Origin of the sequence: Qipengyuania algicida, from assembly GCF_009828025.1 — a bacterium.
Classification (GTDB): domain Bacteria; phylum Pseudomonadota; class Alphaproteobacteria; order Sphingomonadales; family Sphingomonadaceae; genus Qipengyuania; species Qipengyuania algicida.
On record NZ_WTYA01000004.1, the window covers coordinates 226,717 to 281,559 of the forward strand.

The 54,843-nt window shown below is 60.1% G+C and carries 49 protein-coding genes and 3 tRNA genes (1 of these 52 only partly in view); 23 read left to right on the forward strand and 29 right to left on the reverse strand.

Annotated elements, in window-relative coordinates; all coding sequences use genetic code 11:
* Positions 1 to 585, reverse strand: the beginning of a protein-coding gene (locus GRI58_RS07055) for a penicillin-binding protein 1A (protein WP_160752872.1). Its footprint begins 1,929 nt before the window's first position; the window shows 585 of its 2,514 coding nt (coding positions 1-585); its start codon is at positions 583 to 585; the stop codon falls past the left edge of the window.
* Between the two features lie 92 nt (positions 586 to 677).
* Positions 678 to 1,598: an N-acetylmuramoyl-L-alanine amidase family protein gene (locus GRI58_RS07060; protein WP_237452158.1), complete on the reverse strand. Its 921-nt coding sequence runs from the start codon at positions 1,596 to 1,598 to the stop codon at positions 678 to 680.
* Positions 1,599 to 2,002: 404 nt separating this feature from the next.
* Between GRI58_RS07060 and GRI58_RS07065 the strand changes: the two genes are divergently transcribed.
* A complete protein-coding gene (locus GRI58_RS07065) occupies positions 2,003 to 4,738 on the forward strand; it encodes an Rne/Rng family ribonuclease (RefSeq protein WP_160752873.1) in 2,736 nt (911 codons plus the stop codon).
* A 15-nt stretch (positions 4,739 to 4,753) separates the two neighbouring features.
* Here GRI58_RS07065 and GRI58_RS07070 read toward each other — a convergent pair whose 3' ends face one another.
* Entirely contained in the window at positions 4,754 to 5,389 is a 636-nt protein-coding gene (locus tag GRI58_RS07070; protein WP_160752874.1) for a class I SAM-dependent methyltransferase, read from the reverse strand.
* 83 nt (positions 5,390 to 5,472) lie between these two features.
* Positions 5,473 to 6,207, reverse strand: a complete 735-nt coding sequence (locus GRI58_RS07075; RefSeq protein ID WP_160752875.1) for an SDR family NAD(P)-dependent oxidoreductase — start codon at positions 6,205 to 6,207, stop codon at positions 5,473 to 5,475.
* A 113-nt stretch (positions 6,208 to 6,320) separates the two neighbouring features.
* Here GRI58_RS07075 and GRI58_RS07080 point away from each other — a divergent pair, with 113 nt between their 5' ends.
* The 6 genes from GRI58_RS07080 to GRI58_RS07105 all read left to right on the forward strand — a co-directional run bounded on the left by GRI58_RS07080 (position 6,321) and on the right by GRI58_RS07105 (position 11,645).
* Entirely contained in the window at positions 6,321 to 7,103 is a 783-nt protein-coding gene (locus GRI58_RS07080) for a succinate dehydrogenase iron-sulfur subunit (RefSeq protein ID WP_160752876.1), read from the forward strand.
* A gap of 7 nt (positions 7,104 to 7,110) precedes the next feature.
* Positions 7,111 to 7,569 (forward strand): PaaI family thioesterase, encoded by a 459-nt coding sequence (locus GRI58_RS07085; protein ID WP_160752877.1) that lies wholly within the window; start codon positions 7,111 to 7,113, stop codon positions 7,567 to 7,569.
* Complete coding sequence (zapE, locus tag GRI58_RS07090) at positions 7,566 to 8,675, forward strand: cell division protein ZapE (protein ID WP_160752878.1); 1,110 nt, start codon at positions 7,566 to 7,568, stop codon at positions 8,673 to 8,675. The genes GRI58_RS07085 and zapE overlap by 4 nt, the downstream gene beginning before the upstream one ends.
* 32 nt (positions 8,676 to 8,707) lie before the next feature.
* Positions 8,708 to 9,028, forward strand: a complete 321-nt coding sequence (locus GRI58_RS07095) for a heavy metal-binding domain-containing protein (protein ID WP_160752879.1) — start codon at positions 8,708 to 8,710, stop codon at positions 9,026 to 9,028.
* Complete coding sequence (locus GRI58_RS07100) at positions 9,025 to 9,342, forward strand: hypothetical protein (RefSeq protein WP_160752880.1); 318 nt, start codon at positions 9,025 to 9,027, stop codon at positions 9,340 to 9,342. The genes GRI58_RS07095 and GRI58_RS07100 overlap by 4 nt, the downstream gene beginning before the upstream one ends.
* Before the next feature lie 101 nt (positions 9,343 to 9,443).
* Positions 9,444 to 11,645 (forward strand): TonB-dependent receptor, encoded by a 2,202-nt coding sequence (locus tag GRI58_RS07105; protein WP_160752881.1) that lies wholly within the window; start codon positions 9,444 to 9,446, stop codon positions 11,643 to 11,645.
* A gap of 106 nt (positions 11,646 to 11,751) precedes the next feature.
* Here the strand turns inward: GRI58_RS07105 and GRI58_RS07110 are convergent, their stop codons facing one another.
* A complete protein-coding gene (locus tag GRI58_RS07110; protein WP_160752882.1) occupies positions 11,752 to 13,320 on the reverse strand; it encodes an amino acid permease in 1,569 nt (522 codons plus the stop codon).
* 147 nt (positions 13,321 to 13,467) lie between these two features.
* Here GRI58_RS07110 and panB point away from each other — a divergent pair, with 147 nt between their 5' ends.
* Both panB and GRI58_RS07120 read left to right on the forward strand, forming a co-directional pair.
* The gene (gene panB, locus GRI58_RS07115; protein WP_160752883.1) at positions 13,468 to 14,340 is read left to right on the forward strand and encodes a 3-methyl-2-oxobutanoate hydroxymethyltransferase; all 873 of its coding nucleotides are present in this window, start codon (positions 13,468 to 13,470) and stop codon (positions 14,338 to 14,340) included.
* Positions 14,341 to 14,348: 8 nt separating this feature from the next.
* The gene (locus GRI58_RS07120) at positions 14,349 to 15,401 is read left to right on the forward strand and encodes a DUF475 domain-containing protein (protein ID WP_160752884.1); all 1,053 of its coding nucleotides are present in this window, start codon (positions 14,349 to 14,351) and stop codon (positions 15,399 to 15,401) included.
* Here the strand turns inward: GRI58_RS07120 and prsR are convergent.
* The 3 genes from prsR to GRI58_RS07135 form a co-directional block, all read right to left on the reverse strand.
* On the reverse strand, positions 15,398 to 16,774 hold the full coding sequence (gene prsR / locus GRI58_RS07125; RefSeq protein WP_160752885.1) for a PEP-CTERM-box response regulator transcription factor: 1,377 nt from the start codon (positions 16,772 to 16,774) through the stop codon (positions 15,398 to 15,400). The genes GRI58_RS07120 and prsR overlap by 4 nt on opposite strands.
* The gene (gene prsK / locus GRI58_RS07130) at positions 16,774 to 18,873 is read right to left on the reverse strand and encodes an XrtA/PEP-CTERM system histidine kinase PrsK (protein ID WP_160752886.1); all 2,100 of its coding nucleotides are present in this window, start codon (positions 18,871 to 18,873) and stop codon (positions 16,774 to 16,776) included. The genes prsR and prsK overlap by 1 nt, the downstream gene beginning before the upstream one ends.
* 170 nt (positions 18,874 to 19,043) lie before the next feature.
* A complete protein-coding gene (locus GRI58_RS07135) occupies positions 19,044 to 20,432 on the reverse strand; it encodes a helix-turn-helix domain-containing protein (RefSeq protein ID WP_160752887.1) in 1,389 nt (462 codons plus the stop codon).
* 160 nt (positions 20,433 to 20,592) lie between these two features.
* Between GRI58_RS07135 and GRI58_RS07140 the strand changes: the two genes are divergently transcribed.
* Complete coding sequence (locus tag GRI58_RS07140) at positions 20,593 to 22,191, forward strand: isocitrate lyase (protein ID WP_160752888.1); 1,599 nt, start codon at positions 20,593 to 20,595, stop codon at positions 22,189 to 22,191.
* 44 nt (positions 22,192 to 22,235) lie between these two features.
* Complete coding sequence (locus GRI58_RS15420; RefSeq protein ID WP_202386853.1) at positions 22,236 to 22,418, forward strand: hypothetical protein; 183 nt, start codon at positions 22,236 to 22,238, stop codon at positions 22,416 to 22,418.
* A gap of 71 nt (positions 22,419 to 22,489) precedes the next feature.
* Here GRI58_RS15420 and GRI58_RS07145 read toward each other — a convergent pair whose 3' ends face one another.
* Complete coding sequence (locus GRI58_RS07145) at positions 22,490 to 24,253, reverse strand: SLC13 family permease (protein ID WP_337190909.1); 1,764 nt, start codon at positions 24,251 to 24,253, stop codon at positions 22,490 to 22,492.
* A 209-nt stretch (positions 24,254 to 24,462) separates the two neighbouring features.
* Here GRI58_RS07145 and GRI58_RS07150 point away from each other — a divergent pair, with 209 nt between their 5' ends.
* Entirely contained in the window at positions 24,463 to 25,692 is a 1,230-nt protein-coding gene (locus GRI58_RS07150) for a glycosyltransferase family 4 protein (protein WP_160752890.1), read from the forward strand.
* On the opposite strand, the gene GRI58_RS07155 is transcribed toward GRI58_RS07150, so the two are convergent.
* Positions 25,689 to 26,726 (reverse strand): glycosyltransferase family 4 protein, encoded by a 1,038-nt coding sequence (locus GRI58_RS07155; protein ID WP_202386854.1) that lies wholly within the window; start codon positions 26,724 to 26,726, stop codon positions 25,689 to 25,691. The genes GRI58_RS07150 and GRI58_RS07155 overlap by 4 nt on opposite strands.
* 271 nt (positions 26,727 to 26,997) lie before the next feature.
* Here GRI58_RS07155 and GRI58_RS07160 point away from each other — a divergent pair, with 271 nt between their 5' ends.
* Positions 26,998 to 28,035: a glycosyltransferase family 2 protein gene (locus tag GRI58_RS07160; protein WP_160752892.1), complete on the forward strand. Its 1,038-nt coding sequence runs from the start codon at positions 26,998 to 27,000 to the stop codon at positions 28,033 to 28,035.
* Between the two features lie 12 nt (positions 28,036 to 28,047).
* Here the strand turns inward: GRI58_RS07160 and GRI58_RS07165 are convergent.
* The 4 genes from GRI58_RS07165 to efp form a co-directional block, all read right to left on the reverse strand.
* Positions 28,048 to 28,132, reverse strand: a tRNA-Leu gene (locus GRI58_RS07165).
* A gap of 63 nt (positions 28,133 to 28,195) precedes the next feature.
* Positions 28,196 to 28,369, reverse strand: coding sequence for a hypothetical protein (locus tag GRI58_RS15640; protein ID WP_237452159.1), 174 nt, complete (start codon positions 28,367 to 28,369; stop codon positions 28,196 to 28,198).
* Positions 28,370 to 28,648: 279 nt separating this feature from the next.
* The gene (locus tag GRI58_RS07175; protein ID WP_160752894.1) at positions 28,649 to 29,470 is read right to left on the reverse strand and encodes an inositol monophosphatase family protein; all 822 of its coding nucleotides are present in this window, start codon (positions 29,468 to 29,470) and stop codon (positions 28,649 to 28,651) included.
* A 25-nt stretch (positions 29,471 to 29,495) separates the two neighbouring features.
* On the reverse strand, positions 29,496 to 30,059 hold the full coding sequence (gene efp / locus GRI58_RS07180) for an elongation factor P (protein WP_160752895.1): 564 nt from the start codon (positions 30,057 to 30,059) through the stop codon (positions 29,496 to 29,498).
* 132 nt (positions 30,060 to 30,191) lie between these two features.
* On the opposite strand from efp, the gene GRI58_RS07185 reads away from it, so the two are divergent.
* Positions 30,192 to 30,551, forward strand: coding sequence for an elongation factor P (locus tag GRI58_RS07185; RefSeq protein ID WP_160752896.1), 360 nt, complete (start codon positions 30,192 to 30,194; stop codon positions 30,549 to 30,551).
* On the opposite strand, the gene GRI58_RS07190 is transcribed toward GRI58_RS07185, so the two are convergent.
* The 4 genes from GRI58_RS07190 to thiE form a co-directional block, all read right to left on the reverse strand.
* The gene (locus GRI58_RS07190) at positions 30,548 to 31,231 is read right to left on the reverse strand and encodes a M23 family metallopeptidase (protein ID WP_202386855.1); all 684 of its coding nucleotides are present in this window, start codon (positions 31,229 to 31,231) and stop codon (positions 30,548 to 30,550) included. The genes GRI58_RS07185 and GRI58_RS07190 overlap by 4 nt on opposite strands.
* Positions 31,228 to 32,457: a L,D-transpeptidase family protein gene (locus GRI58_RS07195; RefSeq protein WP_237452160.1), complete on the reverse strand. Its 1,230-nt coding sequence runs from the start codon at positions 32,455 to 32,457 to the stop codon at positions 31,228 to 31,230. Before GRI58_RS07195 ends, GRI58_RS07190 begins: the two co-directional genes overlap by 4 nt.
* A gap of 114 nt (positions 32,458 to 32,571) precedes the next feature.
* A complete protein-coding gene (locus GRI58_RS07200) occupies positions 32,572 to 34,551 on the reverse strand; it encodes an OPT family oligopeptide transporter (protein ID WP_160752898.1) in 1,980 nt (659 codons plus the stop codon).
* A gap of 33 nt (positions 34,552 to 34,584) precedes the next feature.
* Complete coding sequence (gene thiE / locus GRI58_RS07205) at positions 34,585 to 35,226, reverse strand: thiamine phosphate synthase (RefSeq protein WP_237452161.1); 642 nt, start codon at positions 35,224 to 35,226, stop codon at positions 34,585 to 34,587.
* A 78-nt stretch (positions 35,227 to 35,304) separates the two neighbouring features.
* Here thiE and GRI58_RS07210 point away from each other — a divergent pair, with 78 nt between their 5' ends.
* Entirely contained in the window at positions 35,305 to 35,706 is a 402-nt protein-coding gene (locus tag GRI58_RS07210; RefSeq protein WP_160752900.1) for a hypothetical protein, read from the forward strand.
* A gap of 4 nt (positions 35,707 to 35,710) precedes the next feature.
* Here GRI58_RS07210 and GRI58_RS07215 read toward each other — a convergent pair whose 3' ends face one another.
* The 5 genes from GRI58_RS07215 to tkt all read right to left on the reverse strand — a co-directional run bounded on the left by GRI58_RS07215 (position 35,711) and on the right by tkt (position 41,398).
* Positions 35,711 to 36,598 carry a fructose bisphosphate aldolase gene (locus tag GRI58_RS07215; protein ID WP_160752901.1) on the reverse strand — a complete coding sequence of 296 codons (888 nt, stop codon included), beginning with the start codon at positions 36,596 to 36,598 and terminating at the stop codon, positions 35,711 to 35,713.
* A gap of 117 nt (positions 36,599 to 36,715) precedes the next feature.
* Positions 36,716 to 37,174, reverse strand: a complete 459-nt coding sequence (locus GRI58_RS07220) for a PaaI family thioesterase (RefSeq protein WP_160752902.1) — start codon at positions 37,172 to 37,174, stop codon at positions 36,716 to 36,718.
* 13 nt (positions 37,175 to 37,187) lie between these two features.
* Complete coding sequence (locus GRI58_RS07225) at positions 37,188 to 38,390, reverse strand: phosphoglycerate kinase (protein WP_160752903.1); 1,203 nt, start codon at positions 38,388 to 38,390, stop codon at positions 37,188 to 37,190.
* Between the two features lie 11 nt (positions 38,391 to 38,401).
* Complete coding sequence (gap, locus tag GRI58_RS07230) at positions 38,402 to 39,409, reverse strand: type I glyceraldehyde-3-phosphate dehydrogenase (protein ID WP_160752904.1); 1,008 nt, start codon at positions 39,407 to 39,409, stop codon at positions 38,402 to 38,404.
* A 15-nt stretch (positions 39,410 to 39,424) separates the two neighbouring features.
* The gene (gene tkt / locus GRI58_RS07235; protein ID WP_160752905.1) at positions 39,425 to 41,398 is read right to left on the reverse strand and encodes a transketolase; all 1,974 of its coding nucleotides are present in this window, start codon (positions 41,396 to 41,398) and stop codon (positions 39,425 to 39,427) included.
* Positions 41,399 to 41,566: 168 nt separating this feature from the next.
* On the opposite strand from tkt, the gene GRI58_RS07240 reads away from it, so the two are divergent.
* The 4 genes from GRI58_RS07240 (at position 41,567) to GRI58_RS07260 (ending at position 43,091) form a co-directional block, all read left to right on the forward strand.
* Entirely contained in the window at positions 41,567 to 41,764 is a 198-nt protein-coding gene (locus GRI58_RS07240) for a hypothetical protein (RefSeq protein ID WP_160752906.1), read from the forward strand.
* Complete coding sequence (locus GRI58_RS07245; RefSeq protein ID WP_160752907.1) at positions 41,761 to 42,072, forward strand: cell division protein ZapA; 312 nt, start codon at positions 41,761 to 41,763, stop codon at positions 42,070 to 42,072. Before GRI58_RS07240 ends, GRI58_RS07245 begins: the two co-directional genes overlap by 4 nt.
* Positions 42,073 to 42,300: 228 nt before the next feature.
* The gene (locus GRI58_RS07255; protein WP_337190910.1) at positions 42,301 to 42,879 is read left to right on the forward strand and encodes a 5-formyltetrahydrofolate cyclo-ligase; all 579 of its coding nucleotides are present in this window, start codon (positions 42,301 to 42,303) and stop codon (positions 42,877 to 42,879) included.
* Positions 42,876 to 43,091: a DUF2842 domain-containing protein gene (locus GRI58_RS07260; RefSeq protein WP_160752908.1), complete on the forward strand. Its 216-nt coding sequence runs from the start codon at positions 42,876 to 42,878 to the stop codon at positions 43,089 to 43,091. The genes GRI58_RS07255 and GRI58_RS07260 overlap by 4 nt, the downstream gene beginning before the upstream one ends.
* A 58-nt stretch (positions 43,092 to 43,149) precedes the next feature.
* Here the strand turns inward: GRI58_RS07260 and GRI58_RS07265 are convergent.
* From GRI58_RS07265 to thyA, 5 genes are all read right to left on the reverse strand, one after another.
* Positions 43,150 to 43,226 (reverse strand) — tRNA-Asp (locus GRI58_RS07265).
* 473 nt (positions 43,227 to 43,699) lie between these two features.
* Positions 43,700 to 45,028, reverse strand: a complete 1,329-nt coding sequence (locus tag GRI58_RS07270) for a dihydrolipoamide acetyltransferase family protein (RefSeq protein ID WP_160752909.1) — start codon at positions 45,026 to 45,028, stop codon at positions 43,700 to 43,702.
* Between the two features lie 7 nt (positions 45,029 to 45,035).
* On the reverse strand, positions 45,036 to 46,082 hold the full coding sequence (locus GRI58_RS07275; RefSeq protein WP_160752910.1) for an alpha-ketoacid dehydrogenase subunit beta: 1,047 nt from the start codon (positions 46,080 to 46,082) through the stop codon (positions 45,036 to 45,038).
* A gap of 8 nt (positions 46,083 to 46,090) precedes the next feature.
* Positions 46,091 to 47,392, reverse strand: coding sequence for a 3-methyl-2-oxobutanoate dehydrogenase (2-methylpropanoyl-transferring) subunit alpha (locus GRI58_RS07280; protein ID WP_160752911.1), 1,302 nt, complete (start codon positions 47,390 to 47,392; stop codon positions 46,091 to 46,093).
* A gap of 98 nt (positions 47,393 to 47,490) precedes the next feature.
* Positions 47,491 to 48,447: a thymidylate synthase gene (gene thyA, locus GRI58_RS07285; RefSeq protein WP_160752912.1), complete on the reverse strand. Its 957-nt coding sequence runs from the start codon at positions 48,445 to 48,447 to the stop codon at positions 47,491 to 47,493.
* 113 nt (positions 48,448 to 48,560) lie between these two features.
* Here thyA and GRI58_RS07290 point away from each other — a divergent pair.
* From GRI58_RS07290 to GRI58_RS07305, 4 genes are all read left to right on the forward strand, one after another.
* Positions 48,561 to 48,637 (forward strand) — tRNA-Pro (locus tag GRI58_RS07290).
* Positions 48,638 to 48,803: 166 nt separating this feature from the next.
* The gene (locus GRI58_RS07295) at positions 48,804 to 50,399 is read left to right on the forward strand and encodes a tryptophan halogenase family protein (RefSeq protein ID WP_160752913.1); all 1,596 of its coding nucleotides are present in this window, start codon (positions 48,804 to 48,806) and stop codon (positions 50,397 to 50,399) included.
* A 196-nt stretch (positions 50,400 to 50,595) separates the two neighbouring features.
* Positions 50,596 to 53,562 (forward strand): TonB-dependent receptor, encoded by a 2,967-nt coding sequence (locus GRI58_RS07300; protein WP_160752914.1) that lies wholly within the window; start codon positions 50,596 to 50,598, stop codon positions 53,560 to 53,562.
* Positions 53,563 to 53,696: 134 nt separating this feature from the next.
* Positions 53,697 to 54,377, forward strand: a complete 681-nt coding sequence (locus tag GRI58_RS07305; protein WP_160752915.1) for a DUF6445 family protein — start codon at positions 53,697 to 53,699, stop codon at positions 54,375 to 54,377.
* Between the two features lie 283 nt (positions 54,378 to 54,660).
* Here GRI58_RS07305 and GRI58_RS15645 read toward each other — a convergent pair.
* Positions 54,661 to 54,843: hypothetical protein (locus GRI58_RS15645; RefSeq protein ID WP_237452162.1), on the reverse strand; the 183-nt coding region annotated here is incomplete at its 5' end.

Here is a 54,843-nt window from a genome sequence, read left to right on the forward strand (position 1 = left end):
GTTGAGATACAGGGTGATGATCTGCTCTTTGGTCAGCACACCTTCGATGCGATGTGCGAGTACCATTTCCTTGAGCTTGCGGGACACGGAATATTGATCGCCCAGCAGCAGGTTCTTGGCCACCTGCTGGGTAATCGTGGAACCACCCACCGCACGCTCATGCGAGCCGAATTTACGGACGTAGTCAAACACCGCACCCAGCGTCCCGAAGATGTCGACCCCTCCATGGGTGAAGAACGTCTTGTCTTCAGCGGAGATGAACGCTTCTATCAGCTTCGGCGGCAAGTCCTGGTACTGCAGCTGCACACGGCGCTCGCGAGCATAGGAGTAAACGATATTGCCATCGTCTCCGCGCACCATGGTCGGCAGCGGTGTTTCGTAATGCAGCAGCGAATCGGCATCGGGCAGATTGCGGGTCAAGGCGATCCATCCTGCTGTCAGTGCCAGGACGAATATGACGACAAGGATCGTCAATACGCGAAACCAGCGCTTGGCGCGCCACGAAGTGCCAAACCACGCTTTCAGTCCGGCAAAATCACTGCGCAGGCGTTCACGCACCAGTGTCAGTCGCGAAGTATCGGCCATGTCCGTTCCGAGTGCGTCCCTCTAGTCCTTCCCGAGCGCCCCTAGCACGCCGGTTTCGCAAAGCGCCAGCCGCAAGCTGGTTACACCAGGCACTATTGCGCGTTCGCCGGAGCTGCAGCGCTGTCACTGCCAGCGTCTTTCCGGTCCATGAAGTAGATGCGCACCGCGCGTGCCAACACCCGCGCAACCGCGTTACGACCGGCAGGCGAGTTCAGGCGTTCCGCATCTGCTTCGTTGGTGATGAAGCCACTTTCGAACAACACCGAGGGCACATCGGGGGCGCGGAGCACCTCCAGCGTAGCGGAGTGCAATGGCTGGGAGTGGAAATCGATGACGCCCTTGCCTTCCTGCAGGATCAGCTTTGCAAATTTGTTCGACTGGGCCTGTGCGCGGCGCTGCGACAGGGCGACCAGGATCGAACTCACTGCATTGCTCTTGCCGTCGAGATCGAGACCGTTAACGTGATCGGAAGCGTTCTCGCGCGCGGCAAATCGGCGTGCAGCTGCATCCGATGCGCGGTTCGACAGCGTGTAGATACTTGCCCCTTCCACGCTGCCCTCATCTCCTGCTGAATCGGCATGGATCGACAGGAACAGGGACGCGCCGAGTTTGCGCGCTATTTCATAGCGCTCATCAAGCGGGAGAAACCGGTCGTCGGACCGGGTCAGCGCGACACGGACCCCGCCGTCCGCCAACAGGCGATCGCGCAGCGCCAAGGCGAGTCCGAGAACGACATTCTTTTCCTGCAGACCCTGCCCTTTGGCACCCAGATCGAAGCCGCCATGTCCGGGATCGATCACCACCAACGGCAAACTTGAATCGCGCGTTCCTTCCACTGCCGGCAAATCATACGGCAAGGCCTTGGGCAGGACGATCCGTTCGAAACGATTGTCGCCCTTCGCCGATACCAGCGCGGCCATTGCCGCATCCGGGCGAAACCCGGACACTGCGAGCCCGGTTGCCACAGCCGACAACGCCACCACGAGGTAAAGAAGAAACGCCAGCCTCATCATTAACCAAAGCAGATAGGGCGCAGAGCCCGATTGGCGCAATATAGTTGCCGCGAGAAACCCACGATGCTAGCGCATGCAAACTTAACGGGCGGCGATTATATTGCCCGTTGGCAGAGGGCTTAGCCGCGAGGGCAAGGCCGTAAATGACAGGTTGATGCAGAATATGAGCTGTTCCTCCCCCTTCCCACAGCTACGGGCCGCGGCCTGTGGCGGACGGGTTGCGGGCCGGACGCCGTCAGGGCGCAAGCCATTTTCTGCAGACACGACATTCCGCCCGCGTGCGCAGTTGCGCACCGGACGGCACCCTTTGACCGCGAGTCCGCGTTGCGGCGGCGGTTTTTCTAACATGACGCGCGACGCATATCCGGGGATTCATCCGGCCCGTCGCGCCTGGAGATTTGATAATGACAACGCGCATGTTGATCGACGCGCGCCACCCGGAAGAAACGCGGGTGGCTGTGCTCAAAGGCAACAGGATTGAAGAATTCGATTTTGAATCCGCTGACAAGAAGCAGATCAAAGGCAATATCTACCTCGCCAAGGTAACCCGCGTAGAACCATCGCTGCAGGCAGCTTTCGTCGATTTCGGCGGCAACCGGCACGGGTTCCTCGCTTTCAGCGAAATCCACCCCGATTATTACCAGATCCCGCGCGAAGACCGCGAAGCTCTGCTGGCCGCAGAAGCCGAAGCGGCCGAAGAAGAAGCACGCCTGCGCGACGAAGAAGAAGAGCGCGGCGATATGCCGGGCGAAGAATACGACGCTGACGAAGACAGTGCCGAATCTCTGGCCGAGGAATTCGCCGAGGATGGTCTCGAGGAAATAGACACTTCGGACAAGGATCACGTCTCGACCATCGAGGAAGGCCAGCTCGAAGGTGGCGAGGAAGACGACGACGACGGGAACGGCGAAAACGGCGAAGAAGATGCCGACAATGCCCGCTCCGGCAAACGCCGCGGTCGTGGCCGCCGCCAGGGCCGTGGTGGCCGTGCGCGCACCAAGGAAGTCGACGAAGCACGCGCCAAGCGTATGGCGCTGCGCCGCCGCTACAAGATCCAGGACGTTATCCAGCGTCGCCAGGTGCTGCTGGTGCAGGTGGTGAAGGAAGAGCGCGGCAACAAGGGCGCCGCACTGACCACCTACCTCAGCCTCGCAGGGCGCTACACCGTGTTGATGCCCAATTCGAGCCATGGTGGCGGGATCAGCCGCAAGATCAGCTCGGCCAGCGACCGCAAGCGGTTGAAGACAATCGTCGCGGATCTGACCCTGCCCAAATCGATGGGATTAATCGTGCGCACCGCCGGGCTCCAGCGCACCAAGACCGAGATCAAGCGCGACTTCGACTACCTCGCGCGACTCTGGGACGAAATCCGCGAAAAGACGCTGTCCTCCAGCGCACCGGCGCTGATCCATTCGGACAGCGATCTCATTAAACGTGCGATCCGTGACATCTACAACCGCGATATCGATGAAGTCGTGGTCGAGGGTGAGGAAGGCTACAAGTCGGCCAAGTCCTTCATGAAGATGCTGATGCCCAGCCATGCGCGGCGGGTGAAACCTTATGCCGACCCGGTGCCGCTGTTCCAGCGGTATGGCGCCGAGGACCAGCTCAAGGCGATGTACGATCCGGTGGTCCAGCTCAAATCGGGTGGCTATCTGGTGATCAATCCCACCGAGGCGCTGGTGTCGATCGACATCAATTCTGGTCGCTCGACCAAGGAACACGGGATCGAGCAGACTGCACTGTCGACCAATCTCGAAGCCGCGCGCGAAATCGCCCGCCAGCTACGGCTGCGCGACATGGCCGGGCTCGTCGTCATCGACTTTATCGATATGGAGCACAACTCCAACACCCGCAAAGTCGAGAAGGCGATGAAGGAAGCGCTCAAGAACGACCGGGCGCGCATTCAGGTCGGACGCATCTCGGGCTTCGGCCTGATGGAAATGAGCCGCCAGCGCCTGCGCACCGGCGTGCTCGAAGCAACCACCCGTTCCTGCCCGCACTGCGACGGCAGCGGGCTCGTACGTACCGCGTCCTCAGCAGCGCTGTCCGCGCTGCGCCTGATCGAGGACGAGGCGGCCAAGGGCAAGGGAACGCGCATCACCCTGTCGGCCAGCACCGAGGCGACCGTCTACCTGCTCAACGCAAAGCGCAGCGAGCTGGTCGAGATCGAACAACGCTACGGTGTCGAGGTCGAAGTCGTGCCCGAGGGCGAAGAAGAAGGCGCGAAGATGTCGATCGACAGCTCCGGCCCGCGCCCGACATCCGCGCCGAAGTTCGAGCCGATCGTCGACGATTTCGATGATGAGGACGAAGACGAGATCGAGGACGACGCAGCCGAGAATGAAGACAGCGAAGAAGGCGATCAGCGCAAAAAGCGCCGCCGTCGCCGTCGGGGTGGACGCAATCGGAGCAAGAATCGCGACCAGGGCGACGACAACCAGGAAGACAGCGACGATTCGTCCGATGGTGAGGGCGATGCCAGCGATACGACCGTCGAGCACAGCGATGAGGACAAGCCCCGCAAGCGCCGCCGCCGTGGTGGTCGCGGACGTCGGGGTGGTCGTGACAAGCGCGAGGACACGGCGAACGACACCTCTTCGGACGATGCCGAAACGGATAGCGCCGCGCTGGAGCCGGTTGCCGAGCAGGTCGAAGCAGATATGCCGGTAGTTGCGGGACCCGAAGGCGCTCCAGAAACAGCAGAGGCTACTGCCGAAGCGGAAAATCCCAAGCGGACCCGTCGACGCGCCCCGGCGAAAAAGGCTGACACCGATGCAGCCGCAAAGCAGGACGACAAGGCCGACGACGCGGAAAAGGCCGAAGCGCCGGCAAAGCCCAAGCGGACACGTCGCAAGAAGGCCGACACGGCTGACGAAGCCAAGGCCGAAACCGCGGAAAGCGCTGAGCCGACGGCGGAGGAAAAGCCCAAGCCCAAGCGGACCCGTCGCAAGAAGGCCGAAACGCCTGCGGCTGTCGAGACCGCGCCTGAAGAAGCGGCTCAGCCTGCACAAGCGCAATCAGGCGAGCAACCGCAGCAGACCGCTACATCGTCCACCGATGACGCTAATGCGGAGGGTGCCACAGACGGCTCGCCCCGGCGCGGCGGCTGGTGGCAGCGGACTTTCGGCAACCAATAGGAATTCTGGCGTGGTCTAGGCGCCCCGGCGCCGGGCCACGCCCCATTCCATCCAGCCCAGCGGCCTTGGGGCCTTTTCGAGATACGCCTGCCCGATCGGTTCGACCTCGAACCCGTTGGCACGCAGTGCAGAACCGATCCCGCGCGTGAGATGACAGCCCCCCGCGAGCGGCTTCCAGAACGGCTCGATCCGCATTTGCCAGCGCACCACCTGCGCATCGGGCGCGCGCCCATGTTCGAGGAACAGCAGCCTGCCACCCGGCTTCAGGACACGCCGCATCTCTCGAATGACCTGGTCGTGATCCTGCACGGAGCACAGCGTATAGGTGCAGATTACCGTGTCGAAACTGCCATCGGCAAAGGGAATATCCTCGCCACTCGCCTGCCGTAAATCGGCCTCCCATCCCTGCGAAGAGGCCAGCGACCTTGCGCTTTCGAGCAGCGGTTCATGCGGGTCGATCCCGGCCAGCGCGGTGACTTTCTCGCGATCGTAGAACTTCTGGTTGAGGCCACCGCCACAGCCAAGCTCAAACACGCGCCCTTCGGCCAAGGGGACGATTTCACGCCGCCGCTGCTCGATCCCCTCTTGCGCACACGCGCAACGGATAAGTCGCGGCATAATGTGCCGGTCGTAGAAACTCCTGAGGCCCATCCCCTTGCCTCTCCTCTCCCGATGATTCGCAAGGCTATCGTCGCGGGGAGCCTTGGCAATCAAAAAGAGCACGAGACGCCGCTTCAGGGTGCGACTGCCTCACCCTTCCAGTCGAACACCTGACCGCTATCCTCGGGCGTAAGCGAACGAACAATGCCAAGAAGATCTTTGGCCGCCTTGCGCGGGCTGTGCAATTGGCCTTCAGGCAAATTCGCCTGAAACGGTTTGCTCAGGCCGGTATCCACCGTTCCGGGATGCAGCCCGGCAACGACCGCTTGACGATGGGTGCGCGCCAATTCCAGCGCCAGATTGCGCAGCAGCATGTTGAGCGCCGCCTTGCTCGCGCGATAGCTGTGCCACCCACCCAATCGGTTGTCCCCGATCGAAGCAACGCGCGCGGAAAGCGCGGCAAAGACGCAGCGCCGATCGCGCGGAAACAGTGGCAACACATGCTTGGCGACGAGCATCGGACCGATTGCGTTGATGCGGAACGCGCTCTCCATCGCGTCCGCATCGATTTGGCGATAGCTGCGCTCAGGACCGGTGCCATCGTCAAGCGTCAGCACACCGCTGGCGACAATGGCCAGTTGTGGCGGATCGGAGCGCATTTCCGCAGCAACCTCGGCAATACTGCCCTCGTCGGTGAGGTCGAAACGACGCCTGCGCATCTGCTCCCCGGCATCGCCGTGAAATTCGCCCGAACGGCTCACCGCCCACACCCGCACGCCCTCTCCCGCCAGCACATCGCACAGCGCCGCGCCGATCCCACCGCTCGCGCCGAACACCGCCGCGCATTCGGGCCAGTTCGCCTCACTCATCGCATCTTGCCAAAATTGCAGCACTCCCCCGGTAACTGAAACCGCTCGCACCCTTGCTCTCGTGTCGTCAAGCGTTAGAGAGGCAGGAAAGCATACAGGACTTTGGACAAGACATGGCGACTTTCACGCTTCCGAAGAATTCGAAGATCACCGGCAAGGGCCACAAGCACACCGCCGATGGCGCTGCGCGGGTCAAGCGGTTCAAGATCTATCGCTACGATCCCGACAGCGGCGAAAACCCGCGCTACGACACGTTCGAGATCGATCTCGACCAGTGCGGGCCGATGGTTCTGGACGCGCTGTTCAAGATCAAGAACGAGGTCGATGCGACGCTGACCTTCCGCCGCTCCTGCCGCGAAGGGATATGCGGTTCCTGCGCGATGAACCTCAACGGCAAGAACGGCCTCGCCTGCACGACCGCGATCGAGGATCTCAAGGGCGATATCCGCATCACCCCCCTGCCCCACATGGATGTTATCAAGGACCTCGTCCCGGACTTCACCCATTTCTACGCGCAATACGCCTCGATCCGTCCCTGGCTCCAGACCGTCAGCCCGACGCCGAGCGGCAAGGAGCGGCTGCAGTCGCCCGAACAGCGCGACCAGCTCAACGGCCTTTACGAGTGCATCCTGTGCGCTTGCTGTTCGACATCCTGCCCCAGCTATTGGTGGAATTCGGACAAGTTCCTCGGCCCGGCGATTCTCCTCCAGGCCTATCGCTGGCTGGCCGACAGCCGCGACGAAATGACCGGCGAGCGGCTCGACCAGCTCGAGGATCCGTTCCGGCTCTATCGCTGCCACACGATCATGAATTGTGCGAACGTCTGCCCCAAGGGCCTCAGCCCGGCCAAGGCGATTGCCGAAACCAAGAAGATGATGGCCGAACGCGTCGTCTGACCGCCCTATGGCTCTGAGCGAGGACGTCTTCGAACACGGGCCGGACCCGGACAATCCCGGCTGGCGGCACTGGAACCTGAAAGACCAGACCCTGTTCAACGGGGCGGTCATGGGCCGGATGATCACGCGCGTCGATGAGGATGGCCGCGCACGGCTGAGGATGTTCCCCGAGCGTCGCCATGAGAATCTTCAGGGCATAATCCATGGCGCGGTGACGCTGGCGCTGATCGATATTTCGCTGTTCACATCCATGCACACCATTGGCAGTGGCAATGCCGGGCCTTCGGTAACGCTGGAGTTGTCGACCCAATTCGTCGGCGCGGGCAAGGTCGATGAACCGCTCGATGCCGTGACGGAGATCGTGCGCGAAACCGGCAGCATGGTGTTCGTGCGTGGCACGGTCGAACAGGGGACCCACGTGGTCGCGTCCTATTCGGGCATCGTCAGGAAGATGCGTCCGCGATGAGCGGAATGCTGGCGCGCTACGAGCGGCTGGTCGCAGGTGGAGAGCTGAGACCGGACCCGGATCAGCGCCGCGCTGCCGAGCGGCTCGCGGCCTTGCAGAAAGAGCTTGAGGCGGAGACCGGGGGCGGCCTGCTGTCGCAATTATTCGCCCGGCGGCAGATTCCGCGTGGGCTGTATATGTGGGGCGGCGTTGGACGCGGAAAATCCATGCTGATGGATCTGTTCGTCTCTACCCTCGAGATCAAGCGCAAGCGGCGGACGCATTTCCATGCCTTCATGCTCGAGATCGACGGACTGATCCGGACCGAGCGCGCGAAGCAATTGGGCGATCCGATCAAGCCGGTCGCCGCAGCCATAGCCGCCGAGGCACGCTGCCTCGCCTTCGACGAAATGGTCGTCACCAACACCGCCGATGCCGCGATCATGAGCCGCCTGTTCACCGCGCTGATCGTGGATGAGGGGGTGACGGTGGTCACCACCAGCAACCGCCCTCCCCGCGATCTCTACAAGGACGGGCTCAACCGCTCGCTGTTCCTGCCCTTCATCGACCTGATCGAGGCGCAGCTCGACGTCCTTTCGCTCAACGGTCCGGTCGATTACCGGCTCGACAGGCTCGGAGATATCGACAGCTGGCATGTGCCGCTGGGCGATGCGGCGACGGCGCAGGTCCGCGAGGCATTCTTCCGCCTGACCGACTACAAGCCCGAGGATGCCGCGAACGTCCCTTCCGCCGATCTCGATCTGGGTGGCGGGCGGACGCTGCATGTGCCCAAAAGCCTCAAGGGCGTGGGCGTGTTCAGCTTCAAGCGACTATGCGGGGAAAATCGCGGCGCGGCCGATTATCTCGCCATCGCACATGCCTATCACACAATCATCGTCGTCGGTATTCCGGTGATGGGACCGGACAATCGGGACCAGGCGCTGCGTTTCACCAAGCTGGTCGATGCGCTGTACGAGAACAACGTCAAGCTGTTCGCCACCGCTGCCACTGAGCCCGAAGCGCTCTATCCCTCAGGCGACGGCAGCTTCGAATTCGAACGTACCGTCAGCCGCCTGAAGGAAATGCAGAGCGAAGATTACATGGCGCGCGGTCACGGACAGGTGTAATCTCGCGATCTCAAACAACACAGGGGTTGGCGATGCTTGTAACGACCACAGAGAATGTTGCGGGACGCGAAATTACCGAGACAATCGGGCAAGTGTTCGGCGTCGTCGTCCGCAGTCGCGGCATGGCCGGTAATATCGTTGCCTCGTTGCGCACTATCCTGGGCGGCGAAATCCACGAATATACCTCGCTGGTAGAAGATACCCGTCGACATGCTATCGACCGGCTGGTGATGAACGCCCGGCTGATGGGTGCCGATGCGGCGGTGATGATGCGGTTCGATTCGGGTGAAATCGCGCGGATGATGAACGAGGTCGTGGCTTACGGCACAGCAGTCAGGCTTGCGCCCGAATGAAGGCGAATGTCCGGCTTGTTGCGTTCGTCCTGGGCGCGCTGATGACCGGCGCGGGTGCGGCCATCAGCGTTGCCAGCGGGACCGGCGCGGGGATAGGGCTGCTCGTCATTGGTGCGCTGGTCATTTTAAGCCTCGCATTCGAGCGGCGTTACGGCCGACCGGATGCGCCGAGCGACGTCCCAGCCAACGCATGGGAGCGCACGCGCGAATGCTTCGTGGATGACGAAACCGGCCAACTTCTTGAAGTGTGGGTCGATCCCCTCACTGGCGAACGGCGCTATGAGCCGGTTCAGGACTGCCTGATCTGCGACTGATTTCCGCGCAAACCGATGAAAACCCGACCGGCACGGACGAACAGCATTGATATGTTGTAACATACTGCTATTGGGGCCTCGAAACATAATGAGGTAGCTCCATGACATTCCGTACCGTGCTGCTTTGCAGCGCAGTCTGCTTTGCATTTCCCCTTCAAGCGCACGCCGAAGCACCTGCTCCCCAGCAGTCTTCAACTGATACCTCCACACAAACATCGACGCGAACGTCCACTGCTTCGACAGCCAGCGACGAAACCGGCAATGCGATCGTCGTGACAGCGCGTCGGCTCGACTTGGCGCGCGACAGCATCAATCCCTCGCTTGGCACCAGCCAAACGCTGGTGACCCGCGCAGCGATCGACGTTCAACCGGGTGGCGCCAACAATGCGCTCTCTTCCGTGCTGTTGCAGGCACCCGGCGTATCGCAGGACTCGACCAACAACGGCGAGGTCCACATCCGTAACGAGCACGGCAATGTGCAGTATCGGCTCAATGGAGTGACGGTGCCGCAGGCGTTCTCCGGTTTCGGGGCCGACGTCGATCCGCGCATCGCCAATTCGGTCGAAATCCTGACCGGCGCGCTGCCCGCGCAATATGGGCTGCGCACCTCGGGCGTGGTCAATATGACGACGCGTACAGGCACCTTCGGCCTCGGCGGTGATGTCGGCATCTATGGCGGCAGCAACAACGAGATCAATCCGAGCGCGTCCTTTACCGATTCCTTCGGCGCGACCAATGTGTTCCTGTCTGGCAGCTATCTCGAAAACGACCTCGGCATCGAAAACCCGACCCCCGACCGCGCGGCAATTCACGACCACACCGAGCAGTGGCGCGGCTTTGGCTATGCCTCCACCCTGCTCGGCAGCGAAGACCGCATCAGCGCCTTCGGCGGCGCGGCGATCGGGCGGTTTCAGATTCCCAACCAGCCGGGTGTCACGCCGGAATACAATTATCTCGGCCAGACTGATTTCGATTCGACCAAGCTCGACCAGAATCAGCGGCAGGACACCTGGTTCGGCGTCGTCGCATTCCAGCACTCGGGCGACCGGCTGAACTTCCAGATCGCGCCCTTCTATCGTTATGCCAAGGCGCAGTTTACTGCCGACCCGAACGGCGGCACACTGATGTTCAACGGCACGGATTCGAACCTGACAGAAACAAGCTATGCTAGCGGCGTGCAGGCCGATGCCTCCTACGCACTGGGTGACAGCCACACATTGCGTTTTGGCCTGTTCTTCCAGAATGAGGTTTCACGCAGCGACAGCGTGAATCGCGTGTTTCCGGTCGATAACAGCGGTGCCCCGCAGTCGAGCGACGTCCCAATCGTTATCCCGGTCGCCGAGCGCGTGCTTGGCCGGACCTATTCTGCGTATCTGCAGGACGAATGGAAGCTGTCCGACACGTTGACTGCGAATTACGGCGTTCGCTTCGACGAATCCGATGCGCAGGTGAACCAGTACCAGTTCAGCCCGCGCTTCAATCTCGTGTGGACACCGGGAGAAGGCACTACGCTGCACTTCGGATACGCCCGATACTTCACCCCTCCTCCGCTTACCCTGATCGGCAAAGGCACGCTGGCTGCATTCGATGGCACCACCGGCGCGCCCGAGGTGCAGGCCGACGGTCCGATCCGCGCAGAGTCGGACGACGTGTTTGACATCGGCATCCAGCAGAAGGTCGGCGACCATCTGACTCTTGGCGTCGATACCTATTACAAGATCGCCCGCAATCTGCTCGACGACACCACGCTCGGCGGAACGCAGATCCTTGCACCGTTCAATTACGCCAAGGGGCACACCTGGGGCGTCGAATACAAGGCATCCTACAACAACGGGCCGCTCAACGCCTACTTCAACATGGCACGCGGCCAGCAAAAGGCGACCGACATCGTCTCCAATCAGTATTTGATCGGTGCTGACGACTACGCCTATATCGCGAACCATTACATCTACACCGATCACTCACAGAAGCTGACCATGTCAGGTGGGGCCTCGCTCAATCTCGATGATGGGATTGGCAAGCTCAAGCCGGCCGTGGATTTCATCTACGGCAGCGGTCTGCGCAAGGACGATCCGGTCGGCGGCATACCCAATGGTGGCGAGCAGAGCCCATATATCCAGGTCAATCTCGGCCTCGCGCAGGACTTCGGTTACGACAAGGACCATGCATGGTCGCTGCGCTTCGACGTGATTAACCTGTTCGATTCCGTCTACGAAATCCACGACGGTTCGGGCGTCGGCGCCGGTCAGCCGGAATATGGCCCGCGTCGTTCATTCTTCGTCGGACTGCACAAGGCCTTCTGACATACGACAATGCCGCCCCTTTTCAGGAGGGTCGGCATTGCGTTTTCCAATCGAACGATTCAGTCAACGATCGCCGGCGCTCCGTGTGGAGCGCCGGCGATCTTGATCAATCGGGTGCCGAAGGCACCATCGTCTCTTCGCCTTCGACATCGTCGACAACCTCAACAATTCCGCGGCCCAGATGGCTGTGACGGCGACTGTAGAGAAAATAGACAATCAGTCCGAGCGCGCCCCATCCCGGCAAGAACAGCATCGCTGCGCTGGGCAGATTGAAGAACAGCAGGACGCAGCCGATAATGGTCAAAGGTGCGACGACCCACACGCCCGGAACCTTGAAGTGGCGTGGGCGGGTCGGATCTTTCACGCGCAGCATCATCACCGCAATCGCCACCATCATGAAGGCGTAGAGGGTTCCGGCATTCGAAATGTCGGCCAGCTGCCCGACCGGGAAGAAGGCCGCAGCGATGGCGACCGCAACACCGGTAATGATGGTTACGATGTGCGGAGTGCGGAAACGGGGGTGAACCCGGCTCAGCGCTTCCGGCAACAACCCGTCACGGCTCATGACGAAGAAAATACGCGTCTGGCCAAAGATCAGCACGAGGATCACCGACGGGAGGGCAAGAAAAGCTGCCAGCCCGATGAGATTGCCAATGCCTGTAAAGCCGATCATCTTCAGAACATGCGCCAGCGGCTCTTTGGAGCAAACCAGCGCGTTTGCGTATTGCGGCAAAGCACATTGGCGCGCGAGTTCGGTCGAACCGGCTTCGAGCGGCAATCCAGCCGCGCTCATGATCGGCTCCCCGCCAAGCGTACCGATAGCCCCGGCAGCGACAAGAATATAGAAAACGGTACAAAACAGGAGCGACCCCACGAGGCCTATTGGGACGTTACGTTGGGGGTTCTTGGTCTCCTCAGCAGCGGTCGAGACTGCGTCGAAGCCCACATAGGCAAAGAACATGGTCGCAGCCGCACCGACCGCGCCAACGCCGCTACCCCAGCCGCCGAAAAGACCGGCTGGCAGAAACGGATTGAACTTCTCGGCCGAGAATTCCGGGCTGGTGAGCGTGATAGCGACAAAGGCGGTCAGAGCGATAACCTTGATCCCGACCAGTACCGCGTTGACCTTGGCGCTTTCACTTGTGCCGATCACCAGCAGGAAGGTGACCAGCAACGCGATTACCAAGGCAGGCAGATTGATGAAACCGCCGGCCACGCCGCCAAATGCGAGCGGTCCGGCGCTCAACCACGTAGGCAGATGAACACCGAGCCCGCCAAGCACCGTTCCGGAAAAATACCCAGACCAGCCGACCGCAACTGCGCTCGCCGCAATCGCATATTCCATGATCAATGCCCAACCCACGGTCCAGGCGAAAAATTCGCCTATCGTCGCATAGCTGTAGGTATAGGCGCTGCCCGCAACGGGGATCATTGCCGCGATTTCCGCATAGCAAAGAGCTGCGACGATACAGACGGCACCGGCGATCGCGAACGCGACCATGAGGCCTGGCCCGGCCTTCTGCGCACCGACGGCGGTCAGCACGAAGATACCCGTACCGATAACGCAGCCGATTCCCATCAATGTCAGCTGAAACCAGCCTAGCGAGCGCTTGAGCGACTTCTTGTCTGCTACCGCCAGGATGGCATCAAGCGGTTTGACCCGATCTAAGAACATGTTTTGCTATTTCCCTCCCTCTGTCGGCGCAGGAGATAATTAACGCGCCCTCAGGAATGGGGCTGCAAGCTAACGAAACCAAATTGCAATACAAGGCGAAATCTGGCGGGTTTCCCCGACGGTCGCCGCCGTGTAGACGCTCAAGCCATGTCCACGACTTTCCAGCTCGATGCTTCGACCAGCAGGGCCACCCCCACGCCGCAGCCGCGCAAACGGCTGACGGTGCCGAAGATCCGCGCGCACAAGCAGTCCGGCGAGACCAAGGAACCGCTTGTGATGCTGACCGCCTACACGGCGCGGCAGGCGCAATTGCTCGATGCGCATTGCGATATGCTGCTGGTCGGGGATTCGCTTGGGCAAGTGATCTACGGATTGCCCTCCACCCTGCCCGTGACCACCGAAATGATGATCGCCCATGGTGCGGCGGTCGTTCGCGGGAGCTATCACGCGCTGGTCATCGTCGACATGCCTTTCGGCAGTTACGAAGGATCCAAAGAGCAGGCGTTCGACACCGCCAGCCGGATCATGGCCGAAACGGGTTGCGCGGCGGTCAAGCTGGAAGGCGGCGAAGCGATGGCCGAGACAATTGCTTTCCTCTCCTCGCGCGGCATTCCAGTGATGGCCCATGTCGGCCTGACGCCGCAGGCGGTCAATGTGCTGGGCGGTTATGGCGCGCGCGGGCGCAGCCAGCACGAACATGACAAGATCATCGCCGACGGACAGGCCGTCGAGCAGGCTGGCGCCTTTGCGGTGGTGGCGGAAGGCGTGGTAGAACCCATAGCCGTTAGCCTCACCAGGACACTTGAAATACCAGTCATCGGCATTGGCGCATCTGCGCAATGCGATGGACAGGTGCTGGTCACCGAAGATATGCTGGGCATGTTCGAACGGGTGCCGCGCTTCGTCAAACGCTATGAAAACCTCGCCGAAGTAATCTCATCGGCGGCGGAAACCTACGCGACGGAGGTCCGAGCACGGAATTTCCCGACCTCCGACCAAACCTATCAGCCCAAGGACTAGACACCGACATGGGGGGTATTGTCAGGCACTACGCCTTCTCCATAATCTTCATGCTCGTCTGCCTTGTGCTCGCGGCATGGTACGGCTGGGAAAGCACCGGCAGCGTCGCTGGGATGATGTCTGTCCTGTGGGTGGTTTTCGTCCTGTCGGTGCTGGAAGTATCGCTCAGCTTCGACAATGCGGTCGTCAATGCGTCGGTCCTCAAGGAGATGGACGAGGTCTGGCAGCAGCGCTTCCTGACCTGGGGCATCGCCATAGCGGTGTTCGGGATGCGTATCCTGTTTCCGCTGGCGATCGTCGCCATCGCGGCGGGAATCGGGCCTGTCGATGCAGTGAACCTGTCCTTGCGCGATCCCCAGCAATACGAACAGATCGTCAGCTCCGCCCATGTGGGCATCGCCGGTTTCGGCGGTGCATTCCTCGCCATGGTCGGCCTGAAGTTCTTTTTCGACCTCGACAAGGAAGTGCACTGGATCCGGTTCGTCGAGAAACGGCTGGTATCGTTTGCCAACCTTCCCGCAATCGAGATCGCCTTGCTGTTGCTTGCGCTGTGGGGCGTGTCGACCATGCTACCTTCCGAAGAAGCCTTGACGTTTTTGGTTGCCGGCATCCTCGGCCTTGTGGCCTTCATTGCGGTCGAAGGGATCAATGCGCTGCTCGAAGGGGACGATATAGGCACGACGGCAGCACAAGCGGTGGTACGCAATGGGTTGGCGGGATTTCTCTATCTCAACGTGCTCGACGCAAGCTTCAGCTTCGACGGGGTAATCGGTGCTTTCGCATTGTCGAACAATATGATTGTCATCGCGCTCGGCCTCTCGATCGGCGCCATGTTCGTGCGCTCGATGACCATCCACCTCGTCCGGCAAGGCACGCTGTCGCAATACCGTTTTCTCGAACATGGGGCATTCTGGGCGATCATCGCGCTGGGCGGGATCATGCTGATCTCAGCACGGTTTCACATTCCCGAGACGATCACCGGGATTATCGGAGCGGTACTGATCGGCCTCTCGCTCGCCTGGTCGATCTTTTACAACAGGCGCGAACGCAGCGATCTCTAGGCGTCTTCCGGCCTGAGCTCATACTGTTTGAGCAGATCGTAAAGCGTCGGGCGACTGATCCCGAGCAGCTTGGCCGTGTTGGAAATATTGCCTTCGCTACGCGCAAGTGCCTGACGGATCATCCGACGATCGGCCTGCTCGCGCGCAGTCTTGAGGTTGAGTGCAAGTTCGTCGCCTTCCTCACCATCTTGCAACAGATCCAGATCTTCGGCGCTAACAAGCTTCCCATCGGCCATGATCACCGCGCGCTTGACCCGGTTTTCCAGTTCACGGACGTTTCCGGGCCATGGCCAGCCATCGATTGCCGCCAGCGCATCGGGAGCGAATCCTTTCACTTGCGGGTTCATTTCCTTGGCAAAACGGGTCAGGAAGCTTTTCGCGAGCAACACCGCGTCGCCCGGCCTTTCGGTCAGCGTCGGGATCTTCACCACGATCTCTGCGAGGCGGTAGAACAAGTCTTCACGAAAACGCCCATCGGCGATCATCGCTTCGAGGTCCTGATGGGTCGCGCAGACGATCCGTGTATCGACCGCGATCGTTTGGCGTCCGCCAACACGTTCGATCGTACGCTCCTGAAGGAACCGCAACAGCTTGACCTGAAGCGGCAGCGGGATGTCACCAACCTCATCGAGGAACAGCGTGCCACCATTAGCCTGTTCAATCTTGCCCTCGGTGGTCTTGACCGCGCCGGTAAAAGCGCCCTTTTCGTGCCCGAACAGTTCGCTCTCGAGCAGGTTTTCCGGGATCGCCGCGCAATTGATCGCAACGAATGCGCCCCCGCTACGATCGCTCGCGTCGTGCAGGCCGCGGGCAAGCAATTCTTTGCCCGTCCCGCTCGCACCAAGCAGCATCACCGAAACATTTGCGTTGGCGACACGCTCGATCGTGCGTGCTACCTTTTGCATCTCTGGTGCTGCTGTAATCATGCGGCCGAGTACGCGTTTGTCCTCGCCCACGCGCTCGGCGAGGCTGCGGTTTTCGCTTTCGATCTGGAAGAGCTTGAAGGCGCGCTCGACGATCAACCCGAGCCGCTCGATATCGACCGGCTTCTGGTAGAAGTCATATGCACCGCGCTTGATCGCCTCAAGCGCGCTTTCCCGCGCCCCATGCCCCGATGCCACGATCACCTTGGTATCGGGTTTAAGCGCCATGATCGCATCGAGCACCGCAAAACCTTCGTTGGTGCCATCGGGATCCGGCGGCAGGCCAAGATCGAGCGTCACCACCGCAGGCATATCCGCGCGCAGCGCATTCAGCGCCGTTTCGCGATCGAATGCCTGAACAACCTCGAAATCGTCATACGCCCATTTGAGCTGAGCCTGCAGCCCCTCGTCATCCTCTACGACCAGCAATTTCGGCTTCGAAGCGCTCATTACGCTGCCCTTTCATCAACATCGTCGGTGCCATGCTGGCGTTCGATCAGCCGGGCAGCCTCGGCGAGAGGCAAGCTCACGGTAAAGCGCGACCCGAGCCCTTCGCGCGATTGCACATGCAGCCGCCCGCCCATCGCGTGAACGAGCTCGCGGGCTTCGCAAGCGCCGATCCCAAAGCCGTTGTCCTTGGTCGACTGGAACGGGCGGAACAGCTCGGTACGGATAAATTGTGCGCTCATGCCCTTGCCCGTGTCGATCACCGAAATTTCACCGCGGAGTCCGGTACTACCGATTTCCATGAGGACCTGGTGTCCTTCAGGGCTGGCATCGATCGCGTTTTGGACGAGATGGGAGATCGCTTGATCGAGGCATTCCGCATCGCCCACCACCACACATTCGCCATTGCTCTGAATTTCGACGGGATGTGTTTCGGCAAAGCGCAACCGAATGTCACGGGCCATGCGCTTGAGCTCAATGGCCTGCCGCCTTTCGCCGCGCGGGGTTCCATAACGACCAAGCCGACGCACCAGCCCATCGAGTTTGTCGGTGCTGTTGCGCAAGGTCACGACCATATCCTTGCGGAATTCGGGATTTTCGGCGTGCTTTTCGGCATTGCGGGCCAGCAGTCCCATCTGGCTGGACAGATTCTTGATGTCATGCATGACGAAAGCCATGCGGCGGTTGAATTCGTCGAAGCGAGCCGCTTCCTGAAGCGCTTCATGGCTGGCGTTCTCGGCCAGATAGCTGGCCAGCTGCTGACCGGAGATCGCAAGCAGGTCGAAGTCTTCCCAATCGAGCCGCCTCGGCGCCGCCGGACGGGCAAGGACAATTACGCCCATCAGTCGCTCAGAGTGAAGCAATGGCACGGCTGACCAGATCTGCGGATCGGCGACCAACCATTCCGGAATGTGCTGCAATTCGCCATGGTGTTCGATCCCCGCGCGCACCTCGCCAAAATCGAGGATCAGACCTTCGCCCTCGAAAATCCGCGCCAGTGCCGAGGGCATGGCCGGTGCAGGAACGTCGATGGCGTCCCATCGCCACCGCTCGGCCAGCGTCAAGCTGCCCGTCTCGTCGGGAGCCAACAGCAGGCCAGCTCCGCTATCGGTGATATCGGCGAGCGATTGGATCGCGCGCTGCTGAAGACTTGCCGTATCGCTTGCGGCATTTGCCATAGTGTTGGTGAAACGTATCCACTCATTCCGGTAATCGTAGCGGTGCTTGAACAGGTGTTTCAGTGCCAGTAATCGCAACGACCCGCGCAGTCTTGGCGATGGTAGCCATAACGCGACGATGATGGCCGCCAGCAACAAAATGCCGACCTGGGTGACATGCGCTAGATCGCCCGACGCGCGCGCGACCCTGTCGGACAAAGCCACCATCGCCAGAAAATAAAAGCCAGTGAGCGCAATCGACAAGGTGCTGAAAGTCATGGCCCGGGAAGGCTTGAACCGCAATCCAGCGGACTTCTGCAGATATCCGAATGCGAACATCGCAGCGCTCACTGCGACAACCGCTGCTCGCAACGCTCCCAATTGCACGGTCGTCTTCCCGCTGAGATAGGCGACCGTGTAGAGGTTGAGTTCGAACAGCCAGAACAGGGCCAGTGCCGCGCTGTTCCAGGCCAGCAGCCTGCGCGAGCTGGTGGCGGCGCCGCCATAGAGGTTATGAACCAGCAACAACGCGCCGACGGCAACCAGAATTCGGAATAGGGCCATCATTTGAACGACGGCGGCAACCGGTTGAGGTTCGGCGGAAGCGATCGCGATTAGGAAGAATTGCAGAAATTCGACCAGACCCAGCGCCACCGCTACTGGGCGCACCAATGCCAGACTTTCGTCGCGACCATCATTGGCAAACAGCCGGAACAGGACAAAAATCCACGCGAGATTGCGAAGGATTTCGTAAAATTGCGTGAGACTGCTGGATGGGGGAAGAGTAATGACCAGCAGACACCATACGCCGCTGACCAGCAGAGCCGTAATGCCTGCAAAGCGATCCGACCGCTGACTGTCGCCCATCTTTGCAACTGCAATAGCGGACAGGGCGCAGACGACAGCACCCGCTCCGAATAGCAGCAGAGTTAGCAATTGGGCCATCAGCAGACCTCGCGCCCGTGACCGCCCGCAGAAAGCCGCGTCCATATCGGACTCGAAGGCAAGACGGGACAGGCGAATTCGGTCATGCGCCATATCTGGAGAAACAAGGTAAAATGTCGGTAAATTTTACACTTCTTCCTGCAAGCTGAATTCGTTGGACTGCCCGGGGATCAGCGACTATCGGCAAATTCGAACGGCACAGACAGTCGCTTTGTACGATCGAAAGAAAGTCTGCGCCCGGCGGGCGGGTACGCACGCTGGCTGCAATCGACGATGTGGCACCGCCGACACCCCAGACCGATAGGCATCGCCTCGTCACGTCCCGATGCCACCCACCGAGCAGACGCAAGATCGCTCGCAAGCGACGCGTCGACACCCAGCACCACTGTAAAGAGTGAATCCGCATTGCCAGTTGCTCCGCTGATCGCTTTGGCAAAGGTCATCCACTGCGCGGTACCGGAACCGGCATCGTCGACCAGTATGTTCTGCACCAGCAATTCGCCACGTCGGCCAAACGCCGCGGTTGCCTGCCACAATGGGCAGACGGCTTCACTTTCGAGAAACACCGCTCCGCTCGCGCCAACGAAGCGTTTGGAGATCTGCCCCGCCCGGTCGAGTCGGGCCATGAAGAACGGTAGACCGCGCTGGCCGACGCGTTGCAGCGTCGTCAGACGATGCGCGAGCTGTTCGAAACTGACCCCGAACCGCCTTTGCAGCACCGAAAGATCGTATCCAGTGGCATCGCAAGCACGCAGAAAGCGGCTGTAGGGCATGATCAGCGCCGCTGCGAAATAATTAGCCAGATGACGTGCGAACAGCTCTCGCCCAGCCTCATCGTACATCTCAGCCCCAGCGACGAGGCTAGCAATTGCGTCACGCTGTTCAATCAGCCCGATCTGAAGCGCAAGCTGGAAGACACGCGATTCCGGAGAGAGCAGCTCCGACAGCTGAATTTGCCTTGCATGCAGATCGAGCCGCCTGAGACTGTCAGGCATGACGTCGCGAGGCAGGATCCGGACGGATAACTGGTGCTTGTAGCGCAACCGCTCGGTAATCGCGCCGAGCACGTCGCCACGCGAAAGCCTGATCTCATCGGCAAGCTGTTCGGCGGAATGGTCGAGATCGGCGAAATGATTGCGCCAGCGTTCTATCTCACGACGCGATACGACCAGCGGATCATCACCGCCATGCCGTGCAGCCGGGTCGGCGCTATCGTAAAGGCGCGCAAAAGCGGCGGCAATTTGAGGAACCGAGGACAAAAGTTCATCGACTTCGTCGCGATCGATCGCGAGGTCGGCAAAGCGTTCGTCGGCAAAGCGTCGCGCTAGCCCATCGATCCCGCCGACACTGCCATCCTCCTGCATCTCGCGCGGGTCGAACCCGAACTCGGCGGCGAGTTGCATCACCACACGCGCAGTGACAGGTCGCTGGTTTCGCTCGATCAGATTGAGATAGCTCGGCGAAATCTGAAGGCGCGCCGCCATCGCGGCCTGGGTCAATTGCTGGCGCTTACGCAGGCGACGCAAAACCGGTCCTGCAAACAATGCCGCATCCGACATATGTAAATTCCTTTACTAATTTACACTCGATATACATGGAAGTAGCAGACCATTACAGCATTAACTGTAAATTTTGCGTGGCTTCGAGCCTCACATGCTCCACAACCTTGGTCAGATTTTGGACATGCGGGGCGTCCCGCAAGACTTGCAGGAGAATACCATGACCTATCAGGCCAACATCGGTGAGCTACGCACCGCAATCGATGGCGCAGGCGCACCCTGGGCTGCGATAAATGCCGAATCGGCCGCGCGGATGCAGGCGCAGAACCGCTTTCCAACCGGGCTCGATATCGCGCGCTACACGGCAGCGATCATGCGCCGCGACATGGCTGCCTATGATGCTGATCCTGCCGCTTACACCCAGTCGCTGGGTTGCTGGCATGGGTTCATCGCCCAGCAGAAGATGATTTCGATCAAGAAGCATTTCGGATCCACCGAGCGGCGGTATCTTTACCTGTCCGGCTGGATGATCGCCGCGCTACGCAGTGAATTCGGCCCCCTGCCCGACCAGTCGATGCATGAAAAGACTTCGGTCCCCGCGCTTATCGAGGAAATCTACACCTTCCTGCGTCAGGCCGATGCACGCGAGCTTGGCGGTATGTTCCGCGCGCTCGACAAGGCGCGCGAGGCAGGCGACGAGGTCGAGGCCAAGCGGATCGAACACGCAATCGACAATTTCGAAACGCATATCGTCCCGATCATCGCCGATATCGATGCTGGGTTCGGTAACGCCGAGGCAACCTATCTCCTCGCCAAGAAGATGATCGAGGCCGGTGCCTGCGCGATACAGATCGAGAACCAGGTTTCGGACGAAAAGCAGTGCGGCCACCAGGATGGCAAGGTCACCGTGCCGCATGAGGACTTCCTCCAGAAGATCCGTGCGATCCGCTATGCCTTCCTCGAACTGGGGCTACCCGAAGGCATCATTGTCGCGCGCACCGATTCGCTTGGCGCCGGACTCACCAAGCAGATTGCCTTTTCCAAAGAACCTGGCGATCTGGGCGACCAGTACAATGCTTTCCTCGACTGCGAGGAAGTCGACGCCAGCACGCTCGGCAACGGTCAGGTTCTAATCAGTCGCGAAGGCAAGCTGATGGCTCCCAAGCGCCTTCCTTCGAACCTGTACCAGTTCCGCGCCGGCACGGGTGAGGACCGCTGCGTGCTCGATTGCATCACATCGCTCCAGAACGGCGCTGACCTGCTGTGGATCGAAACCGAAAAGCCGCATGTCGAACAGATTGCCGGCATGGTCGATCGCATCCGCGAGGTCGTGCCCAATGCCAAGCTGGTGTATAACAACTCGCCCAGCTTCAACTGGACTCTCAACTTCCGCCAACAAGTCTATGATGCGTGGGAGAAAGAAGGCCGCGACCTGTCAAGCTACGATCGTGCTCGCCTGATGAGCGAGGACTATGACGCCACAGAACTCGGCCGCGAGGCGGATGCTCGTATCCAGACGTTCCAGGCCGATGGGGCAAAGCGTGCCGGTATCTTCCATCACCTCATCACCCTGCCGACCTATCACACGGCAGCGCTGAGCACCGACAATCTCGCCAAGCGCTATTTCGGCGAGGATGGAATGTTGGGCTACGTCAAGCAGGTCCAGCGCGAGGAAATTCGTCAGCAGATCGCCTGCGTGAAGCACCAGAACATGGCGGGCTCGGACATGGGGGACGACCACAAGGAATATTTCGCCGGGGACGCCGCGCTCAAGGCCGGCGGATCCGCCAATACCATGAACCAGTTCGCCGCTGCCTGAGCCCATCGGGCTCACAGCGCATCGATTTAGCAAGGAGAGTACCCATGACCGAGACAGCAACCATGGCCCGCGAACCCGGACGCGCCCGCGCCCTGTTCTCGACCGCCGATTTCCGCCTGCTGCGCGCTGCGCTGGCCAGCCACGCCCGCGCCACCGAGGATCGCGAGGAATTGGCGAAGATCAACGCACTGCATCACCGCCTCGGCACATACGTCAGCGGCGAATAGGTTCTCCTGGGGAGGAGAAACGGCCGTCGGGGGATTGGGAGAGGATGTCCCGGCGGCCGTAATACCGATGGTCAAAGGTGGTAGGTCATCACCAGCGTGATCGAAAGCACCGCGACCATGATTAGCACCAGAGGCACCCCGGTGCGGATGTAGTCTTTGAACTCGTATGATCCCTCCGCCATGATCAACATGTTGGTCTGGTAAGCGATCGGTGTCGCGTAACACAGGTTGCAGCCGAACAGCACGGCCAGCACCAGAGGCTCAGGCGGCAGCCCGAGGCGTTGGGCGATCGAAAAGGCGATGGGCGTGCCGACAGTAGCCGCTGTCGCGTTGGATGCGAAATTGGTCAGCAACGTCACGAACAGCATGATGACAGCAAGCACCGCAGCCGGGCTCAGATATTGCAAGCCATAAGCCATGAGATGACCCAGCCAGTCGGCCGCCCCGCTGTCGTCGATGATCCGCCCTACCGCGATCGAGGCGGCCACCAGCACGATCACCTTGGCGGAGAGCGCCCGACCGACGCGGTCGAACTTCACGCACCCGGTCACAAACATCAGGATCGCCCCGGCAAGCGCGGAAATGGCGATCGGCAGCAAGCCCACCGAAGCGAGCCCCACCGTTCCCAGCATGATAACCCCGGCAAGCACCGCCTTGGACCGGCGCGGCAATTCGCGCGCACCTTCGAGCTGGAGCAGGCTATCCCCGCGGGCGAAGGCTTCCAGATCCTCCGGCGCACCCATCACCAGCAGCACATCGCCTTCCGCGATACGCAAGTCACCTCCGGCGCTGTATTGATCCTGCCCACCCAAAAGACGCTCGGGTCGATGGATGCCGATCACCGCAACGCCGTAAAGATCCGCGATACCCGAAGTCGGCAGGGTGCGATTGATCAGTCGCGAATCACCCGTGACAGTCATTTCAACCACCATCACATCGGAACTTGAATCCTGACTTTGCTGGCGAATACGGTCGAGCACCCAGCCCGGTGCCGCCTCCCCACGCAGGAAACGGATTGCTTCCTCCAGAGCGTCATGCGGCCCCGACATCGCCAGTCGCTGCTGCGGTTTGAGAAGACCCAGAGGCGGTTCGTGAAACTCGATTTCGTTGGGCAGGCGCGGGATGATCTCCGCCAGTTCCCGCCCGTTGAGCGTGCTGCCCTCAGTCACCCGCAGGCGCGTGTGGAAGCGGCGTTTCACGTGTATTTGGGCAACGGTATTATCGCCGAGCATTCTCGGGGCGACGAGCCACAGATACGGCAGAGCAACCAAGGCGGCGACCATGACGATCGGAGTGAAATGGAACACGCTCAAGCTGCGCATCCCAAGATCGCGCGCGATCGAGACTACCAGAATATTGGTCGAGGTTCCGATCGTGGTCGCCATGCCGCCAATCAGCACGGCGGCGTTGAGCGGGATCAGTGTCTTGGATGCAGGCAACCCTCCCCGCGCAGCCAATTGCACGAAGATCGGCAACAGCAACACCAGCACCGGCGTGTCGTTGACTGCCATGGAGAGCAGTAAGGCTGCACAAAGAGATAGGAGCAAACCGATCTGGCCGTTGAACTTGAACACACGTTCGAGCAACCGTGCCGCCGGATCGAGCGCGCCGGTGACAACCAGGCCCCGCCCCATGATCATCAATGCGCAAATCGTGATGAGCGCATAATGACCAAAGCCGGAGAAGGCCAGTTGCAGCCCTTGCGTCGGCGCATCGCCGGGCAGGGGAAAGAAATAGAGCCCGACCGCAATCACCGCGATCGTCAACAAGGAAATGATTTCTACCGCCATCCGCCCACGCGCAAAGGCGATAAACATGGCGATCGTAACGACCATGGCCGCTAGCGCGTGATAGGATGGCAAGCCTGGCATGGTTCGATCAGCTGAATCCCACCATGGGACGGGGATTACAAGCGAATTTGACTGATCGCCAGTCTGGCGGTGCAAGATAGAAGCGCCGTCGTCCGGGACAGTTGGGTGTGTAGACAGCCATTCGCCCCGGTGATAGCAGCCGCGCCACCAACCACCGAAGGTATTGGACGACAATGAAGATCGCCTATCTCGTCAACCAATATCCCAAAGTCAGCCATACTTTCATCCGCACGGAAATCCTTGCGCTGGAAGAGATGGGCATTTCGGTGGAGCGCATCGCCATGCGCGGATGGGACGCCGAACTGGTCGATCCGCTCGACAAACAGGAGCGTAAGCGCACACGCTATGTTCTGAAAGGTGGCGCTGCCGCGATCCTGGCTGCGATAGCGCTTGCCTTACTGAGCCGACCTACCCGCTTTTTCCAAGCTCTCGCAACCGCGTGGCAACTTTCGCGCGGAGGGGAACGGGGGGTCCTGATTCATTTGATCTATCTCGCCGAAGCCTGCCTTGTTCTGCGCTGGGTTACAAAGGATAAAGTATCCCACGTCCACGCCCATTTCGGCAGCAACGCCGCCGCTGTCGCTATGCTTATTCGCAAGCTTGGCGGACCACCCTTCAGCTTCACCATTCATGGTTCTGAAGAGTTCGACAAACCCTATCAATGGAAGCTGCGCGAAAAAATCGCCGATGCGACGTTCATCGTGGCGGTGAGTAGCTTTTGCCGTGCTCAGGTCTATCGCTCCACCGAGCCTGCCGCATGGTCAAAAGTTCATATCGTCCACTGCACAATCGATCCACGTTTTGAGGAATTGCCTACCACCGCTCCTCCGGCCAATGACACATTGGTGTGCGTGGGTAGGCTATGCGAACAAAAAGGGCAATTGATCCTCATCCGGGCGATGGCCGCGCTGCAAGACCATGGGGTAGAATTCAAGCTGGTGCTAGCCGGTGATGGAGAAATGCGCGGAGATATCGAACAGGCTATTGCGACGGCCGGCTTGCAGAACAATGTGCGGATTACCGGCTGGGTGAACACGCAAGAAATCGTCGATCTGCTGGAGAAATCGCGTGGAATGGTGCTGGCAAGCTTTATTGAGGGGCTTCCGGTTGGCATCATGGAAGCCATGGCTCGCCGCCGTCCCGTAATCTCGACCCGCATTACGGGCATCCCGGAGCTGGTACGAGACCGAATCGATGGCTTTCTCGTCCCAGCAAGCGACGTGGATGCGCTAGCAGAGGCAATCGAGAAATTCCTTGCGCTGAGCGAGGAAGAGCTGGCCCAAATGGGCGATGCAGCCCGCTCCCGGGCTTGGGAACGCCACTCAGCGAGCATCGAGACAGCCAAACTGGTCGAGCTTTTTCGACACTATGTGCCTGAAAAAGCCAACCTAGAGGTCTTCTAGTCTGCGCTCGAACGACGCGCTGCAATCACCTGCTCGAAGAAGTCGCGATACTGGGTGGCGACATTGGCCCAGGAAAACTGTTGGGCACGTTCACGCCCGATCTCTGCATGCGCCTCACCCGGTGCCAACGACTGCTCGATTTGCTCCGCCAGAGCATTCTGGTCCCTCGTATTACAGAGAAACTGATCGTCGCCTACGATCCAGCGCGTGCGCTCCCAATCTTCTGCCACCACCGGTAGCCCGCAGGCAAGCGCTTCGACAAACACGTTGCCAAAGGATTCGTCGAGAGACAGATGCAGGAAGGCATCGCAGGAGCGATAAAGCAGCGGCATGTCCGCAGGGGCAGCGGTCAGGCGGGTGAAGCGACCCGGTAGCAATTCTGCCGCCAGTCGATCGATTGCAGCTCGTTCCGGTCCGTCGCCAGCACAGACCAGGTGAACATCCGGCAATTGCGCAATCGCTCGAATTCCTTCGTCCACCCGCTTACTGGCGATAAGGGCGCTGACCATAAGGACCAGTCGCTTGCCCTCCGGTAAACCGAACTTCGCGCGGTCGCCTGGTCCGGGCGTAAAGTGGTCAACCGCCACGCCATTAGGAATCAACGCCGCCCGCCACAGCGAGCGTGCCGTCTCGTAATAGTCGGGATTTATGCAGATCACCCCGTCGCAGGAAAAAAAACGGTATTCGGACTTGTTCGAATGAACCGGCCAGTCGCCATTCTGGGTTACGAATATATGCGCAGGGCGCTCACCACCCGAAGGTCGGCGCAATGCCCATTGAACGAAGGGATAGGAACAGGCGACGGTGATGTCATAATCAGACGGGTTGTATTGCCACAGAAACCCCGGGAGAAAGGTTAGTTCTTCATAGGCCGTTTCATTGCGCAACGTCGGCAATTTCGGAAACCGTTCGAACAGGCCACGTGGGAGCGCACCTGAATGAAGGAACTTGTAGGGCGTTCCTTCACTCGGCTCTCCTGAACCGATCAGCGTAACCTTGTCCCCTCCCTTTGCGAGCTCACTCGCCACCGACATCAGGGCGATCTCAGCTCCACGCCCAACACGGTGCAATCCGGGAAGGGCGAAAAGAATACGTAAGCTCATAAACTGGCGATTGCCCTTCGGTGCTGATGTAACGAATTATGCGGCATGGCAGTGATCGATCCGAATGCCGATTAATACAGCAAGCCCGTGATGTTTTGCCACATCCTCGCCCAATGCAGGCAGAGTCTTAAAAAATGGGCGCTACGCGTCCAGCTTCTGGACTGTTGCTTTCGACAGATAGACCTACCAACCGGGATTACCTATGGCCGAAACTATGGATGAAGCAAGCATCGGCGTGGTCGTGATCGGCCGAAACGAAGGCGAACGTCTGCGAAAATGTCTTACCTCGCTCCAGAATGTCCCCGTGAGAGTTTATGTCGATTCAGGCTCTACCGACGACAGTTGTGGATTGGCATGTGAACTCGGTTTCGATGTGGTCAACCTCGACCTCTCGAAGGGCTTTTCTGCCGCCCGCGCCCGCAACGCTGGAATCGACCACCTGCTCGGACGTGACCCTGCACTTGAATACATCCAGGCGGTCGACGGCGATTGCGAAGTTCGCGATGGATGGATCGACACCGCTCGGGCAGATCTTGCGGCCGACCTGCAACGCGCAGTGGTTTTCGGACGTCGACGAGAACGCTATCCCAACCGCAACGCATACCATCTGGCCTGCGATGACGAGTGGGACGTTCCGGCGGGCGAGGTCAATTCTTGCGGTGGCGACGCCTTGTTTCGCGTTACCGCTCTGCGCGATGTCGTTGGTTATAACGACGAACTTATCGCGGGCGAAGAGCCGGACATGTGCCTGAGGATGCGCCAGAAGGGCTGGAAAATCTGGTCAAATGGGAAGGAAATGACCTGGCACGATGTCGCTATCGATCGCATCGGACAGTGGTGGAAGCGCTCCAAAAGAACCGGTTATGGCGTTGCACGACTAGTCGATTTGCATGGTGAGGCCGCCGATCCCTCATGGCGTCGCCTGCTGCATAGCGCGGGCTTCTGGACGCTCGCAAATCTGACTGCCCTGATCGGGTTTGTCGTGTTACTGATATCGCGAAACCTCACTCTGAGCGTCATAGCCGTTCTGCCCGTCGCGCTGGTGATAGTTCAGATATTGCGCCTGACCCGCAGCAAGGCCCATCGACTAGGTGTCTCGGGTAGCTTCAAGTGGGCTTGCCTTATGATGATCGCCAAAGCAGCGCAATTGCGTGGATGGCTGGATTACCGGGCGGACAAGCGAGCGCACAAACCGGCTACACTGATCGAGTACAAGGAAGAGCCTACAGGATCGCGCTGATCGCTCAAGCCGTGGTACCCCCGGCCGGACTCGAACCGGCACTTCGTTAGAAACTCGATTTTGAGTCGAGCGCGTCTACCAATTCCGCCACGGAGGCTCGCACTGGGCGAGCGCGGCGCTTAGCGACTTGCTGCGCAGCATTCAAGCGCAACGAAAATTTTCAGAAATCCCAAGCCATCCCAACATGCACCAGACTGGGCATATTCTTGTAGCGGCTACCCAAAGCACCCATCGTCATCACCGGGCCGCCGTCAACCAAACGCAGATCGATTTCGGGCGCTTGAAATGCGACCAAACGAATATCGGTGCCCTGCGGCAATTGTGGATTGGGCATTCTATCGCTTTGTCGTGCTCGCGCGACGACTTGCTTAATACGTGCTAGATCGAACGCGTCTTTCGATGTCTTATGCTTCGCTTCGACCTGTGACGTCCGGGCCGATGACTGAGTACCGTAACTCAAACCTGCAACCACTATCAACGCGATGCATATGTTCATCGGCTTGCGACTCCGAAGGGCAATGTACCACCCAACTTAAGATACGCATGTTTAGTTCCGCATGAGCAAACGCGGTTAGATCAAATTAACCGTTTCCCCCGGCTTTCTGTCAAATCATTACGCCTTGAGCGCGGAAACGAGCAACTTATGAAGCCGGGAGTGCAATGTATCGTTGCCTGCAAGTACCTGCGCCGAATGAATCGGCGCGCTGCGACCCTTGAAATCCGATACGAAACCGCCGGCCTCGCGTACGATCAAGCAGCCTGCCGCCGTGTCCCAGTCACTCAAATCGCTTTCCCAGAAGCCATCGAACCGTCCTGCTGCCAGCCAAGCCAGGTCGAGCGAAGCGGCACCATAGCGCCTGATCCCGGCAACTTGCGGTCCGATCGTGGCGAAAATCCTGGTCCATTGGGAAAAATCGCCGTGTCCACCATAAGGAATGCCGGTGGCGATGAGCGCATCGGCAAGCTGGCTACGTGAAGACACCCGCAGTCGCCCGTCATGCAGCCATGCGCCGCGGCTCTTTTCCGCCCAGAAGGTTTCGTCGGTGATCGGCTGGTAAACTACGCCTGCCACGACATCGCCCCACCCCTTGCCATCCAGGCGCGGTTCCTGCGCAGCGATGGAAATAGAAAAATGCGGGATGCCATGGAGAAAGTTGCTGGTCCCGTCCAACGGATCGACGATCCAGCGTGGCTTGTCGGGATCGCCTTCGATGACCCCTGCCTCTTCCATCACGAACCCCCAGCCGGGTCGCGCAGCGAGCAGTTCGTCGTAAATCGTGCGCTCCGAGCGCATATCCGCCTTGGACACGAAATCCGCAGGACCCTTGCGGCTCACCTGCAGATGTTCGACTTCGCCGAAATCGCGCCGAAGCCTGCCGCCCGCCTTGCGTGCGGCTTTCTCCATCACGCGGATGAGACCAGAAACTGCTGCCATTGTCTGTCGCCTGTCCCGTTCGGCCTCAGTTGGCCTTGCCGACGTAAGCCTGTTCATAAACGTCGACCACGATCCGCGTACCGCTTTCGATATGCGGCGGGACCATGATGCGCACGCCGTTATCGAGCACCGCAGGCTTGTAGCTGGAAGAAGCGGTCTGCCCCTTCACCACCGCATCGGCCTCGACGATAGTGGCCTCGATCTGCGCGGGAAGCTCGACCGAAATCGGCTTTTCTTCCCACAGTTCCAGCATCACTTCCATTCCGTCCTGCAGGAAGGGCCGCGCATCGCCCAGCAGGTCCGACGGCAGGTTGATCTGCTCGTAAGTGTCCTTGTCCATGAACACCAGCATGTCGCCGTCTTCGTAGAGGAACTGGAAATCCTTGGTGTCGAGACGCACGCGTTCGACGGTGTCGGCACTGCGGAAGCGCACGTTGGTCTTGCGGCCGTCCTGCAGGTTCTTCATCTCGACCTGCATATAGGCCCCGCCCTTGCCCGGCTGGGTATGCTGGATCTTGGCGACCTTCCAGATGCCGCCTTCGTATTCGAGGATATTGCCCGGACGGATGTCCACGCCGCTGATCTTCATGTCTCGTGCCTTCGCTTGGGAGTAAGGGGCCGCAACGGCGTGCCCGCTCGCGAGCCGCGACTTAGCGTTTCAGTCAGCCCGGGGCAAGGTGGCTGGCGCAAGAGATGAAGGAACACTAGATAAGGGACTGCCATGACATCATCCCGCCCTCTGATTATCGCACTCGGCCTGGGTTTTGCGAGTCTGCCTGGAATTGCCTTGGCCGACGGGCAGCTCGGCACGCTCGAACATGGCCGCTACACTTGCGGTACGCCCGGCGTTGCGACCGGTCCGAGCGTGGACGTAGATCCGCAGCTGAGCTTCTCGATCGTGGGTGGATCGAGCTATTCCACTAAAAATGGCGGCGGCACCTATCTTCTCGCCGGCAATTCGCTGACCTTTACCCGTGGTCCATTGAAGGATCGCAAGTTCAAACGCGACAAGATCGGCCTGTGGCGTGAGATCGACAAATCCGGCGCATATGGCAGCATCCGCTGCTCGCGCGTCGGCTAACGCGAGTTGTCGGGGCTATCAGCCATGAGGATGGGATAGGGGTCGACAGCCTGCTTCGGATCCCACCAGTTCGAACCCGGCGACGTCTTCATAATCGCGAAATGCAGATGGGGAGCATTTGCCGATGCATCGCCCGTGCTCCCGACATAGCCAATCGTTTGGCCCTGCCTGACTTGCTGGTTTTCTTTCAAGCCTGACGCATACTGGTTCAGATGAGCATAATAGTAGATCGTCCGGCGATCAGGCGATCGAACATAGACCGTCTTGCCGCCCAGATCGGACAAGAACAGCTTCTCGACGGTTCCCGATGTCGCCGCGAAGACAGGCGTGCCGCGCGCAGCCATGATATCGATTGCTTCGTGCTTGCGGCTCCCGTCACCGCGACCGTCCGAGAAACTGTCCACCAACTGATCGGCCCGAACGCCCGAAACCGGAATGATCAGCTTTGCGGCGGTATTGGCTCCAGCACTGCGATTCGCGCCCTGATCGGCTGTCGGTCCATTTACCGAAGTTAACTCAGCAGTGCCGGTAGGGATTTCCTCGGTCTGCGAGATTTGGGGTTCTTCGACCTTGCTGATCAGCCCGCTTCCGGCGACGATCCAGATGGCGCTCGTCAGCGTTGCGGTAATGACGATCGTCAGCATCCGATCGGCCATCCGCAAGGCGCCCCGGTCGCTCATGCCACAAACTTCACCTCGGTTTTGGTCGACACCATCTGTGCCAGTCGCGCCGCATCCCAGTTCGTGAGGCGGACACAACCGTGGCTTTGCGTCCGTCCGATCAATTGTGGATCGGGTGTCCCATGAATGCCGTAATGCGGCTTCGACAAGGCGATCCACACCACTCCGACGGGACCATTTGGTCCTGGTGGAAGCTGCTGTTTCGATTCCGAGTCCGGTACGTCCCAAAGAAGGTCGGGATTGAACGAAAAGCTGGGGTCGTGATCGACGCCCTTGATCTTCCAATCCCCTATCGGAAGCGGATCATGGCTCGAACCCGAGCTATCGGTAAATTCGGCGATAAGCTTGCCGTTTACGCCATAGACTTTGAGCGTGTCCTTGCTCTTGCTGACGACGATCTTGGCGGCTTTGGGCTGGTCGGTCCCGACGCCGAGCGATGCCAGGGTCTTCTGCCAGTCGCTATTCGATACCGCGTCGGGAGCTATCCGGTCAGCGCCGATGTTCGGCACGCGAATCCGCTGCCCCGCCGAAAAGTAACTGGCAACAGGCTTTGCGTCCGCCGTTGCCGAACCGGAACTGCTGCTCGATGGAGAAGGCGTCGGCATCGGCGAAGCCACGGAGCTGCCACCCGCTCCTGCTGGCCTGCCTCCGGGGTTCAGCGACTTGAGGATGTCGAGGGTAGTGTGGAACCGCTCGGCGAGCTTTTCATCCAGCGAGGTATAACCGAGGCGCGTCATTTTGGCCTGCGCTTCAGGAGAATCGGGGATCAGCCTATAATCGATTTGCCCCCAGCTGGCCGGGATAGTCACCACCCGGGTTGCCGGGATCTTGTTCCACTGCGCAACAGCTTCCTTGGTGGCCTGGTCGAGTTCTCCGGTCACGGGAAGACCACGCGCCTCCTGGAATCCCCTGAGCGCATTATGGGTCGACATGCCCATCTTGCCATCTATCACGCCCGGACCGAAACCCTGTCGGTCCAGCACGACCTGCGTTTGCATGATCGGGCGCTTCTGGGAATCCGGGATGAAATCGGGATCGGTGTTCTCGGTCGGCGTCATACCGGCGGCATTGGCATAAGACGCAGCATCGTTGGACGCCATGGTATCGGCGAGATTGCTGACACTGAAAGGCTGGTAGCCGATCTGGCTGGCGAGCGAGACGGTCGATGAGGCTGTGGGCGAGGCGCCTGCGCTCTTCTCGTCCTTGTAACGATCCGTGCCGTTCATGCCGCACGCTGAGAGGGCCAGCACGGATATAGCAGCGATAGCATGACGCATATTGTTCTCTCCGACAGATCAGCTTGGCTAACGAGTAAGGAGAGAAAAATATCCGCTGCCCGATCAGGGGACTTTCAGCGCAGCCTTTCGTGTGTGCGAGTATCCCAGCCACATCAGGAAGCCGAGGACCAGCAGGCCCACGATCTTGGCTGCGGATTCAAAACCGGGGCCGACGATTGCGAAAGGATCGCTGCCGAGTCCCGCGACGGCGGCGGCGTAACCGAGGCCGAACAGGCTATCGCCCACAATGATCCCGGTCGCGAGCAACACCCCGCTGCGCTTCATGAATTCGGGGCGGGAATGTGCTTCCGATCGTTTGTCCCAGATGTGTCCGAGCACAGCACCGACGGCGGTGGGCAGGATGAGCGAGATCGGCAGATACATGCCCATCGCCACACCGAGCGGCGGCAGACGCAGCCCTTTGCCGCCCATCCGGCGCTCGCGAATGCCAAGCAGCTCGTCGACGAGGATAATCGCGGCAATGATGACCCCGCCCAAAGCGATGAGATCCCAGCGCAAGGTGCCCCCAAGTACACCTTGAGCAAGGCTCGATATCAGGGAGGCCTGCGGTGCGGCCAGCGCATCCGGCCCTGCACCTGGCATCCCGGCGAAACCCATGGTTTTATTCAGCAAGTTGAGCACCGGCGGGATCACGAGGCTCCCCGCCGTAACGCCTATTACCAGCGCGAGCTGTTGTTTCCACGGCGTCGATCCGACCAGCTGGCCGGTTTTGAGGTCTTGCAAATTGTCGTTCGCCACCAACGCGATACCGAAGACAAACGCAGTGGCAAACAAGGCGTAAGCCACCAGCGCTTTGGTCGCTTCCGGATCATGCTGGCCGGGGAACAGCGCGGCTATCATGACCGCCGCAACGAGGATTGAGAGAATACCGACGCCTGAGACCGGGCTGTTCGAGGTGCCGACAAGGCCGGCCATATAGCCGGTCACAGCCGATACCACCGCGCCGATTACCAGAATGAACAGCAGGCTGGCGACCAGGGCAGGCACAAAGTCCTGCGCCACCGGGCCGCCCTCGGCAAAGCGCCACAACAGCCACGCAATCGGAAAAAGGGCAACCACAGTGCTGCCGATCACGACAGATCCCGGTAGGTCGCGTTCCGTGATCGCGAGTTCGCCGCCCTGCTTGCGGGCACGGCCCGCTGCAACGATCCCGGCCAGCCCGACCGCAATCGGCTTGAGCAGCTTGAGCAGCGTCCAGATCGATGCGACCGCAATTGCGCCTGCACCGATAAAGCGGACCTCGTTCGAAAAGACAGTCGACACCAGATCGCCGACAGGCGTGCCTGGAGCGACCAGCGACGTTCGCCATGGCAGCAGCACGCCCCATGAAATGAACGTACCGACAAACAGGGCGATACCCGCTGAAAGGCCGATAAGGTGCCCGATGGCGATCAAGCCCATGGAAACGGAGAATGAAACGCCTGTCGCGCCGCCGCCGACACGAAAATTCTGTGCGATTTCGGAAGCGGCAAGCTTGAGCGCAACCAGTCCGGCCATGATGACGCTGAGCAGGCCACCAAACAGCATCGTCCGTAGACCGAAGCGGCTTTCCTCTGCACCAGCTTCACTCCGACCGCCGACGCGCAGCACCTCGGCGCCGGCAATCCCTTCGGGGTAGGGAAGGTCTGAATTGACGACCAATGCGCGGCGTAGCGGAACCGACATCATCACACCGAGGGTGCCCCCGAGGAAACAGGTCAGAGCAGTCGTCCAATAAGGAAAATCTGTCCACCATCCCACCATGACGAGACCCGGCAGGACGAAGATCATCGTGGCCACTGCGCCCGCCGAACTGGCGAGTGTCTGGGTGATATTGTTTTCGACCAGCGAATTGTCCTTGAACCCGCGCAGCAGTGCCATCGAAATCACGGCTGCCGGCAGCGCCGTCGAAAAGGTCAGCCCAACGCGAAGTCCGAAATAGACGTTGGCAGCGGTGAAAACGAAGGTCAGCAACCCTCCCAGCAGCAATGCGCGCCAGGTTAGCTCGCGGCGACCTGCACCGTCTGGTTGAACCGTCGCCATCGATGTGGTCTCCCGCTGTTTGCGCGGGCGAAATTACATATCGGATTGCGCTTGGGAAGCCGCCGCGTCGATTGCCCGGTGGAAGGCTTGTATGTTCGCTGCCTCATCCCCCTGCCAGACAGCCGAGGATACGGCGAGAAAATCGGCACCCGCAGCAACCAGCGGACCGCAATTGTCGGGCGTGATTCCACCGATGGCGACACATGGGATTTCAAACAGACCCTGCCACCAGCTCAGCAATTCGGGTTCCGGTCGATGTTCGCTATTCTTGGTCGGACTCGCAAAGAAACTTCCGAAAGCGACATAGTCCGCCCCAGCCTCACCCGCTTCCATCGCAAAATGGCGGCTGTCGTGACAGGTCACACCGATCTGCGCCTCTCGCCCTAGTATTTCGCGCGCTTCACGCGGGTTGCCGTCGCCCTGCCCCAGGTGGACACCGTCTGCACCGATCCGCTTGGCGAGTGATACGCTGTCATTCACGATAAAAGCGACTTCATGCGCGGCGCAGATTTCCTGCAACGGTCCAGCAAGCCTTGCTGCCTCATGCTGGTCAATGCCCTTCACCCGAAACTGAAAGGCTGCCACCGAACCGGCATCGAGCGCACTCGCAAGACGCTTCGAAAAATCACCGGACACATCGAGCGGTGATACAAGATAGAGCTGGCAATCGGTCATCGACGCGCTCCGTAATGGTTTGAAACTCATTCGTCGATATTCAGCAGTGCGAAAGCGTGCGACATGCTCAATCGCTCGATGAGACGAAATAACGCCTTAGCAAGCCTGATCGCCGTCGCCCTCGGCCTGTCCGCATGTGCGGTGATTCCAGACGCACCGAATGTAGAGGGTGTTCCTGCGCCTCAGGGCAGCATGGTGGCGCTGGGTCAGCCCATCAGGCTTGGCGAGATCGTCGTGACGCCTCGCCAGATTATCGAAGACAGCCGTTGCGCCAAAGGGGTCCAGTGCGTCTGGGCGGGACGGCTGATCGTCCAGACGCGCATCGACGGAGCAGGCTGGCGCGACACTGCCAACATCACGCTCGGCGAAACTTATGGGACGCATGGACGCGTGATCGCCTTGACCGATGCCTACCCTGCCAAAGACTCGGGCAAGGAAATTACGCCCGAAGCCTATCGTTTCCGATACGAATTGCGCTGATGCGTCAGGCGATGCTGGCGGCGTAGATTTCGTCGATTGCGGCGCCCAGCGTCGCGTCAAATTCCTCGTCCGACTGGCTGCATCGCAGATCCTGCAGCAGACCGCGGCTGAAGCTGGCGATCATACCGGGATTGTCGGCCAGCTTGGCGCAAGCTTCATCGGTGGAGTATCCACCCGACAGTGCGACCACGCGCAGCACCTTGGGGTGCTTGATCAGCGACGCATAGTGATTGGCCTTTGCGGGGATGGACAGTTTGAGCATCACCTGCTCACCCTCGCCCAGCGCATCCAGATTACGCAGGATTTCAGCCAGAAGAATGTCTTCGCCCGCGGCGCGATCGGAGGCCTTGATGTCGTATTCGGGTTCAAGAATCGGCATCAACCCGGTGCCAAGGATGCGCTTGCCCTCGGCAAACTGTTGTTCGACGATTGCGGCAATACCCGCCGCATCGGCGCTCTTGATGACGCTGCGCATCTTGGTGCCGAACACGCCCTTGGCGCGCGCACGCTCGCACAGTGCCTCGAGGCCCGGCATCGGTTTCATCAGCTGGACGCCCTGCGCTTCGTCCTCCAGCCCCTTGTCGACCTTGAGAAACGGAACAACGCCGCGTTCGGCGAGCCGCGTCGGAACTGGCTTACCGCCCGATTCGCCGTCCATTGTCTTTTCGAACAGGATCGCTCCGATCACCTTGCCATTGCCGAAGCTGGGCGCTTCGATGATCCGCTGGCGCATCTGGTGGATCAGCGCGAACATTTCCTCGTCACTGCTCCAGGCATCGTCCGATACGCCGTAACCGCGCAGCGCCTTGGGCGTCGAACCGCCCGACTGGTCGAGCGCGGCAATGAAACCTTCGCCGGCATGAATGCGCTGGCGCATTTCATCGAAATTCATTGTCGTTCCCACTCTCTATGCATTCGTATGCATAGGCGCTTAGCCAGCCATGCGCACGGGAGCAACCGGCATCTGCCTGCTTGCTCATTTGTGCCTCGAAACTGGACGATAATTATCTCAATTCTTGCGTGAAATCTTGCGAATGATGCCGGTGAAACTCAAGACCGGCTTGCCATCGGCGGTGACCAATCCGCGCGCATAGACCGTCTTGCCGCCTGCCCGAGTGACCTCCCCGCGCGCTTCCACCAGCTGGCCTTCGCGTACCGAATCGAGGAAATCGGCCGACAGGTTCATCGTCACACCCTGCCCGCCGTCCATGCTTTGCTTGCCGATGGTAAACAGCGCCGAATCGGCAAAGGTCATGAGGCAACCGCCGTGCATGAACCCGTTACCGTTCATGTGGCGCGCCTCTGCACGAAAGGCGGTTACGGGATCGCCATTCTCGTCGATCTTTTCGTAAAACGGACCTGCACGTTGCTCGAAAGCATCGCCGCGCCACGTCGACCATCCGGCAAACTCTCCCTCCTCGACCGGCATGAGGCCACCGGTGGCGCCAACCGCTTCATTCTCGCTCATGATACGGGCCGATTCAGTTCGTAAGTGCCGCGACACCGGGCAATTCCTTGCCCTCCATCCATTCGAGGAACGCACCGCCAGCAGTTGAAATATAGGTAAAATCCTGCGTGACGCCAGCCTGCGCCAGAGCCGCAACCGTATCTCCACCACCGGCGACCGATGTCAGCGAACCATCCTGCGTCAGCGCCGCCGCCGTTTTGGCAAGGGCAACGGTCGCCGTATCGAAAGGCGGCGTTTCGAAGGCGCCCAAGGGGCCGTTCCACACCAGCGTGCGACAAGTCTTGAGCACATCGGCAAGCGCTTCGGTCGCTTGCGGTCCGATGTCGAGAATCATCTCATCGTCGGCCACCTCATGCACATTGCAGGTCCGAGCAGAAGGCGGGTTGGCAGCGAACTCCTTTGCTACCACCACGTCATAAGGGAGATGCACCGTGCAGCCCGCGTGATCCGCCTCATCCATGATGCGGTTGGCGGTCTCGGTCAGGTCGTGTTCGCACAGGCTCTTGCCGACATCGACCCCGCGCGCGGCGAGGAAGGTGTTGGCCATGCCGCCGCCGATGATGAGATGCTGAACCTTGGTGACGAGGTGGGTCAGCACATCGAGCTTGCTCGAAACCTTGGCCCCCCCGACCACGGCGGCGACCGGAGTTTCCGGATTGCCGAGAGCGGAGTCGAGCGCCTTAAGTTCAGCTTCCATCGCCCGTCCAGCATAGGCAGGCAGGACATGCGCCAGCCCCTCGGTCGAGGCATGGGCGCGGTGGGCTGCAGAAAACGCATCGTTGACGTAGAAGTCGCCGACCGCCGCAATTCCCTTGGCGAAATCGGGATCGTTGGCTTCCTCGCCCGGCCAGAAGCGGACGTTATCGAGCAGGCCGATGTCGCCATCGCCAAGGATGCCGACGGCCTGTTCGACTACTGGGCCCATGACCTCGGGAATGAACATGATCTCTCGGTCGAGCACGCGTTCGGCATCGCCCTGCACCATGCTCGTGCTCATGGTCGAATGGCGCTGTCCCTTGGGCCGACCGAAATGGGCGAGCAGCAGCACCTTGGCGCCGCGCCCGCTCAATTCGAGGATGGTCGGCTTGACCGCTTCCACCCGTGTGACATCGGACGCCCGCCCTTCCTGCATCGGAAGGTTGAGGTCGACGCGCACGAGAGCGACCTTCCCGGAAAGATCCTGCGGAAGATCGTCGAGAGTTTTGAAAGCAGCCACGCAAATATCCCTTACAACAGGCCTGCCATCACGCCGGCGGTATCGATCATACGGTTGGAGAAGCCCCATTCGTTATCATACCAGCTGACCACCCGGCCCAGCTTGCCTTCGAGCACCGCGGTTTCGAGGCTGTCGACCGTCGAGCTTGCCGGATAATGGTTGAAGTCGGAGCTGACGAGCGGTTGATCGGTAAAGTCGAGTACGCCCTTCATCTTGCCCTCGGCCGCCGCCTTCAGCGCGGCGTTCAACTCTTCTGCCGTGGTGTCACGACCGGGTGTAAAGACGAGGTCGATCAGGCTGACATTCGGGGTCGGCACGCGGACCGATGATCCGTCCAGCTTGCCCTTCAATTCGGGCAGCACCAGTCCGACCGCGCGCGCGGCGCCGGTGGTGGTGGGGATCATGTTCTGCGCACCAGCGCGGGCGCGGCGCAGGTCCTTGTGGATCTGGTCGAGCATCCGCTGGTCGTTGGTGTAGGAGTGGATCGTGGTCATGAAACCACGCTCAATCCCGACAGTGTCCTGCAATACCTTCGCCACCGGAGCGAGGCAGTTGGTGGTGCAGCTGGCGTTAGAGACGATATCGTCCTCTGCCGTCAGCGTGTCCTGATTGACGCCGAACACGATGGTCTTGGAAACGCCCGTCGCAGGTGCAGAGATCAATACCTTCTTGGCGCCGGCGGCAAGATGCGGCCGCGCCGCCTCGTCGGACTGGAAAAAGCCGGTGCATTCGAGCACGATGTCGATGCCATTCGCCTTATGCGGTAGCTTGCCGGGATCGCGCTCTGCAGTCACATGGATGTGCTTGCCATCTACGACGAGGTCGTTGCCGTCGGTTTCGACCGTGCCGGGATAGCGGCCATGCGTGCTGTCGAAACCGAACAGCAGGGCATTTGACTTGGTGTCAGCCAGATCGTTGATCGAGACCAGTTCGAGATCGTGATCGTTCCGCTCGAGAATAGCGCGAGCGACGAGCCGGCCGATACGCCCGAAACCATTGATCGCAACTTTCGTCGCCATGAGAATTTCTCCTGATTAGCTCTTGATACGGTTTAGAATTTTCGGAACGATAGCGTCCACTGTGAAGCCGAATTTGTCGAACAATGCCTCTGCCGGGGCCGATGCTCCGAACCGGTCGAGGCCGATCTGAATGCCATCGCTGCCAGTATAGCGTTCCCAGCCCAATGTCGCGCCCGCCTCGATCGAGACTTTCAGCGCATCTTCCGGGAGAAGCTCTGTTTTGTAGCCGACGGATTGAGCGTCAAACAGTTCCATCGCGGGCATCGACACCACATCCGTACCGATCCCCTGGCCTTCCAGAACATCGGCAACATTGCAGGCCAGTTCGACTTCCGAGCCGGTCGCAATCAGCACCACCTGCCGCGCCGCCTTGGCCGAACGCAAGCGATAGGCGCCCTTCGCGCTCAGCATCTCGCCATCGTGGCGTAATTGCGGGAGGTTCTGGCGGCTCAGCGCGAGGACCGATGGGGTGTCCTTGTCCTGAAGCGCAAGGTTCCAGCATTCCGCCGTCTCGATGATGTCGCAAGGACGAAACACGTTGAGGTTGGGGATCAACCGCAGGCTCATCACCTGCTCCACCGGCTGATGGGTCGGTCCATCCTCGCCCAGGCCGATGCTGTCATGGGTGAAGACATAAATCACGCGTTGTTGTTGCAACGCGGACAGGCGCACCGCGTTGCGGCAATAATCGCTGAAAATCAGGAAGGTGCCGCCGTAAGGGATCACCCCGCCATGCAGCGCCATGCCATTCATCGCCGCCGCCATGCCGAATTCGCGAATGCCGTAATAGACATAGCGTCCGGAATAATCCTCGGCCGTCAATGGTGTGGTGGCTTTCGTCTTGGTGTTGTTCGATCCGGTGAGATCGGCCGAGCCGCCAACCATTTCCGGCACCAGAGGGGTCAACACGTCGAGCGCCATTTCCGACGCCTTGCGGGTGGCGACCTTCTTGTCTTCGCCCAGCCAGTCGGCAAAGACCTTGCCCGCGTCATAACCAGCAGGAAGATCGCCAGCCATGCGCCGGGTAAATTCGGCCTTGTGCGGTGATGCGTCGAGCCGCGCCTGCCAATCCGAATGCGCAGACTTCCCGCTCTCGCCGAGCGAGCGCCAGTCGGACAGGATATCCGCCGGGATTTCGAAAGGCGCGGCCTTCCAGCCCAATTCCTCGCGTGCTGCTGCAACTTCGTCTGGCCCTAGGGCTGCGCCGTGCGTCGCGCTGGTGCCCTGCTTGTTCGGCGCGCCCTTGCCGATGATCGTCCGGCACGCGACCAGCGAAGGCCGCGCATCATCTTGCGCCTCGCTCAGCGCGCGGCGAATGTCTGCAAAATCATGACCATCGCACCGCACGACATGCCATCCGGCGGCACGATAGCGTGCCTCGACATCCTCGCTGGTCGATAGGTCGGTCGCCCCATCGATGGTGATGCGATTGTCATCCCAAAGCACGTTGAGCCGCCCGAGTTTGAGGTGACCAGCAAGCCCGATCGCCTCGTGATTGATGCCCTCCATCAGGCACCCGTCGCCCGCGATCACCCACGTCTTGTGGTCGACCAGATCGTCGGAGAATTCGGCGTTGAGGTGACGCTCGGCAATCGCCATGCCAACCGCCATCGCCAGCCCCTGTCCCAACGGGCCGGTCGTGCTCTCCACCCCGTCGATCAGGAAGTTTTCGGGATGTCCGGCGCATGGGCTGCCAAGCTGGCGGAATTTGCGGATGTCGCCGATGGTGGGCGACGCATAGCCGGACAGATGAAGCAGGCTGTAAATCAGCATTGAGCCGTGCCCGGCGCTCAACACAAAACGATCGCGATCCGGCCAATGCGGGTCAGCGGGATCGAAGCTGAGGAATTCGCTCCATAGCACGGTCGCGACATCGGCCATGCCCATTGGCATTCCGGGGTGGCCGGAGTTGGCAGCCTGGACCGCATCCATGGAAAGCGCACGTATGGCATTGGCCATCGGTGCAAGGCGGGCGGAATCAAGCGTCATGTGGTCGTGGTCTCCCGAGTGCAGGGGCGGCGATTCGGCGCGCGCGAAGCCTTGGCGCATGGCCCTTGTAACGGTCAAGCCGCAGCAACCCACGCCTGTGGCGAGGAGATTTATCAACAGGCAAAGGCAAATCTTTGCCTGTGCGCCGTAATCGGCTAATATCCGGCGATGGAAGAGGGGTCTGAAAACCAGACGATCAAGCGGATAGAGGCGGCTTTGGCCCGCATCGACCGTGCCAGCGAGCGTATCGCGGCGTCGACCTGCGCGAGCGATGCGCCCCGACTTCCACAGGATGCAGCTATGCGACGCAAGGTCGAACAAGCTATGTCCGAACTCGATATCCTGATCGCGGAGCTCGAAAGGTGAGCGAAATCACCCTTGTCGTCGGCGGGCGCAATTTCCCGATCTCCTGCGAGGATGGCCAGGAAGACCACGTTCGCAAGCTGGCCGAAATCGTCGACCGCAAGCTTCGACAGATTGGCGGAAACCTGGCGTCCGGCGACGCCAAGAACATGCTGTTTGCCGCCCTGTTTCTGGCCGATGAACTGGAAGAGGCCCGTAAAGCAGGCAAAGGCGCGACAATCGGCGATGAAGCATCGACCACGCTGGAAGAAATCGCCGAAACGCTCGAACGCACCGCAACACTGCTTGAGGAGCGGGCCACAAGCTCCTAGATAGGTCGTCGGCGGGACTGCCCGGCACGAGCTATATGAATATCCCTGAGGCTATAAGCAATCCAAGGGAGCTGTCCCTGCCCTGGGGCGCCGGTTCGTCCGGTAAACCGGGGTAAACGGCGCCCACCTGACGTTGAGGCGTCAGAGGATTTCACGGCAACGACCCATGGTGGTTCCGCCACTTCCATGCGCCAGCCTCGCCAAGGCTGATCCCAACGCGACAGGAGAATGATGGACACGAAATCGCAGCTTCGCGAGCGACTGCGCCAGGAACGTCGCGAGCATGTCTCCGCCCTGCCCAATGCCATGCGCGGGCTTGTGTTTCATCGCCCCCCTGCTCCCTTGCTCGACCTTGTACCGACCGACGCCGTCATCGGCCTCTACCGTGCGACTGCGCACGAAGCTCCGACAAGCGCCTACGCCAAGTTCTTTCAGGAAAACGGGTATTCGCTGGCATTGCCGCGTTTTGCCGGACGTAACGCCGCGATGGAATTCGCGGAGTTCTTCGATCCATGGGACGAGAGCGATTGCGAGGTCGGGCCATTCGGTTTGATGCAGCCCCGCTCCGATGCGGCCAGCATGACCCCTGCTGTCGTGATTGCCCCCCTGCTCGGCTTCACGGACTCAGGCGACAGATTGGGCCAAGGCGGTGGACATTACGATCGCTGGCTCGCCGATCATCCCGGTACAACAGTGATCGGGCTTGCATGGGACGTACAGCGCGTCGATTCACTGCCGGTGGAGGACCACGACATGACAATGTGCGCCATTGTCACCCCTACCCGTTTCTACGGCCCGTTCGCATGAGGACGGAGCCAACGCTGCGTATTCCACTTGGGATATTGGCGCTTCTGGTGGTGCTGGTGGTCTACGGACTGCTGGTCGCCAATCTCGTGGCACCGCTGATCGAAAGCTGGCCCACACTGGCCAAGACGGTGGTCTATCTGGTGCTGGGCGTAATCTGGCTGCTGCCTCTCAGGCGCTTCCTCATCTGGATGGAAACAGGACGCTGGAGCTGAGCGCAAAAGCGCAGTCGCCGGAAAGCGAAATCATCTAGATTTCAGGAAAATCCCCAAGTGGCGCGAGTGACGGGGCTCGAACCCGCGACCTTCGGCGTGACAGGCCGACACTCTAACCAACTGAGCTACACCCGCGCAGCCACTTGGGAGCCGCGCCACTACGGGCTGGGCGCAGGGCTGTCAATGCCCCGATTGCGCCTTTTTCGGACTATCGCATCGCGCTTTCGCTAAGGCACGTTTTCACCCCAAATTAACGCATTGTTGAGATTTCAGGAGGACGATCAGTGTGGGCAAACCGGGGGGTTCGTCATGCGTTTTGTATTACTCGCTGCTTCATTGGCATTGCTGACTTGCGGTGGCCTTGCGGCACAATCCGCAATCGCCATTTCGCAATCCGCCAGGGTGGGCGATAAACTCGCGGCAGGGGGGGCCAGCCAGCGGTTTGCTGACCTTTCACTCAATCGTTCCGAGTTTATGCTGACATCCGCTACAGCGCGGCGAAGCGGTCCTCGCGGACAGGTTGCAGCCAAGGAATTCTGAATAGGGATCGACCCGCGGATCCGTGGGCATGCCCCCCCTCCCATCGGGAACGGGTCAGTATAAAGTGATCAGCCGACCAGCAAAAGCGCCGGGCTCTCGATCAATCGCTTCAATGCCTGCACGAAGCTTGCCGCATCCCAGCCGTCGACGACCCGATGGTCGCAGCTGATCGACATATTCATCAGCTTGCGCTTCTCGATGCGCTCACCGCCCATGCCATCGGGCACGAACATCGGCCGCTCGACGATGCGGTTAGGACCGATGATCGCGACCTCCGGCCGATTGATGACCGGAGTGGTCGCTACACCGCCAAGCGGCCCGAGCGACGTGACAGTCAACGTCGAGCCGGACAATTCCTCACTCTTTGCCTTGCCGGTCCGCGCCGCATCGGCAAGCCGACCGATTTCGCGCGCCAATTGCCACAGGTTCTGGCTCTGAGCGTTGCGAATGACCGGCACCATCAGACCAGAATCGGTCTGTGTCGCCATGCCCAGATGCACTGCCCCGTGACGCGTCACCACGCCCGCATCGTCGTCGAAGCGCGCATTGATCATCGGGAAATCAGGCAGCGTCTTGCAGATCGCAGTAATGATCAGCGGCAGCAGCGTCAGCTTGGGCCGATCGCCGCGATTGGCGTTGAGCTGCGCACGCGCCGCCTCAAGCTCGGTGACGTCGATTTCCTCGACATAAGAGAAATGGGGAATGTTGCGCTTGGAGGCAGCCATGTTCTCGGCGATGCGGCGACGCATACCGATGACCTTGACCTGCTCGTCCGAACGCGCAGATCCTGCTGCTGAAAAGCCGCCATTGTAGGACAGGAAGGCGTCCAGATCGGAATGGCGAACGCGGCCATCCGCCGCAGGACTCACCTCGGCCAGATCGATACCCAGATCCTTGGCCCGCTTGCGCACTGCCGGGCTGGCCAGAACCTTGGCTGCGGAAACCGCTGCCGGTGCAGGCGTGGTGCCAGGATTGGGAGTGGCTGCGGGTGCTGGCGAAGGGTCGGCGGCCATCGCGTCATCCGCGTCGCTCGCATCGGAATTTTCAACTTCTATCCGTTCTTCGACCGATTCGGACTTAGGCGCCGGAGCCTCATCATCGTGACTGGCCGCGATGGCTTCGTTCGCTTCCTGATGAACGTCGTCTGGAACCTCGCCTTCCGTCTCGATCACCACCAGCATCGAACCGATGGCAATCTGGTCGCCAACTTCGCCCGCCACTTCGAGCACAGTGCCCGAAACCGGGCTTTCCATCTCGACCGTGGCCTTGTCGGTCATCATGTCGGCGATCTGCTGGTCTTCCTCGACCCGATCTCCGGGCTTCACATGCCAGTTGACGATCTCTGCCTCGGCGATGCCTTCGCCAATATCGGGGAGGTTGAAGGTGAATTTGCCCATGGGTCGATTACTCGCTCAAAATCTTGTCGATGGCCTCGCCGATGCGGACGGGGCCGGGGAAAAAGGCCCATTCGAGGCTGTGCGGATAAGGCGTGTCGAAGCCGGTCACGCGTTCGACCGGGGCCTCAAGGTGATAGAAACAGCGCTCGGTAACCAGCGCGGACAACTCGGCTCCGAACCCGGCTGTGCGGGTCGCCTCATGCACGATGAGGCATTTTCCCGTTTTCTTCACAGAGTTTTCCACCGTCTCGATGTCGATCGGCACGAGTGTACGCAAATCGATGACGTCGGCTTCCACGCCCTTGGTGCGGCATACGGATTCGACCACGTGAACCATGGTGCCATAGGCCAGGATTGTCAGTTGATCACCCTCGGTCACATAGCGCGCCTTGCCCAACGGGATGCGGTAATGGCCTTCAGGAACAATGCTGTCCTTATGCTTCTTCCACGGCTCGACCGGCTTGTCGTAATAACCGCTGAAGGGGCCGTTATAAATCCGCTTGGGCTCGAAGAAGATCACCGGATCGTTATCCTCGATCGCAGAGATCAACAGTCCCTTGGCGTCATAGGGTGTCGCCGGGATGACCGTCTTGAGGCCCGACACGTGGGCAAAGATGGCTTCCGGACTCTGGCTGTGCGTCTGGCCGCCGAAAATGCCGCCGCCAAACGGGCTGCGCACCGTCATCGGCGCGATGAACTCGCCAGCCGAACGATAGCGCAAACGCGCCGCTTCGCTGATCAGCTGGTCCAGGCCGGGATAGATGTAATCGGCGAACTGGATTTCCGGGACGGGCCTGAGGCCATAAGCTCCCATCCCTACTGCCACGCCGATGATCCCGCATTCGGATATCGGCGTATCGAACACGCGGGTCTTGCCGAATTTCTCCTGCAACCCGGCGGTGGCGCGGAACACCCCGCCGAAATAGCCGACGTCCTCGCCCATCACGATCACATCGGGATCGCGGTCGAGCATGATACCCAGCGCATCGTTGATCGCCTCGATCATGTTGAGACGGCGTTCGGCAGGAGCGTCCACCGCGGTCTCCTTCTGCATCGCCTCGCTCACAGCTTTAGCCCTCCGGGAAACTTGATTTCGCGTTCCTTGATCGCCTGCTCGGCCTGCTCCTTCAGGTGCCAGGGCAACTCCTCGAACACGTCCTCGAACATGGTGCGGAACGGATGGTGGAGACCATGGCCGAGGATGCCGTTCGCCTCGGCCTGCTTGGTTGTCTCGCGGACCTTCTCAGCGGCCTTGCGATCCATCTCATCCTGCCGCTCCTCGTCCCATTCGCCCAGAGCTATGAGGTGGTTCTTGAGCCGCATCACCGGATCACCGAGCGGCCATTCGGTGCGTTCCTGCGCACTGCGATAGCCGGTCGGGTCGTCGGATGTGGAATGGCCTTCGGCGCGATAGGTGAAGAACTCGATCAGCGTCGGCCCGGCGTTGGCGCGGGCGCGATTGGCGGCCCAACGTTCGGCGGCATAGCAGGCGAGCGCGTCATTCCCGTCGACCCGCAGCCCCGCAAGGCCATAGCCCAGCGCGCGCGCAGCGAAAGTCGTGCGTTCCGCCCCGGCAAAGCCCGAAAAGCTGGAGATCGCCCACTGGTTATTGACCACGTTGAGGATCACTGGCGCGTTATAAACGGCCGCAAAAGTGCAGGCCGAGTGGAAGTCGCCCTCGGCAGTACTGCCCTCGCCCACCCAGGTCGCGGCAATACGGCTGTCACCCTTGATTGCGCTCGCCATCGCCCAGCCGACCGCTTGCGGGGTCTGCGTCGCAAGGTTGCCACTGATCGAGAAAAAGCTGTGATCACGGCTCGAATACATGATCGGCAGCTGGCGGCCCTTCAGCTTGTCGCCCTTGTTCGAGTAGATCTGGTTGATCATCTCGATCAGCGGATAGCCGCGCTGGATCAGAATGCCCTGCTGGCGATAGCTGGGGAACACCATGTCATCGGCTGCCAGGGCCATGGAGGACGCGATGCTGGTCGCTTCCTCGCCGGTGCACTTCATATAGAAGCTGGTCTTGCCTTGGCGCTGGCCGCGGAACATGCGCTCGTCGAACGCCCGGGTCAGCGCCATGTGGCCGAGCATTGCCCTGAGCGTTTCAGGATCGAGCTTGGGGTCCCACGGACCGTGCGCCTTGTTGTCCTCGCCCAGCACACGCACAAGTCCGAAAGCGAGCTCGTGCATATCCTTGGGATCACAAGCCTCGTCGGGACGCGGCTGTCCACCGGCTTCTCCAATATCTAGGTCTGAATAATCGACCGAATCGCCTGGGCGATACTTCGGTTCAGGAACATGCAGCGCAAGAGCAGGCTTGTTCGAGCCTGCTTGCGACCGAGTGTCGGGCCTATCGGCCATGTATCTCTCCCCAAAACGGGTGTTATGCAAATTTTGCGTGGCTTGGTTATTTTATTTCAATGATACCACACGGTCAAGCGAGCTCCCAAACTCGCCGATCACACGGCCACGGGAGCCTTGATCGGCGGGTGCGGCGTATAACCCTCCACCGCGAAATCCTCGACTCGATAATCGAAGATGGACGAGGGCTGCCTTAAGATTTCAAGGCGCGGGCGCCCTTGTGGTTCCCGCGCCAGCTGTTTCTCGATCAAATGTGCATGATTGAGGTAGAGATGCGTGTCCCCGCCCATCCAAACCAGCTCGCCAGGTTCCAGCTCGGTTTGCTGCGACAGCATCCGCTGCAACAGCGCTGCCGACCACAGGTTGAACGGCAGGCCGAGCGCGACATCACAGCTCCGCTGGTAGAGCACGCAGTTCAAACGACCGTCCGCGACATGGAATTGATAGGTCTTGTGACACGGCGGCAGCGCCATGCGATCTAGCTCGGCGACATTCCAGCCTTCGATTATGTGCCGGCGACTGCCCGGATTTTGGCGTAAGGATTGCACCACTTCGGCGACCTGGTTGATCCCCGGCCCCCTCTCGTAAAGCCCGTCCTTGCGATAGCGATAGGTTGGCCAATCTACCCACTGCTTGCCATACACCGGCCCAAGATCGCCCCATCGCTCCGCGAAATCCTCGTCCGCGGCAATCCGTTCGACGAATTGGTCCAGCGACAATCCATCCCCAGTTTCGCGGACATAGCGAGCATGCGGCCACTCGTTCCATATCTTCACGCCCTGCAGCACCAGCGGGCGGATATTCGTCTCGCCAGTCAGGAACCACAGCAATTCGCGCGTCGCGGTCTTCCAATATATCCGCTTGGTGGTGATCAGCGGCATCGCCGCGTCCGCCAGATCGAAACGCAACATCGTCCCCATGACCGACCGAGTGCCGATCCCGGTTCGATCGACCCGCTCGCTTCCTCGCGTCCACACCTGCTTCATCAGCGCAAGATATTGCTCTTCAGGATGGTGATAGTCGAAAGAATCGACTGAAGATCGGGCGGTGGCCATAGCGATCTCCTAGAACGCAAAAACGTCGCTTGCCACCCCGGCGCTCGCTCCCTATAGGCACGCGCCTTGCCTCGACCCGCATAGCCTTCAATGGTCAGCGGGGCCGATCCGGTCGGGGAGTAGCTCAGCCTGGTAGAGCACTGTCTTCGGGAGGCAGGGGCCGGAGGTTCGAATCCTCTCTCCCCGACCACTTTAAGCCTGAAAACCATGGCAGCTCGCTGCACCGCACGACGCTGGTGTGGGCGAAGAATACGCCCGAAGGCGCGATTTCAGCGCCACGCAACGCACGTTCTTTGCCGAACGCTCGACATCGCCATGAAACCGGTTACGCTGATGTGCCGAGGAGAGCCTTCGCCATGGGTGCGGACACGAAGCAAGCGGATTTCACAATCACCATAGCTGGCGGCGGCACGGCCGGCTGGATGACCGCAGCGCTCATCTCGCGGCTGTTCACGCGTGGTTACAAGGTGCGGCTCGTGGAATCTGACGCTATCGGCACGATCGGCGTGGGCGAGGCCACCATTCCTGCGATCCAGATCTACAACCAGATGGCGGGGATCGAAGAAGCGGAATTACTGCGGCACACGCAGGCCACCTACAAACTCGGCATCGAATTCGTGAACTGGCGCGAGATAGGCCATAGCTATATGCACGGGTTTGGCGGGGTAGGACAGGATCTCCTGTGGCTGCACACTCACCAATTTTTCCTCAAATACAAGGATAGCGCGCGTCTCGGCTCTTTCGACGACTATGCGTTCAACTGCGCGCTGGCGCGCCGGAACCGAATGGCATCCCCGGACAAGCGCAATCCTGCCCTCCCCGCTTACGACCTCGAATATGCCTATCATTTCGACGCGTCCCTATATGCGGCATTCCTGCGCAGACGCGCGGAAATGCAAGGGGTCGAGCGGATCGAAGGGCGGATCGTTTCGGTCGAACAGGACGGCGAAAGCGGGCACGTTACCCAGCTGACGCTTGAGGATGGCCGAAAAGTTGGCGGCGACCTGTTTATCGATTGCTCAGGAATACGCGGGCTGCTTATCGGTGGCGCCTTGGGCGTGGGATACGATGACTGGAGTAGTTGGTTGCCATGCGATCGCGCGCTGGCAGTGCCGTGTGAACCGGTCGAGGACCTGACGCCCTACACCCGCTCGACCGCCCATGGCGCAGGCTGGCAGTGGCGAATCGCCTTGCAGCATCGAATCGGCAACGGCATCGTTTATTCGAGCAGCCAGAAAAGTGACGACGAAGCAGCCGATGTTCTGCTGGCCAACCTTGACGGAAAACCGCTCAAGGATCCGTTGCCTGTCCGCTTTACTCCGGGTCGTCGACACAAGGCGTGGGAGAAGAATGTCGTAGCTATTGGGCTTTCCGCCGGGTTTCTCGAGCCACTCGAGTCGACTTCGATCCACCTTATCCAGACGGCAATCTTCCGCCTGATTGCGCTGTTTCCCAGGCGCACCTTCGACGCCGCGGACATTGACGAATACAATCGCCAGACGGCTTTCGAATACGAAGACGTGCGCGACTTCCTGATCGCCCACTACAAGGTGACCAAGCGCGAGGACACGCCTTTCTGGGCTTATTGCAAGCATATGGACGTCCCCGAGCCGCTCGCCGAAAGACTGGCGCTGTTTTCATCTTCAGGCCGCTTCTTCCAGCACGTAAAGGCGGAACTTTTCCGAGAGGAAAGCTGGGTGCAAGTGCTGATCGGACAAGGCATCGACGCCCGGGCGGATCCGATGATCGATCTGATCCCTGAACAGCAGGCGCTGGGTCATCTCAAGGACATTGCCGAGGTGATCGAAGACAATGCCGAGCGGATGGCCTCGCATCGCGACTATATCGCCGCACGCATAGGCAAACCGCCCGCGAAGATCTCCCCAGCCCAGCCCGTCGCTCGATCGCCAACACAGCCGCGCGTATCGAGTAGCGCCCGCTTCAATTTCTGAGGCATTTTCGCAACACCTGCCCAAATCCACCATCGTACAGGATTGTAACCGGTTACATTGACGGTTAAGGGCTGCTGAATATTCGCGACTCGCGGGGCTTACTGGCGGGTCGAAGGAGAGATGCTGTACAAGCCAGTGCAGCTTTACAGGGAGTGCGAATGCGATGAGGCAAGGGACTTCAGTGATCCGGCGTGGCTTGAACGGGAGTATTTCGGTCGCCGCAATGGCATGTGCGTTGGTACTGGCCAGTCCTGCACTAGCGCAGTCTAGCACGGCAGCGCTTGAGGGGCATGTCGATGGCGTCCCGGCGGGAACAGTTGTGACCGCCACCGATACGCACACCGGCCAGACGGTGACCGGCAAGGTCAATGCCAATGGCGACTACTCGATCCTGGGGCTGCGTCCGTCGGACTATGAAGTTCAGGTTCAGGGCAAACCGGCTCAGACTGCAACTCTGCTGGTGGGCCAGACGGTCGCAGTGGATTTTGTCGACACGGCCAACGCGATCGTCGTCACCGGTCATCGCAATTTGCAGGTCTTCCCGACCCAGACACTCTCGACCAATGTCACCACCGAGCAGATCGAGAACCTGCCTCAGAATTCACGCAACTTCCTGAGCTTCGCCAGCCTCGCGCCGGGCATCCAGCTGTCGAGCCCCTCGGGCGCCTCGCAAGTTCAGGCCGGAGCGGTCAGCCCCGACCAAACCAACGTCTTCATCGACGGTCTGAGCACCAAGAACCTGACCAACCATGGCGGCACGTTCGGGCAAAACTTCGGTCAGGGCGGCAACCCCTTCCCGCAGATCGCGATCCAGGAATACTCGATCGAAACGCAGAACTTCGGCGCCGAAACGGGCGATGCAGGAAGCGCGGTCATCAACGCCATCACCAAGACCGGCGGCAACAAGTTCCACGGCAGTGCTTTCCTCGAATACCAGCCGGGTTCGTTCATCGAACAACCGCATTTTGCAACGGGTCCAAAGGGCGAATACACCCGCTATCAGTTCGGCGCAGAACTGGGTGGTCCAATCATTCCGGACAAGCTGACGTTCTACATCGCTGGTGAAGGTGTGAGTGAGAACCTGCCCAGTAACACCGGGCAACTGCCGGTAACCAATCCGCCGCCGGCGACCGATCCCTATGCTTATGGCTACCCCACCAATGTCGCCAGTGCGATCAATGGCGTCGTCCACCCCTTCAACTTCCACCAGGGGCTCTATTTCGGCAAGCTCACTTACTATGCGACCAATGCCGACACGATAAACCTCTCGGCATATATCAGGCGCGAAACCAACCTTTCGGACATCGACACTAACGCGACCGAAAGCCACGCGCGTAACTTGCAGACCGACGTCACGAAATACCAGTTCAATTGGCAGCACCACGCGGGCAATTTCGTCAACTCGCTTAACCTTGCCTACAGCAATTCACATCAGTCCACCCCCTCCGTGGGCACGGGTCCAGAATACAATCTGACCAACCGCAATCTCGGAACCAACAACGATTTCAACGCTGGTCAGGGCGCAGAGCTCGGTGCGCACTTCTATGAACAGGGTGACTATCAGAAAACCTGGACGGTCAAGAATGATTCGACCCTGATTTCGGGCGACCATACGATCAAGTTCGGCGCCCGGGTAGCGTTCAACGATCTGGCCCGTACGGTGTCGAATGCATACAACGGTCGGTATTTCTTCGAAAATCCCGGCTCCGGCGTTGCGAACTTCGATCCGACGACAGCCATTCCCTATGGCGCGATCATCAATATCCAACCTTCCGATACGCTTGCCGCAAAGGACACGCAGATCGGCGCATATGTGCAGGATGAGTGGAAGCCAGACGAACATTGGACGTTCAACTATGGCCTGCGCTGGGACATGGAAACAAACGCCCACAACAACAATTACGTGACCCCCGCCTCGGTCGTCACAGCGCTGGCCAATTATCAGCCCTGGCAGGCCGCCGGGATCGACTATCGCGACTATGTTTCGACCGGCAGCGAGCGAAAGATCGAATGGGCGCAGTTCCAGCCGCGTCTGGGCTTTTCCTATGATGTCTATGGCGACCACGATCTGATCATCTTCGGTGGCGCCGGACGGTATTACGACCGCAGCCTGTTCCTCGAAGGTGTGATCGAATCGATCACAAACAGCAGCATTATCCCGCAGATATGCTTCAACTCTTCGGTCAACACCTGCGCAGCCGGCGTGGCACAGCTCACTTGGAACGAAGCCTATCGCGATCCCGCAGCGCTACGTGCCGCGGCAGAGCCTTTGGGCAATGCTGGCGGTACGATCGACGTGCTCAAGAACGACATGCCCGCACCCTTCTCCGATCAGTTCGATCTGGGTGTGCGCAAGCGGATCGGCAGCGTCAATTTCTCCGCCACGCTATCCTATGTTCGCTCGCACAACATCTTCGCGTTTGTGCGCGGGAACCGGATGCCCGATGGCAGTTACAGTGTGCAGGGCCCGGGCTATATTCAGGATAATTTCCCGGCAGACGGGCAACCTGCTCCCTACAGCCGGGTGGAAATCGGCGACAGCAGCGGCAAGGCCAACCTTTTCGCCTTGTACCTGAAAGTCGAAAAGCCCTTCACCAAGACATCGAAATGGGGCCTGACGTCATCACTGACGTTCCAGCGGGCGCGGACCAATTATGCCGGCCCTTCGCTGTACAACAACGATACAAACTACAATGAAGCCGAAATCGGCGCTTACGGCTGGGGTAACGTGTCGGGTGTTCCCTGGTACATGTGGAACACATCGGTGAACTATCGCGCACCGGCAGACTTCATCCTGTCCGGTACGCTCAACCTCAACAGCGGTCCGGCCTTCGGTCACATCATCTTCGGGCAGAACCCGGATGGTTCGCCGTCGCCCGCCGGCACGACTTATGCCAACTTCAACGGCGTTTACTATCCACGTAACGTCTTTGCCTACAAGCGGCTGGACCTGCGGATCGCCAAGAGCTTCACCATGCCGTGGGCTGGCGATCACAAGCTGACGGTGGACTTCGAAGTGTTCAACGTCTTCAACTGGTTAAATCGCAACTATTCCGCCTGGGGCGCCGGCTCCGGCCTCGCCCCTCCCGGAGTGCTCGATGGCGACGGCCAGGTTGGCAATGACCAGCGCCAATTCCAGGCCGGGATCAAGTACAAGTTCTGACCCGTCTTGCTCCCTTCGCGTCGCATTGGGATCATTGAACAAGCATTCTCAGGAGCAGATGACGTGATAAAGTCGCGCATCTGCTCCACAGTTTGCAATGACATAAATCCAACCGCATCTCCGCAGCTCGCCGGATGAAGCCCCAGCGCCTTTTGGTCGGCACCTCGCGAACGCCGGTCCTGATCGTCGATGAGACGGGTACCGATTGTCCCCGTATTCGCTCGATCGCCCGAAACTTGGGACCGTTTCCGTCTGCAACCAACAATTATCCAGGTCTTCGCCGCATCATCGACGAAACCGATGACACGGCCTGGGCCTATGTGCGCAGCTTGCTCGAAGCGATGACGCCGTTTCTCGGCGGTGCTTTCGACCTCGACGGGTTCGAATTGATCGAGGCGAGCTTTTCGCTGGTCACAACACCGAGTCACGAACTTTCGTCGGTCCAGCGCATGCCGCATTTCGATTCGGTCGAACCGGATTTTTACGCGGTGATGCAATATCTTGCGCCCTGCGAAGGCACGGCTTTCTATCGCCATCGTACAAGCGGCGTGGAAACGGTCACACCTGCAGAGGTTCACGATTTCATTGCTCAGGCAAGACACGACAGCCACTATGCGACCGCCGAGTATATTTACGGCGACACCGAATATTACGAAACGATCGCCCGGGTCGAGGGGCACGAAGGGCGGCTCGTCGCCTATCCCGGCAGGTTGCTTCACTCCGGACTGATTCCCGCCGATTTTGTCGGAAATGTCGATCCGGAACATGGCCGGTTGACATGCAATTTTTTCATCAGGAGCCGTCGCAATGATTAGGCTTCTCTGCAAGCCAGCCCTGGTCGCTTCTGTGGCAAGATTTCACCGATGCCGAGTATGGTCGGACCAGGAGAGGAGCGCGGGGGAATCTAGACTGGGCAAGTGCTGCCGGGACCATGGGATCCGGCGCTGTTTCGCGATGATGACGGGAAATGGTATCTCTATTGGGATTAATCCAACGCCTATCAAATCTTTGCCGACGAATTGCCCTATCCCTCGCAACCATCGCTTGAGTTGCGTGCTCTCGATGGTGCGCAAACGTATTCAGTTGCGATCGAAGCGTTCAATCGCAACGGTGTGTCTGGTCGAAGCCGGATTGTGCGGATAGTCGGTAAGTAAAGATACAAAACAGCGAGCGCCTGTCTGGAAAGGGGGCGCCTGCAATTGCAGAGAGGAAAAGCGCATGGCTTTGAGCCCGGATGTTGCCAGCAGCAGCGATGTGCGTCCTGAAGATGGCGAAGGTCAG

Coding starts and splice junctions, on each gene's coding strand:
- GRI58_RS07120 (WP_160752884.1), top strand. CDS start 14,349: ATGGGGGGTATTGTCAGGCACTACGCCTTCTCCATAATCTTCATGCTC.
- GRI58_RS07060 (WP_237452158.1), bottom strand. CDS start 1,598: ATGATGAGGCTGGCGTTTCTTCTTTACCTCGTGGTGGCGTTGTCGGCT.
- GRI58_RS07260 (WP_160752908.1), top strand. CDS start 42,876: ATGAGGACGGAGCCAACGCTGCGTATTCCACTTGGGATATTGGCGCTT.
- zapE (WP_160752878.1), top strand. CDS start 7,566: ATGAGCGGAATGCTGGCGCGCTACGAGCGGCTGGTCGCAGGTGGAGAG.
- prsK (WP_160752886.1), bottom strand. CDS start 18,873: ATGGCCCAATTGCTAACTCTGCTGCTATTCGGAGCGGGTGCTGTCGTC.
- GRI58_RS07070 (WP_160752874.1), bottom strand. CDS start 5,389: ATGGGCCTCAGGAGTTTCTACGACCGGCACATTATGCCGCGACTTATC.
- GRI58_RS07110 (WP_160752882.1), bottom strand. CDS start 13,320: ATGTTCTTAGATCGGGTCAAACCGCTTGATGCCATCCTGGCGGTAGCA.
- GRI58_RS07100 (WP_160752880.1), top strand. CDS start 9,025: ATGAAGGCGAATGTCCGGCTTGTTGCGTTCGTCCTGGGCGCGCTGATG.
- GRI58_RS07155 (WP_202386854.1), bottom strand. CDS start 26,726: ATGTCGGTGGCGAGTGAGCTCGCAAAGGGAGGGGACAAGGTTACGCTG.
- tkt (WP_160752905.1), bottom strand. CDS start 41,398: ATGACGCTTGATTCCGCCCGCCTTGCACCGATGGCCAATGCCATACGT.
- GRI58_RS07280 (WP_160752911.1), bottom strand. CDS start 47,392: ATGGCCGATAGGCCCGACACTCGGTCGCAAGCAGGCTCGAACAAGCCT.
- thyA (WP_160752912.1), bottom strand. CDS start 48,447: ATGGCCACCGCCCGATCTTCAGTCGATTCTTTCGACTATCACCATCCT.
- GRI58_RS07095 (WP_160752879.1), top strand. CDS start 8,708: ATGCTTGTAACGACCACAGAGAATGTTGCGGGACGCGAAATTACCGAG.
- prsR (WP_160752885.1), bottom strand. CDS start 16,774: ATGAGCGCTTCGAAGCCGAAATTGCTGGTCGTAGAGGATGACGAGGGG.
- gap (WP_160752904.1), bottom strand. CDS start 39,409: ATGGCGACGAAAGTTGCGATCAATGGTTTCGGGCGTATCGGCCGGCTC.
- GRI58_RS07135 (WP_160752887.1), bottom strand. CDS start 20,432: ATGTCGGATGCGGCATTGTTTGCAGGACCGGTTTTGCGTCGCCTGCGT.
- GRI58_RS07215 (WP_160752901.1), bottom strand. CDS start 36,598: ATGAATTTCGATGAAATGCGCCAGCGCATTCATGCCGGCGAAGGTTTC.
- thiE (WP_237452161.1), bottom strand. CDS start 35,226: ATGACCGATTGCCAGCTCTATCTTGTATCACCGCTCGATGTGTCCGGT.
- GRI58_RS07150 (WP_160752890.1), top strand. CDS start 24,463: ATGAAGATCGCCTATCTCGTCAACCAATATCCCAAAGTCAGCCATACT.
- efp (WP_160752895.1), bottom strand. CDS start 30,059: ATGAAGATCAGCGGCGTGGACATCCGTCCGGGCAATATCCTCGAATAC.
- GRI58_RS07185 (WP_160752896.1), top strand. CDS start 30,192: ATGACATCATCCCGCCCTCTGATTATCGCACTCGGCCTGGGTTTTGCG.
- GRI58_RS07160 (WP_160752892.1), top strand. CDS start 26,998: ATGGCCGAAACTATGGATGAAGCAAGCATCGGCGTGGTCGTGATCGGC.
- panB (WP_160752883.1), top strand. CDS start 13,468: ATGTCCACGACTTTCCAGCTCGATGCTTCGACCAGCAGGGCCACCCCC.
- GRI58_RS07305 (WP_160752915.1), top strand. CDS start 53,697: ATGAAGCCCCAGCGCCTTTTGGTCGGCACCTCGCGAACGCCGGTCCTG.
- GRI58_RS07085 (WP_160752877.1), top strand. CDS start 7,111: ATGGCTCTGAGCGAGGACGTCTTCGAACACGGGCCGGACCCGGACAAT.
- GRI58_RS07270 (WP_160752909.1), bottom strand. CDS start 45,028: ATGGGCAAATTCACCTTCAACCTCCCCGATATTGGCGAAGGCATCGCC.
- GRI58_RS07145 (WP_337190909.1), bottom strand. CDS start 24,253: ATGGTCGTTACGATCGCCATGTTTATCGCCTTTGCGCGTGGGCGGATG.
- GRI58_RS07200 (WP_160752898.1), bottom strand. CDS start 34,551: ATGGCGACGGTTCAACCAGACGGTGCAGGTCGCCGCGAGCTAACCTGG.
- GRI58_RS07210 (WP_160752900.1), top strand. CDS start 35,305: ATGAGACGAAATAACGCCTTAGCAAGCCTGATCGCCGTCGCCCTCGGC.
- GRI58_RS07105 (WP_160752881.1), top strand. CDS start 9,444: ATGACATTCCGTACCGTGCTGCTTTGCAGCGCAGTCTGCTTTGCATTT.
- GRI58_RS07190 (WP_202386855.1), bottom strand. CDS start 31,231: ATGAGCGACCGGGGCGCCTTGCGGATGGCCGATCGGATGCTGACGATC.
- GRI58_RS07175 (WP_160752894.1), bottom strand. CDS start 29,470: ATGGCAGCAGTTTCTGGTCTCATCCGCGTGATGGAGAAAGCCGCACGC.
- GRI58_RS07065 (WP_160752873.1), top strand. CDS start 2,003: ATGACAACGCGCATGTTGATCGACGCGCGCCACCCGGAAGAAACGCGG.
- GRI58_RS15640 (WP_237452159.1), bottom strand. CDS start 28,369: ATGCCCAATCCACAATTGCCGCAGGGCACCGATATTCGTTTGGTCGCA.
- GRI58_RS07140 (WP_160752888.1), top strand. CDS start 20,593: ATGACCTATCAGGCCAACATCGGTGAGCTACGCACCGCAATCGATGGC.
- GRI58_RS07295 (WP_160752913.1), top strand. CDS start 48,804: ATGGGTGCGGACACGAAGCAAGCGGATTTCACAATCACCATAGCTGGC.
- GRI58_RS07220 (WP_160752902.1), bottom strand. CDS start 37,174: ATGAGCGAGAATGAAGCGGTTGGCGCCACCGGTGGCCTCATGCCGGTC.
- GRI58_RS07075 (WP_160752875.1), bottom strand. CDS start 6,207: ATGAGTGAGGCGAACTGGCCCGAATGCGCGGCGGTGTTCGGCGCGAGC.
- GRI58_RS07255 (WP_337190910.1), top strand. CDS start 42,301: ATGATGGACACGAAATCGCAGCTTCGCGAGCGACTGCGCCAGGAACGT.
- GRI58_RS07275 (WP_160752910.1), bottom strand. CDS start 46,082: ATGCAGAAGGAGACCGCGGTGGACGCTCCTGCCGAACGCCGTCTCAAC.
- GRI58_RS15420 (WP_202386853.1), top strand. CDS start 22,236: ATGACCGAGACAGCAACCATGGCCCGCGAACCCGGACGCGCCCGCGCC.
- GRI58_RS07195 (WP_237452160.1), bottom strand. CDS start 32,457: ATGAACGGCACGGATCGTTACAAGGACGAGAAGAGCGCAGGCGCCTCG.
- GRI58_RS07080 (WP_160752876.1), top strand. CDS start 6,321: ATGGCGACTTTCACGCTTCCGAAGAATTCGAAGATCACCGGCAAGGGC.
- GRI58_RS07240 (WP_160752906.1), top strand. CDS start 41,567: ATGGAAGAGGGGTCTGAAAACCAGACGATCAAGCGGATAGAGGCGGCT.